The following is a 57126-nucleotide window of genomic DNA, read 5'->3' on the forward strand; positions in this document are numbered from 1 at the left end:
CGCGGCTCTACTGCCGGCTTCTGTGCCAGCGCCACGGTAACGCCTGAAAAAAGGCAGATAAGAAAATATAGTTTTTTCATAACGCAGGCTGGAAAAGCGAAGCGTGAGTTGCTTAAGTAAGATACGGCGAATGCGCCGTATCGCCTAACCTCTCCGTCCTGATTATGATGCCGTAATGCCTGAAAATGCACACTGCCCGCCCAAATAAATGGCGCGGGCAGTGCCTGCTATGCTTAAAGGCTTAGTGACTAGCTTCCTAGCTCCAATATAACATCAAACTCCTCCGGCTTCAGGGGCATAACCGAGAGGCGCGACTGGCGCAGCAATCCAATCTGGGTGAGGCGCTCATCTTGCTTAATCTGGGCTAGAGTAACGGGGCGGGACAGGGGCTCATGCGGTTGGAGGTGCACGGCTACCCAGCCGCTGCCGGCTTCGGCGGTGGTATCGGGTGCGGCGGCGGCGGCTACTTTGGCCACGCCCACCACCTGCTTGTCGGTTACGCTGTGATAGTACAGTACTAGGTCGCCGGGCTGCATTTGCTGCAGAAAGTTGCGGGCCTGAAAGTTGCGCACCCCCGTCCAGTCGGTGCTGCCGTCACGGTTAAAATCGGCCCAGGAATAGGCCGCAGGTTCAGATTTTACCAGCCAATGATTCATGGGGTGCAAGCTACGAAAGAAGCACTAGGCCTTGGTAGCACCGCAAGTAGGTTTCACGAAAGTGAGGGGCTAGTACCTGAGCCGGGCTAGCAGTTTGCTGACCCACGGAAGAGAATGTAATCGATTCTCGTCCTAGTTAGGGCAAAGAAAAAGGCTCTACCCAGTAGAGCCTTTTTGATGGGAACACAATGGCAGCTTATTTTTCCAGCCGCCGGATTTTCAACACGTCGTTTTCCAACGATACAATCTGCAGTTTGTAGTCCGCGTCTCTTTTGTCGTCGAGCATGATGCGGATGGTATTGTCGCCTTCGGCCTGCCAGCGGCCTTTGCGGCCTTCAATGCCATCGGTGGGGGCAATATCATACTGGGTAAAGAGGCCGTTGTGGTCGAAGGCAAACCCGGTGCGGCCGCGCGAGGGCGGGAAAGCATACGTGTTGGGCCGGTACACCCGGATGTCGCCCTGGTCCTCTTCATGGGCGTGCAGCCAGGTGCGCTCCAGTTGTTGTAGTTTCATGGCGGTTTTGGGATCGTTGTTGCAGGTAGCAGCGAGCAGCAGCACGCTCAGGCAGCACAGCAAAGTGAACAGACGCATAGTGGTGGCAGGTTGTGTATGGAAGGCAGTACGTAGAGAAGTGCGCGCCGGTGGCAGCCATTCGGGAAGGGCTTGCGTACCTGCACAAGGAAGGCTGACCCGGCTTATGGCACCCAATGTAAGCAAAATGGTTGCGGGCTAGGGTCAATTCCTCTTGAACTCCCAAAAGCACCACCTACACGCTACCTTTGCCCCCTATGGATAACCGCGCCCTCATCCGAGCTTTCCGCCTCGCCGCCCAGCTGTTAGAACTGCACGAGGAAAACCCCTTCAAGATTCGGGCCTATGAGGGTACCGTGAATGCCTTGGAGCAGCTGAGTGTGCCCGTGGCTACGCTGGAGCGCCACGGCCTGCCCGACCGCACCGGCCTCAGCAAAACCGCCGCCGCCAAAGTAGCCGAAATGCTCGATACGGGCTCGTTTGAGGAACTGACGCGTCTGCTCAGCATCACGCCGCCTGGTGTAGTGGAGCTGCTGAGCGTGAAAGGCATTGGTCCCAAGAAAATCCGGAGCTTGTGGAAAGAGCTAGGCATTGAAAGCCCCGAGCAACTGCGCGAAGCTGCCGAAAACGATGAAGTAAGCAAACTCAAAGGCTTCGGCAAGAAAACCCAGGATTCCATTCTGGCGGCCCTGGAATTCACCAGCCAAAGCCGCGGCAAGCTGCTGTACCCGCAAGCCGAGGAACTGGCCGAAGACCTAGCCCGGCGTATTGGCGAGCTGGCCGGCGTAGCGCAAACAGCCGTAGCCGGCGAAGTGCGCCGCCGCCTCGAAACCATTGAAGCCGTAACGGTAGTAGCCGCAACCACCCAGCCGGCGCGGGTGCACGAGCTTCTGAACTCCTTTGATGGTCTTTCACCCGACCCCAAACGCAGCGGCCCCTATGCGTGGCGCGGGGTAGCTACTCCTTCGGGAGTTAGGGTAGAGGTAGTGCTGGTGTCACCCGAAAACTTCACCAATCAACTGTTGCTGCACTCGGCCGCCGAAGCACACCTAGTAGGCCCTCTGACCGAAGAGCCCCGCCCCGGCCAACCTACTAGCCTCCGCCAGCTGCTAAAGCGGGAGCGGTTTGCTACCGAGCAGAAAGCCTACCAGCGTGCTGGGCTGCAGTACGTAGAGCCCGAGCTGCGCGAAGGGCTAGGCGAGCTAGAGCTGGCCCGCGAAAACAAGCTGCCTCAGCTGCTGGAAGATGCCGACCTGCGTGGCTCCCTGCACAACCACAGCACCTACTCCGACGGCAGCCACTCCTTGCGCGAGATGGCCACCTTCTTGCGCGACCAAGGCTACGAATACCTCGGCATCTGCGACCATTCGCAGGCGGCGCACTACGCCAACGGCCTCTCGCCGGAGCGCGTGCGCCAGCAGCAGCGCGAGATTGAGGAGCTCAACCAGGAGCTGGCGCCGTTCCGCATTTTCAAAGGCATTGAGTCAGATATTCTTTCCGATGGCTCCCTCGACTATCCCCCCGCGGTGCTCGAAACCTTCGATTTCATTGTGGCCTCGGTGCACTCCAACCTGAAAATGGATGAGCGCAAAGCCACCGCCCGGGTGCTGCGCGCCGTGGAAAACCCTTATACCACCATGCTGGGCCACCCCACCGGCCGCCTGCTGCTGCGCCGCGAAGGGTATCCGCTCGACCACAAAACCATTATTGATGCCTGCGCTCAGCACAACGTCATCATCGAAATCAACGCTAACCCCTGGCGCCTCGACCTCGACTGGCGCTGGGTACGCTACGCCCTCGACCAGGGCGTGCAGCTCAGCATCAATCCCGACGCACACCACACCAACGGCTACGCCGACATGCGCTACGGCGTGCTGATGGGCCGCAAAGGCGGCCTCACCAAGGCCATGACGTTTAATACTAAATCGGCTGCGGAGGCTGCCGAGTACTTTGCCAAGCGCAAAGCCGGTATTAAGCCCCCACTGGAGTTCAAGGATTCGTTGTTTGGATAACCAGTTTTTAGGTGCCAGTTGCCAATGGCACGCTACCGGGCTTCTTGTGAACCTGGTAACGTACCACTAGCAACTGGCCCCTGAAACCAGCTCACCCGTATGAAAATCCTTGTTCTGCGCTTTTCTTCCATCGGCGACATTGTCCTGACGACGCCTGTAGTGCGGTGCCTGAAACTACAGGTGCCGGGCGCGCAGGTGCATTTTGCTACCAAGCCCGGCTTCCGCAGCTTCCTCGAGCCTAATCCCTACATCGATAAGGTGCATTGCCTCACTGGCTCGTTGCAGGAGCTGGTAGCCGAGCTGAAGGCTGAGCAGTTTGACTTCGTGGTAGATTTGCACCATAACCTGCGCACCTCGCTTATTAAAGCGCAACTCGGCGTAAAATCGGCGTCGTTTGATAAGCTGAACTGGCGCAAGTGGCTGCTCGTGAATCTGAAGATTAACACCCTGCCGCGCGTGCACATCGTGGACCGGTACCTGGCGGCGGCGGCTTCGCTAGGGGTAAAGAACGACGGACAAGGGCTAGACTACTTTATTCCGGCCAAGGATGAAGTAGACCTGAGCACGACCCTACCTATCAGTTTTCAGCAGGGCTACGTGGCCTTCGCTATTGGAGCCCAGCATGCCACCAAGCGCCTGCCCGTTGAGCGGATTATTGAGCTCTGCGGCCTGTTGCGCCAGCCCGTAGTGCTGCTAGGTGGCCCCGAGGATGAAAGTACCGGCCACGTCATTGAGTTGGCCTTCGACAACGAGGTAGCAACCTCTCCGCCCGCGCCGGGCCGCATTCCGGAAAGCCCATATTATTTCCCTAGGCCTACCGAGGCGCCCGAAGCCCGCACAATCATTTTTAACGCCTGCGGTAAATTCAACCTTAACCAGTCGGCGTCCTTGGTGCGGCAGGCCAGGTTTGTAGTCAGCCACGACACCGGCCTGATGCACATTGCCTCTGCTTTCCGCAAGGAGATATTCAGCGTGTGGGGCAACACGGTGCCGGAGTTTGGCATGTACCCCTACCGCACAGAGTTTCGCATTCTGGAGGTGAAAGATTTACCGTGCCGGCCGTGCTCAAAAATTGGCTATGCCAAGTGCCCGCAAGGTCACTTCCGCTGCATGCGCGACATCCAATTCAACCTGGACCTGCCCCCATCTCGCGACGGACGTTAAGCTTGGCCTGGGGTTAGTGTGGAGGCAGATTTGTAGCTTATTAGCGCAATAGAGTTCGGCTGCCAGATGAGCTATGCGCTGCCCCGCCGATAGTAGAAGTTTTCCTAGCCCTTTGTACGCCATGAACCCAGAAGCTGCTACTCCCAATTCGGCCACCGTCGTGGTGAAAGTAGGTGCCGAAGCCCTGCTAGCCGAAATTCAGGCCGGCCGGCATACCTACTTTGTTGATGAGCCAGTAGCGGTAGGCGGGCACGACAGTGGGCCGACACCGTATGACTTGCTACTCTCGGCGCTAGGTGCCTGCACGGCCATAACCCTGCGCCTCTATGCCACCCAGAAAAAGTGGCCGCTCGAAGGTATTGAAGTCCGGCTGAGTCACCAGCGCGTGCACCGCCTAGATTGCGATAAGTGTGAACAGCCGGGCCAGATGCTGGAAGAAATACGCAAGGAACTGCTGCTGCTAGGTCCGCTTTCCGCTGAGCAGCGCCAGCGCCTGCACGCCATTTCCGAAAAGTGCCCTGTCCAGAAAACCCTGACCAGCGGCGCTCTCCGCGTTGTCACCGAAATAGTAGAAAGCTAACGAGTTTTTTCACCTGATTTCCTTAACTGGCTATGGCTCTCTGTTCTCATTTGCAAGCAGTTGAAACGGTGCTGCCAGCACCCACTGAGCACGTCTGTCCCGAATGCGTAGCCATGGGCTCCCAATGGGTGCACCTGCGCGTGTGCCAAACCTGCGGCCACGTCGGCTGCTGCGACTCGTCGCCGAACCAGCACGCCACCCGGCATTTTCAGGCCAGCCAGCACCCGGTAGTCACCTCCGCTGAACCCGGCGAGCAGTGGGCCTGGTGCTACCTGGATCAGCAACTGGCCGAATACTAGGCCTTGTAGTAAAACAAAGCCCCGTCACCTCTTGGCAGGTGACGGGGCTTTCTCGTTGTTGTGAGGCTAGTAAGCAAGACTAGGTCCTATTTGCTCTTGAAGTGCTGAATGGCTTTCCGGGTGAACTCCGACAGCACCAACCGGCCACTGATGGCCGCCCGCTCTACCAGCAACTGGTCCCAGTGTTCGGTGCCGGCCCAAATAACGCGCTTTAAATCTGTGAGGGCTTCCGGATTGTAGGCCGCCAGCTTAGTAGCAAAGGCTTGCACTGCCGCATCCAACTCTTCTTCGGTATCCAACAGTTCGGCGTACAGGCCTTTCTCTTGGGCCCAAGCCGCTGAGCGGAACTCGGCAGCATCCAGCGTCAGCTGCGCGTAGGCGGCTACGCCAATTTTGCGCTCCACGGCCGGCCCTACCACAAACGGACCAATGCCCACTACCAGCTCGCTTAGCTTCACTGAGGCCTGGGCGCTGGCAAAGCAGTAATCCGTAGAGGCGGCTACGCCCACGCCCCCGCCAATCGCCTTGCCCTGCACCCGGCCAATGATGACTTTAGGCGAGGTGCGGCAAGCGTTAATCACCTTCGCGAAGCCCGAGAAGAACGCCAGCCCTTGCGCTTCGTCTTCAATGGCAATCAGCTCATCGAAGCTGGCGCCAGCACAAAATGTGCGGCTGCCTTCGCTGCGCAGCACAATAACCTTAGCCGACGCGTTCTGACCTACGGTTGTTATTGTTTCGGCAAGCTCCGTGAGCAGCGCACTAGGCAGGGAGTTGTGGCTGGGATGAAAGAAGCTGATAGTGGCAATGCCTTGTGCATCGAGAGTGGTTTCAACGCGGCCAGCGGCTAGGGTATCGGTATTCATGGAGGTGAGTTGTTTAGATGCTATAGTTACAAACTAGCTCCCCTTCTCAGAAGAGGAGGGGTTGGGGGTGGTTGACTTGGCCTAGAACAACCTATACTTGATCGTCATTCCGAGGGGAGTTGAGGAATGACCGGCTGGGTAAACAACGATTGTCAACCACCCCCAACCCCTCCTCATCTGAGGAGGGGAGCTAGTAACTAGGGCTTACTTTATTCCTGGTTCTTTTTCTTGACCATTGTCAGGATGGTGGCTACGGCTACGGTTTCGCCGGTTTCATCCGATACATCTACCAGCCAGCGCACAATGCCTTTGGCTACGTCTTCAGCGTCACGCTTTTCCTGCCCTATTTTCTCTTTCACGGTCAGCTTCACGCCAATGGTCATGCCCGGGTACACGGGTTTGGTGAAGCGGCACTCGTCGAGGCCATAGTTCAGCAGAACGGGCCCTTTGCGCGGGTCCACGAACATGCCGGCGGCTTTGCTCAGAATGTAATAGCCGTGGGCCACACGGCCCGTGAAGAGTGTTCCTTCCAACGACGTAGCATCAACGTGAGCGTAGAAATTGTCGCCGGAAACCTGTGCAAAATTGGTAATGTCCGACTCCGTTACGGTGTGGCGGTGCGTGGTGTACGTCTGCCCAATTTCCAGTTCCTCGAAGTAGTGCTGGAAGGGGTGCTTGTCCTTCTCAATCTGCTTGGCTTTGGGCTGATATACTTCCGTAATGGCCGTAATCATGCTCGGCGAACCCTGAATAGCCACGCGCTGCATAAAGTGCTCTACACCGCGCATGCCGCCCATTTCCTGTCCGCCGCCCGCGCGGCCGGGGCCGCCATGAATCAGCAAGGGGAGGGGTGAGCCATGGCCGGTGCTTTCCTTCGCTACCTCTCCGTTGATAACCAAGATGCGGCCGTGGTGCGTGGCGGCGCCCAGCACAAAGTCCTGGGCTGTGCGTGGGTCGTTGGTAGCCACCGAGCACACCAACGAGCCTTTGCCCATGTTGGAGAGCGTAATGGCTTCGTCGAGGTTTTTGTACGGCATAAGGGTAGCAACGGGCCCGAAAGCCTCTACCTCATGCGAGTCAGTGTACTTAAACGGCTCGGAGTTCAGCAGCACAATCGGCGACATGAACGCGCCGGTTTTGCAGTCGCCGCCAATTACCTGCACGTTGTCTAGGTCGCCGTACACGATAGGCGTATTTTTGGCTAGCTCCCGCACTTGCTCTCGCACGCGGTTGGCTTGCGTCATGTTCACGAGGGCGCCCATGCGCACACCTTCGGCCTGCGGATGGCCAACGGTGGTTTGGGCCAGGGCCTTGCCTAGGGCAATCTGTACGTCTTCGAGCAGGTTTTCAGGCACAATAGCGCGGCGAATGGCCGTGCATTTCTGGCCCGCCTTTGCCGTCATTTCCTTCCGGATTTCCTTGATAAACAAGTCGAACTCTACGGTGCCCGGCACGGCATCCGGCCCTAGCACCGCCGCGTTCAGCGAGTCGGCTTCCATTGTAAACGGCACGGCTTCGGCCACAATACGAGGGTGCGCCTTCAGCTTGCGACCGGTTTCCGCCGAGCCCGTGAAGGTCACCACGTCCTGATACGTCACGTGGTCCAAGATGCCCTGGCCGGTGCCGCATACTAGCTGCAACGCGCCTTCCGGCAGAATTTTGGAGGCAATGATTTCGCGTACAACGGCCTCAGTTAAGTATGCTGTGGGAACAGCCGGCTTCACGATGGCCGGCATGCCGGCTAGTAGGTTCACGGCAATCTTCTCCAGCATGCCCCAAATGGGGAAGTTGTAGGCATTGATGTGCACGGCCACGCCTTCCTTCGGCACCAGTATGTGGTGGCCCATGAAATTGCCCGCCTTCGACAGCGCAATCGGGTCCGACTCCACGTAGAATGGCTTATCGGGGAATTTGCGGCGCAGGGAGGCGTTGGCAAACAGGTTACCGATGCCCCCCTCAATGTCAATCCAGGAGTCGGCGCGGGTGGCACCGCTGCGGTAGCTGAGCGTGTAGAAGTCTTCTTTCTTGCTGTCGAGGTACAGGGCAAGCGCTTTAATCATGCGGCCGCGCTCATGGAAAGTCATCTTGCGCAGGGCCTGGTTGCCGGTGCGGCGGGCGTAATCGAACATGGCCGCGTAGTCGAGACCTTCGCCATTGGCAATGGCAACGACCTCGCCGGTAGAGGCATCGTACAGCTCTTGCTGCTCGCCCGAGCCAGCCATCCAGCGGCCCAGAGCGTAGTTTTCGAGGGTGGGAGTCATATCGGTCGGGAGGGAATTAGGAGGTTTGAAGAGGAGAGGAGGGTAGGAACGCAAGCGCCGCCGTAACCAGCGTTTAGTGGGTGCTCAGCTACCCAAAGTTCTGCATTACACCTTTTCGATGATAGCCGCATAGCCCTGGCCCACGCCCACGCACATGGTGATGAGAGCGTAGCGTTTGTTTTGCTTGTGCAGCTCCAGCGCGGCCGTGTTTAGGATTCGGGCGCCGCTCATGCCTAGGGGGTGGCCTAGGGCAATAGCACCCCCGTTGGGGTTGATGCGTGGGTCGTTACCTTCCAACCCCAGGCCGCGGATGCAGGCTAGTGTTTGGGCGGCAAAGGCCTCGTTGAATTCTATTAGGTCGATTTGGTCGAGTATTAAGCCCGCCTTTTTCAGGGCCAGTTGCGAGGCTGGCACCGGCCCGATGCCCATGGTACACGGCTCTACGCCTGCTACCCCCATGCTTACGATGCGGGCCCGTGGGGTAAGGTTGTGTTGCTTGATACCTGCTTCCGAAGCCAGCAGCAAGGCCGCCGCGCCATCATTCAGGCCCGAGGAGTTGCCGGCCGTTACGGAGCCGTTCTTGCGGAACGCAGGGCGGAGCTTGGCCAGCCCATCGAGGGTAGTGTTTGACTTGATAAACTCATCCTCCGAAAACAGCAGCGGCTCGCCCTTCCGCTGAGGAATAGCAACGGGCACAATTTCCTCAGCAAAGCGGCCGGAGTCGCGGGCGCGGCCGGCGCGCTGGTGCGAGTCGTAGGCAAACTGGTCCTGGTCTTCGCGGCTGATATGGTATTGGTCCACGAGGTTTTCGGCCGTTTCGCCCATGGCATCGATGCCGTACAGCTCTTCCATGCGCTGATTGACGAAGCGCCAGCCGAAGCTGGAATCGTACATTTTAGAATCAGTGCCAAATGCTTTGGTAGGCTTCGACATGACGTAGGGCGCGCGGGTCATGCTCTCTACCCCGCCCGAGATAAACAGGTCTCCGTCGCCGCTCTGAATGCCACGGGCGGCAGCAATGCTAGCCGAAAGTCCGGAGGCACACAAGCGGTTCACGGTTTCGCCGGGCACGGAGGTCGGCAGGCCCGCCAGCAGCAGGGCCATGCGGGCCACGTTGCGGTTGTCCTCGCCAGCTTGGTTGGCGCAGCCCAGAATCACGTCAGCAATGGCAGCCGGATCAACGGAGGCGTTGCGCTTCAGCAGTTCCTGGAGTACAAGGGCCGCCATGTCATCGGGGCGAACAGCCGACAACGTACCACCGAAGTTGCCAATGGGAGTCCGGATGCCGTCAATTATATACGCTTGGTTCATGAGGTGTTTTCTCAATTTTAGAACGTCCTGCTGAGCTGGTCGAAGCATCTCTACCGCTTCGTTGCAGGCTTTATGAAGCTAGCCGGAGATAGAGATGCTTCGACCAGCTCCGCATGACGTTCTTTCATCTTTATAATATTTCCTGGCTCGTGCGGTAGGCTGTGCCTTTGAAGAGGGCTAGTACCACGCCGTGTTGGTTGGTGGCCCGGATCTGATACACGCCTACTTTGTGCTTGAGGCTTTCTTCGCGGGCCTCCACGGTAATGACGTCGCCGAGCTTACCGGCTTCTAGGTAGTCAATCGTGACGGTGAGGCCCACGCTTTGGCGGCCGTGGCTGTTGCAGGCAAAGGCAAACGCCGAGTCGGCGGCGGAAAACGTAACGCCGCCGTGCAACGCCGCAAAGCCATTAAGCATGTCGGGGCGCACGGTAAAGTGGAGGCGGCAGTAGCCCGGGCCGGTTTCATCTACTTCCAGGCCTAGCAGTTTGCTGAAGGCATCGTGCTGCAGCATGCGGTCCTTTACGGCCTCGGCTTGGCTGTTAGCGGCTGACAGCTGGCTCATGCTGAAAGAAAGTCTGGCCGGCCTTCACCATGCGGCGGAGGAGCGGGCTGGCGCGGTAGCGGTCCTCGTGATATTCCTCATAGAGGTCGTCGAGGGTCCGAAGTACGGTTTCGGGTCCTAGCTCATCGGCCCACGCGAGCAGGCCTTTGGGGTAATTTACCCCCTTGGTCATGGCTAGTTCCAGGTCTTCTTTCGAGGCGACGTTCAGGGCCAGGGCATCCACAGCTTCGTTGATGAGCATGGCTAGGATACGGTTTAGCACCACGCGACCTAGGGTCTCGTCGCGGGTTGGCGCGGTCTGCACGGCATCAGCGGCGTAGCTATAGAAGCCGCGGCCCGACTTACGGCCGTAGTAGCCGGCCTCAAACAACCGTTTCTGGGTAAAGGACGGCTTGTAGCGCGGATCAAAAAAGAACGACGTGAAAACAGACTCCGTAACGCGGTAGTTGACATCGTGCCCAATAAAGTCCATCAAGGCAAACGGCCCCATGCGGAAACCGCCCAGCTCGGTCATGGCCCAGTCTATGGTCGCCATATCGGCAATGCCTTCTTCCAGCACCCGAATCGCCTCGCCGTAAAACGGCCGCGCCACCCGGTTCACGATGAAGCCCGGTGTATCCTTGGTGAGTACCGGCAGCTTACCCCAGCTGTGTACTAGGTCGCGCACCTGTTCGGCCAGCCCAGCCCGGGTCTGTACCGCCGGAATCACCTCCACCAACTGCATGATGGGCGCTGGGTTGAAGAAGTGAATGCCGATAAACCGCTCCGGCTTCTGGCAGGCCGCGGCAATAGAAGCAATAGACAGCGAAGACGTATTGCTGGCTAAGATGCAAGCATCTGACACCAGCATTTCCACTTCCCGGAACAGCTGCTGCTTCACGCTCAAATCCTCCACAATAGCTTCCAACACCAGCTCACAATCTTGAAAAGTGCCGATATCTTCCGTCAGGTGCAGGCGAGTGAAGATGGCCGCCGCCATTTCAACCGTGAGTTTGCCTTTTTCCGCCAGCTTATCCAGGCCAATTTGGATAGACTTGCCGGCGCGTTGTAATGCTTGCGTATTCTGGTCGAGCAAACGGACGGTGTGGCCTGCGGTGGCTACCACTTGCGCGATGCCGGCTCCCATGGCTCCGCTCCCGATAATGCCGATAATCATTGGCCCGTGAAGCTAGGTTGACGTTTCTCGATAAAGGCCGCTACCCCCTCACGGTAGTCAGAGGTGCTGCCGGCGCGGAGCTGGAAGTCGGCTTCGTAGCGTAGCTGCTGGGTCAGGTCGTTGCTGAACGATACGTTCAGCAGCTGCTTGGTATACGCCAAGCCCTTCGTTGGCATGGCGGCTAGCTTCTTCACCAGGGCCTGGGCTTCCTGCTCGAATACGTCGTCGGGGAAGGTCTTGTAAATCATGCCCATTTGCACGGCTTCCGTGGCCGAAACCTTGTCGCCGGTCATCATCAGGGCCGAAGCGCGCTGCATTCCAATCAGGCGCGGCAGAAAGTAGGTGCCCGCACTGTCCGGAATCAACCCAATCTTGCTGAACGCCTGAATAAATGAAGCCGATTCCTTGGCTACCACAATGTCGCAGGCGAGGGCCAGATTGGCACCAGCACCGGCCGCCACGCCATTCACGGCCGCCACTACGGGTTTTTCCAAGGCCCGAATCAGCTCCACAATGGGGTTGTACAACTTCTCTACAATCTCGGCTACTTCTGGGCTATCGGGGCCGGTGATTTCTGCTAGGTCCTGGCCAGCACAAAAGGCTTTGCCGGTGCCAGTAAGCAGCACGGCGCGAACCTCTGGGTTTTGTTGGCACTCGCGCAGATGCTGTTGCAGCGCCAAGGCTACCTCTTTGTTTACGCTATTGAAAACCTGGGGCCGGTTGAAGCAAATGGTAGCTACGCCACCATCAATCGAGAAAAGTAGGGAAGGAGTATCGGACATGAGTAGTAGGGTGGGAGAGAACAAAATCGTCCGTCCTGCTGAGCTGGTCGAAGCATCTCTACCTCTGACTAACCAACTGGCCTAGCACCAGCAGCGCGCGAGATGCTTCGACCAGCTCAGCAGGACGTTCATGCGTATCGACTCAAGTTACGCATGGCATTTAAAGTAATCGAAGGGCTCAAGGCAGTCGTCGCACTGGTAGTGAGCTTTGCAGGCGGTAGAGCCGAACTGGCTAACCAAGTGCGTGTTCTCGGACTTGCAGAGCGGGCAACGTACGGCTGTGTCTTTGCCGAAAAGGTTGAGCATGTGGCCCGTAGCAGTGCCATCAACAGGTGGCGCAATACCATAGGCCTCGAGCTTCTCGCGGCCGGCCTGGCTCATCCAATCGGTTGTCCAGGCGGGGCTGAGTTGGTTATGGATGTGCACCTTGGTAATGCCTTCCGAGAGCAGGCGCAGCCGAATTTCGGTGGCAATTACGTTCATGGCCGGGCAGCCAGAGTAGGTGGGCGTGATGGTTACATGCACTTCCTCACCTTCTACCCGCACTGCGCGCACAATGCCCAGGTCCAGGATGCTGAGCACGGGCACTTCCGGGTCGGAAACCTCTTCCAGCAGCTGCCAGATGTGCTCCTCAGTCGGTGCCGCTAGGTGCTCTACCATTGCAAACCGGGATACGTACGCTGGAGGTACTGTAGCTCAGCCAGCAAGTAGCCCAAGTGCTCAGAGTGGCGACCCTCTTTGCCGCCTTTCTGCATAAACACGCCTTGGGGCACTGGCAAGGTGGCTTCGTCAAACACGCGGGCTACGTGGGCGTCAATCTGTTGCTGAAGCGCCGCGTAGTCAGGCACGAAACCGTCTGCCTGCAGGGCCTTCTCGGTGGCCGAAGGGGTAGTAAGCTCGCCCGAGTAGCGCCACAAATTATCAATGGCTTTTTCTACGCGGCGGCGGCTTTCCTCGGTTCCGTCACCTAGGCGAATGATCCACTCAGAGCTCCACTTGATGTGATACGCCGCTTCCTTCACCGATTTCTCGGCAATGGCCGCTAGGTGCGCATCTGGGCCCGATTTCAGCTGAAGCAGCAAATTGTAGTGGAAGCAGTCGTAGATAAACTGCCGTACGATGGTGCTGGCGAAGTCGCCGTTGGGCTGCTCCACAAGTAGCGGGTTGCGGTATTCCACGGCGCTGCGCAGGTAAGCCAAATCGTCTTCGGTGCGCCCTTTGCCTTCCAGCTCTGCCGCGTACTGATAGTAGCTACGAGCTTCTCCCAGCAAATCCAAGGCAATGTTGGCCATGGCTAAGTCCTGCTCCAGAATAGGGCCGTGGCCGCACCACTCCGAGAGGCGGTGGGCCAAAATCAGGCTGGTATCGGCTAGCTGCAGCACAAAGGAAAACAGGTTCGCCTGCATTTCGGGGGTAGTAGCAGCGGCGGCGACTTGCGCGGGCGTCGTGGAGTCCGTCATCATTACATGTGCTTGATGGAATCCGGCACCTGGTAAAAGGTCGGATGGCGGTAGATTTTGTCGTTGGCTGGCTCGTAGAACGCAGCCGCGTCATCGGGGTTAGAGGCGTGCACGTGCGTCGACTCCACTACCCAGATACTGACGCCCTCGAGGCGGCGCGTGTACACGTCGCGGGCGTTCTGGATGGCCATTTCAGCGTCGGCGGCATGGAGGCTGCCCACGTGCTTATGGTCGAGGCCTTGCTTGCTGCGGATGAAAACTTCCCACAGCGGCCATTCTTTTTGCGTCATTTCTCGGGAGTATTGGGAGCTTAGGGTTCCAGGAGTTCAGGCACCTAGTAAAATGGGCCGTTCTGCTGGGCTTATCCGAGCATTTCGCGAGCTGGAGTTGGGTGGGAACTCCGCAAACTCAAGCAAAATGCTCCGACAAGCTCAGCAGAACGGGTAATTCAGAACGGGCTACGCGGCTACGGCTTCGCGTTGCTTGCGTTTTTCGGCGTGGGCCAAGGCCGCTTCGCGTACCCAAGCACCTTCTTCGTGGGCTTGTACGCGGGCCTGCAAACGCTCTTTGTTGCACATGCCGTTGCCCTTCACCACGTTCCAGAACTCTTCCCAGTCCACGTCGCCGAAATCGTAGCCTTGCTTGGCTTCATTCCACTTCAGGTTGGGGTCGGGCACCGTAAGGCCCAGGAACTCGGCCTGGGGTACCATCATGTCCACAAACTTCTGGCGTAGCTCGTCGTTGGTAAAGCGCTTGATACGCCAATTCATCGACTGGGCCGTGTTAGGCGACTCGGAATCCTTCGGGCCGAACATCATCAGCGTGGGCCACCACCAGCGGTTAAGGCCTTCCTGCGCCATAGCCTTTTGTTCCGGTGAGCCCTCGCATAAGGTCTGCATGATTTCAAAGCCCTGGCGCTGGTGGAAGCTTTCCTCCTTGCACACGCGCACCATAGCGCGAGCATACGGGCCATACGAGGTACGACACAGCGGCACCTGGTTCAGAATGGCGGCACCATCTACCAGCCAGCCCACGCAGCCCATATCGGCCCAGCTCAGGGTCGGGTAGTTGAAAATGCTCGAATACTTGGCTTTGCCGGAGTGCAGGTCGGCCAGCATTTGGTCGCGGGAAGTGCCTAGGGTTTCAGCAGCCGAGTACAGGTAGAGGCCGTGGCCGGCTTCGTCCTGCACCTTGGCCAGCAAGATGGACTTGCGCTTGAGCGAAGGAGCCCGCGTAATCCAGTTGCCTTCTGGCAGCATACCCACCAGCTCAGAGTGCGCGTGCTGCGAAATCTGGCGAATGAGGGTCTTGCGGTAGGCATCGGGCATCCAATCTTTGGGCTCAATGCGCACATCCGCATCAATACGGGCCTGAAACTGTTCTTCCTGGGTGAGTTCTAGCGTTTCCATGCCTCTTTAACAAAGCTTAACTAACATTCGTTAGTTAAATGTAGAGAAAAGTTTGGGTTCTAACTCCTAAAGTTCTAAGTGGGCTAGTAAAATCTAATACTAGGCTGCTTACTGGTCAAAATCGACGGTTACTTTCTCCGAGGTAGGGCGGGCCTGGCAGGAGAGGACGTAACCTTTAGCTACTTCGGTGTCGGATAGAGAGTAGTTCACATCCATTTCTACGGTGCCTTCCGTCACGCGGCAGCGGCAGGTGCTACACATGCCGTTTTTGCAGGAGTAGGGCGCATCGGCGCCGGTCTCTAGCAGGGCATCCAAAATGGTGTCGCCGTAGTACGACATTTCCAGGATGCGCTTCGTGCCTTCGAGCTGCACGGTAACCTGGCTGTGCTTGTCATCTTCGCCGGCGGGGCGCTGGGCCTGGCGAGCAGCCGCACGCTGGGCACAGCCAGCCGAGGTGAACATCTCGAAGTGAATTTTCTCAGAAGCTACTCCCGCTTCGGTTAGTACGTCCCTCACATCGTTGATCATCTCCTCCGGGCCGCAGATAAAGCACTCGTCAATTTCGCGGGCAGGCACAATCTTCTGCAAAAACAGGCGGGCTTTCTCGGCGTTAATGCGGCCGAATAGCAGGTCGGTGTCGCCCTGCTCACGGCTCAAGATGTGGTAGACGCTGAGGCGGTTAACAAACTTGTTTTTCAGAGCCTCAATTTCCTCCTTGAAAATTATGGAGTTGCGGCCGCGGTTACCATAAATCAGGTACACCTGGCTGTTAGGCTCCGTCAGGAGCACCGTTTTGATGATGGACATCACCGGCGTAATGCCGCTACCCGCCGCAAACATCACATAAAGCTTCTGCTGATCAGGATGCAACTCCGTGTAGAAATGGCCCATGGGCGGCATCACCTCCAACTCTTCACCTACCCGTAGCTTTTCCACGGCCAGCGAGGAAAAACGGCCTTCCGGCACTTTCTTGATGGCCACGCGCCACTCGTTATCAAGCGGGCTGCTGCAAATGGAGTAGGAGCGGCGCAACTCTTCGCCCTCGTGTTCGCGGCGGAAGGTAAGGTACTGGCCCTGGGTGAATTTAAACGTCTCGCGTAGGTCGGCGGGCACGTCCAGGGATACGCTCACGCAGTCCGGGGTTTCGCGGACGATGCTCTTGATTTTTACTTTATGAAAACGGCTCATGGTTACTTTTTCTCCAGCCCGGTAAGGAGCATGGTAATAATGTTGGCTTCCAATTCTTCGGCCGATAGCTCGCGGCCGGGGCGGTACCACAGCTCTACCCAGCGCACGGCCGATAGAATAGTAAACAAGGCCACCGACACGTTCACGGGCTGAAACTCGCCGGCCGCAATGCCCTGCTCAATGAGGGCCGCAAAGCCTTTCTCATACTGCTTGCGTGTGTTTTTAAACTCCGTTAGGGCTGGTTCGGGCAGGTATTTCCAATCGTGGTTGGCTACCGATACGGCGGCGCCATCCTCAATCATTAGCCTGATATGGAGGCTGATCAGGGCCTTGATTTTCTCGACGTACGATGCGCTGGTAGCCTCAATTTCGGCCAGTTGAGAAATATACATGCCCGATACCCGAAAGCAGATCAGCTCCAGAATCTCGTCCTTGGACTTGATGTGGTTGTACATGCTAGCGGCCTCAATGCCTACTTCGCCGGCCAAATCGCGCATGGAGGCGCCACTGAAGCCTTTTTGCTTGAACAGCTTCGCGGCTTCTTCCAGAATAAGCTGGCGCTTGTTGGTTTTGCGAGTCGTAATCATAGGTGGGTGGTAGAGGGTCAGTAGCCGTACGCCAACGGCCTTCTAAAGATTGCGCAAATCTTTGACGCGGCTCAATTTCCCGCCTTCGCTACGCGGCAACTGCCCGTGCGCAAGCAGCGTTACCTTCATACTCAGGCCAATGTTGTCTTTGATTTTCTTGGCAAATGCTCCTTTCAGCAACTTCAGGCGGTCGTGTTGCTGCACAATGTCATCGGTTAAGGAGTCTAGGCCCAACTCCCGCATGAGGGTTTCCGCAATTTCTACGTTTACCTCCACCTCATCTAAGTTACCCCGACGCGAAGCCACCACCTGGTAGTAAGGGCTTACATGCTCTAGGCTGCTGATAATGTCTTCGACTTGCGTTGGAAAGAAGTTGACACCCCGAATGATAAGCATGTCATCGGCGCGGCCACGGATGGGACCCATTTTCACGTGGGTGCGTTTGTGGGAGTGCTCGTAAGAAAGGTTGGTGATGTCGCCGGTCCAGTAGCGCAGAATGGGCATGGCCTTTTTAGTGAGGGTAGTGAGCACCAGCACGCCATACTCACCCTCAGCTACGGGCTCGCCCGTTTCCTGATGTACTATTTCGGGGTAGAAATGGTCTTCCCAGATGTAGCTGCCCGTGCCCCGTTCGTCCACGTCTTCCTGCGAAACGCCCGGCCCCATAATCTCGCTGAGACCGTAAATATTAGTGGCTTGTACGTGCAGGCCCTCTTGCACTTGGTCGCGAATGGCCTCGTTCCAGGGCTCGGCGCCCAACACGGCGTAGCGCAGGTTGAGGGTTTCTAGCGGAACATGGCGCCGCTTTAATTCTTCGGCCAGCACCTGAGCGTAGGAGGGAGTAGCACAGATGATTTCAGGCTGAAAGTCTTGCAGCAGCTGTACTTGCCGGTCGGTACTACCCCCCGAAACGGGAATAACCGTCAGGCCCAGCTTTTCGGCGCCGTAGTGGATGCCAAGGCCGCCGGTAAACAGGCCATAGCCGTAGGCATTCTGGAGTTTCATGCCCGGTCGGCAGCCGGCAGCGGCCAGAGAGCGAGCCACTACCTCGGCAAAAATCTGCAAGTCCTCGGCGGTGTAGCCTACTACGGTGGCTTTGCCAGTGGTGCCGCTGGAGCAGTGTAGGCGCGCCACCTCTGGCTGAGGCACGGCAAATAAGCCAAATGGGTAATTGTCGCGGAGGTCTTTTTTCTGAGTGAAGCCGAGCTTTCCTAGGTCCTCTAAGCCCTTAAAGGTATTGGGGTTGATGCCCAATTCATCGAGTTTCTGCCGGTAAAATGGTACGCGCTGGTACACGTACTGCACCTGCTCCTTAAGGCGCACGTTTTGCAACGCCCGGAGCTGCGGGAGCGGCAAACACTCAACTTCAGGATTGAACAACATGGGTGGGAGAAGACAGGTGACGCAAGGACCAAAGTAAAGATAATAACGCGTACAAACTAATGTTTGTTAGTATTTCGAGGAACTCATTATCGGTTAAGCACCTGCCAGGGATTACTCATGAACGAGAGGGTAGTAAATCCTTCAGCCTATTGAAAAGTAAAAGCCCGCCGGACATCTGTCCGGCGGGCTTTTACTAGGGTTGGTTTGTTAGCTAATCTTGCTGAAACCGCAGTAGGAGTGGAGTACCTCCGGCAGATGTATACCGTCTTCCTGCTGGTTGTTTTCAAGCAACGCCGCCACAATACGAGGCAGAGCCAGCGCCGAGCCGTTGAGCGTATGCAGGAGCTGGGTTTTGCCGTTTTCGCCGCGGTAGCGCAGCTTCAGGCGGTTGGCCTGATAGGTTTCAAAGTTCGAGCACGACGATACTTCCAGCCAGCGGCCTTGGGCGGCGCTCCACACTTCCAGGTCGTACGTCAGGGCTGAGGTGAAGCCCATGTCGCCGCCGCAGAGGCGCAGCACGCGGTACGGAAGCTGCAGTTTCTGGAGCAGCCCTTCAATGTGGGCCAGCATTTCCTCCAGAATGGCGTAGCTCTGCTCGGGCAAGGCTACCTGCACAATCTCTACCTTATCAAACTGGTGCAAGCGGTTAAGGCCGCGTACATCGGCACCCCACGAGCCCGCCTCGCGGCGGAAGCACGGCGTGTAGCCCGCGTTCCGGATAGGGAGCTTATCGGTGGCTATAATCTCGTCGCGATAAAGATTGGTAATCGGCACTTCAGCCGTCGGGATGAGGTAGAGGTTATCCTGGGCGTCGTGGTACATCTGGCCCTCCTTGTCGGGGAGCTGGCCGGTACCGTATCCGGAGGCTTCGTTTACCAGAATCGGCGGCTGAATTTCAGTGTAGCCAGCGTCGCGGGCCTCATCCAGGAAGAAGTTGATGAGGGCGCGCTGCAGACGGGCGCCTTGCTTTTTATAGACAGGAAAACCAGCGCCAGTGATTTTTACGCCGAGGTCGAAGTCAATGATATCGTACTTCTTAATCAGCTCCCAATGGGGCTGAGCACCAGCCGGCAGCGTAGGCTGCTGGCCCACTTCGCGTACTACCTCGTTGTCTTCGGCGGAGCGGCCAGTGGGTACACTGGCGTGGGGTAAGTTAGGTAGTTTGTAAAGCTGTTCCTGTAGCGCAATTTCCACTTGGCTGAGCTCGTCGGCGTGGGCTTTGGTTTGCTGCTTGAGCTCGGCAGTGCGGGCTTTCAGGGTTTCGGCCCCGGCTTTATCGCCCGATTTCATCAGCCCGCCAATCTGCCGGGCCAGCTCGTTGGCTTCGGCCTGGGCCGAGTCATGAGCTGTTTGCAGTTCCTTGCGGCGCTGGTCAAGGGTTAGAATAGACTGCACATCGGCTTCGGCAGTTTTATAGTGTTTTTTGGCCAAACCGGCCAGCACGGCATCGGTGTGCTCTCTCAGGACAGAAACTTGCAGCATAACGGCAGAAAACGCGAAATGGAATCAGACAAAAGTAAACGGCTTATCTGTATTGATACGGACCGGCTCAAAAAAATCAAGCTGTCTTCGATTAAGGCTACTTTTCGGCCTAGGCCTTAATTGACAAATAAGTGGGGTTGGGAATGATAATGGGGCCGAGAAGGTTGCGGTATAAGCGGCTGGCTACCTGTATCCTTCTTGCCGTAACTTCCGTACTCAATCCAATCTGCAAAATCTGTAACAGGATTTGGCAGTTCCGGTGTATTGCGCTAACATTGCACGTATAAGCCGGAGTTGGCTGCCGGACCTGTTGGGGCTTTTTCCCGCGTCTGGCCTGAAGTTTTCTCTACTGCCGCCCGGCCCCCACCCAAGGATTTTTTATCACCGCTTTTCTTTGCGTCTGGCACCGCACTGCGGTTGCTCCCTGTGCCCAGAATGCCCTGTGCTGCCCATTTTGGCTATTTGCCTCCCCGCCTGATTTTTTCGCTCAGCTTCCTATATGTACACTATTGACGAGTTAAAGGACCGACTGTTGTCCGAACTAAAAGAAATTGCTGAAAACCTGAAAGTTGGCAATTTCAAGAAACTCAGCAAGCAGGATCTGATTTACAAGATTCTCGACCAGCAAGCTATAACGCCCCCAGATAAGCTTCCTCAAAAAGTTAAATCGGTCGCGGCCGCTGCGTCCGAGGTTGTAGCTGACCCGGTTGCGGAGCCTGCTGCCGCTCCGGCTGCCAAAACGGCTGCGCCGCGGGCACCCCGCGCGCCGCGCCCTGCCGCAACCCGCGCCAAAGCCCCGGCCCGCGCTACCGCCGAGGCGTCTGTAGCTGACGTAGCGGTGGCAGAGGCACCTGCTCCCGTGGCTGAGGTTCCGGCAGTTGAACCGGAGGCTGCGCCGCGTGTAGCTGCCCCGGCTGCCGAGGTACCGGAAACTCCGGCCCCCAACGCAACGCCTGAGGCAGATACCGAAGCCGGCCCGGAGCGCCCCGTGAAATTGTACCAGCGCCCTGAGCGCCGCGCCCGCACCGACCGTGCTGGCCGGCCCATTGTGGCTCCCTTGGCTTCTTCGGATGAAGCAGTTGCCGTAGCCGAAGTAGATGCGCCCGCAGAGGCTGCCCCAACTGCGGTACCGGAGCTAGCCCCCGTTTCCGCCGAAACCTATACTGCCGCTCCTGAAACCCGTCCGGCTCCGGCCCGCGAAGGCCGCCCTGAGCAGCCCCGGGTTTTCCGCGAAGGCCGCGAATACCGCAACGACGCGCCTCGGTCCGAGTTCCGGGGCGAAGGTGGCCGTGAAGGCCGGGCAGAAGGTAATGGCCGCGCCAATGACCAGCCCCGGGAGTCGCGCAATGATGCACCTCGCGCCGATTTCCGCACTGAAGGTGGCGGCCGTGAGGGCCGGATGGACCAGCAGCCCCGCGCCCTGCGGGAAGGCGGTCGGCCAGATGGCCGCGAGCAACGGGAGCAGCGCCGCGAAGAGCGATACGCCGCTCGCGAGTTGCAGCGTCAGCAACGGATGGAACAGCGTCAGCTGAACGGTGGCGTAGAACAGCCCCGCCCTGAGCGTGCCGAGCGCCCAGAGCGCCAGCCCGACCAGCGCCCCGCCCGTCAGGAGTTCGATATTACGATTCCCGGCGACGGTACCCTAGAAATGATGCCCGATGGTGGCTATGGTTTCCTACGCAGCCCCTTCTACAACTACTTAGCCTCGCCCGATGATATTTATGTGTCGCCGCAGCAGGTAAAGCAGTTCACTCTGAAGGCCGGCGACACGGTAAAATGCACCATTCGTCCGCCCCGCGACGGCGAGAAGTATTTTGCCTTGGTAAGCGTGGAAGGCATTAACGGCCGCAGCGTGGAAGAAGCCCGCGACCGGATTCCGTTCAACAACCTCACGCCGCTGTTTGCCGAGGAGCGTCTGAAGCTGACCACCAAATCGGGGCAGTACAGCACCCGCATTCTGGACTTGTTTGCTCCTATCGGTAAAGGCCAGCGCGGTCTGATTGTGGCCCAGCCCAAAACCGGTAAAACGGTGCTGCTGCAGGAAATTGCCAACGCTATCAGCGAAAACCACCCCGAGGTGTACCTGATGATTCTGCTGATTGACGAACGCCCGGAAGAAGTGACGGACATGGCCCGCTCGGTGAAAGCTGAAGTGCTTAGCTCTACCTTCGATGAAACGGCCGACCGTCATGTGAAGATTGCCACCATTGCCATGGAGAAAGCCAAGCGCTTGGTGGAATGTGGCCATGACGTGGTGATTCTGCTTGACTCCATCACCCGCCTAGCCCGCGCCTATAACACGGTGCAGCCAGCTTCCGGCAAAATTCTGTCGGGTGGTGTGGATGCTAATGCCCTGCACAAGCCCAAGCGCTTCTTTGGTGCCGCTCGAAACGTAGAGGATGGCGGCTCGCTGACCATCATTGCTACAGCCCTGATTGAAACTGGCTCCAAAATGGACGAGGTTATCTTCGAGGAATTCAAAGGTACCGGCAACATGGAATTGCAGCTGGACCGCAAACTGGCCAACAAGCGGATCTTCCCCGCCATCGACGTACCGGCTTCCGGCACCCGCCGCGAGGACTTGCTCATGAGCAAGGACGAGCTCAACCGCATCTGGGTGCTGCGCAAGTTCATGTCGGATATGACGGCCTCTGAGGCAATGGAGTTCCTGAAGGACCGCATGAAAGGCACCCGCGACAACGAAGAGTTCCTGATGGCCATGAATGGCTAACTAGTCAGAAACACACTAGGTCCAATACCAGCTTAAAGGCCCGTTCTGCAATTGCAGAACGGGCCTTTAAGCTGGTATTGGACCTAGTAAACTAACGGCCGCTTACTGCCGCATAAAGCGTTGCACCCGGTGCTTATCTCCGCTGGTGAGCTCCACGAAATACAGACCGGCCGGCACTTTCCGGATGTCAATTTCCGAGCCTCCAAGAGCTTCGCCGGTAACCATATTCTGGCCCGTGGAGGAGAAGATCCGATATTTCACTAGGCTACCAGTAGCAGGCAAGGTAACGGTGGTGTTGCTGGGGTTTGGGTAGAAAGAAGCTTCCAGCTCGTGGCTGCCGCTTACGGCCACTACTTGAGAATATACTTCGGTGCCATCCACGTCTACTTTGCGCAGGCGGTAGTAACTAGTACCAGAGAGGGGAGTGCGGTCAAGGAAGGAGTACGCCGCGCCCGTGGCGGTAGTGCCATTGCCGTTTACGCGACCCTGCGCAGTAAAGGCTTCTCTATCGGGGCTGCGCTGCACCTCGAAGAAAGCATTTCCTTTTTCAGCAGCGGTTATCCATTTCAGCAAGATGCCTTGTGGCTGGCGGGAAGCGGAAAAACTGGTCAGCTCAACGGGCAGAGGATTATTGCCAGGAGCCTGACTTATCTGCGTGCTTGATAGTACAAAATCGCCCAGGGTGCTGAACGGAATACCGGAAGTGATGGCGCCGGCGTAATAAGGAGGAGTAATAGCCGTAAAGCTGGTATTGCCGCCCACGCTCACCCAATTGGAGCCTACGCTCTGGGCAATACGCAGGAAACCAGCATTATCAACCTGATCATCTGTCCCGAAGGAAAGCGTAATTCTGCCATTGTTAAAAGTCGCTCCTGGCGCAGTCAGGGTAAAGTAGCGGATGCGGGATACGCGCTTAATGCTGGCCGGATCGGAGGGCGGGAAGCTGCGGGCGGGCGGCGAGCCCTCAAACTGCTGCGCCGTATAGGAGCTGGCCGATGGCTGGTTAGGGTTGAACGTTAAGGGCCGGTACACCGGCGTAGTACCCCGAATGGCCCCAATGGGGTACACTATAGTCGGTTGGCCGGTTTCGGTGCCCGTAATAACGCGGGTAAGCGGGCCATTCACGAAACTGGTTGGGCTGCCCCCGGTAACCAGGGCATCGGAGCTGGAGTTAACCGCGAAAGGCACGGTAATTACGTTGCTGACTCCGCCGGTTGGTAGGGTAGTAAGAAGGCCATTGGTTAAGGTAAGCCCGGCCACTGTCACGGGCTTAAGCATCGTTACGCCACCCGTGGAGGTGTTGTTCACCACTAGGCGGGCCAGGCTGCCAAAAGTTAAGGTGCCGGAGCCCGTGCCGCTGCCAATTCCACCCACTGACTGTGCAACTGCTCCGTTCAGTGTTACATTACTAGCAGAGCCGGGATTAAATATGAGGCTGCCGGCGGTAGCACCATTGGCATTGATGATAATATCCCCCCCGATTGTGGTACCGGCTATTTGGGGTGTAGCCGTGGTAACCGGCGGTGTGCCCCCAATCACGTTGAGGTTGACCGTAGCGCCCGATACGGTAAGGTTATTGAGAATAATCAGGTTACGGGTGCCAGCCACGGTAGCGGCCGTGCGCAGCTCTAGGTTGCCATACTGCTGGCCCACCGGGGAAAGGGTGCCACCGGAATAAATATAGGTACTGCCAGCATTGAATACTGCAACTGGGCTAGCGCCACTGCTGAATGGTGTGAATGGATCAGTTCCGGAAAGTTGTTGAAAGGTGGCACCGGAATTAAACACGACAGAACCTGAGCCCCCAACTATATCATCATTAGTATTAGCATTACCACTGGGTATAGCTCCGCTAGTTCCGAAAGGGTGACCGTAAATACTGCGCGCAATGATAGAACCGCCAGTTTGCACCTGAATAGCATTGGCACTCACTGCCGTCAGGCGTTGCGGCAACGGCTGACCATTGGTATTACCGTTTAGGTTCACCACTCCATTTATTACGCCCGTAGCGCCAGATGTAAGCGAGATAACGATGTAACGGTTGGTGGTAGAGGCAGTAGACCGTAAGGTTAAGCTTGATCCTGATGGTACTAGCAAATCGTTTCCAGTCAGGTTGTTTACTAGTATAGTACCTGCTCCATTACTAGTAGAGGGCCCAAGCAAATCAACACTCACATTGTTGATTAGAATGATTTGACCCACTGTTATGCTGCCAATTTCTTTCTGCACAACGGGATTAGCTCTAGTGCTTCCGTCGAAAACTAAAATGTCGGCGCTGGTGGGGGCAGTTCCTGCTCCAGTCCTTACATAGGTAGTAGGGTTCACTGTTTCCCAGCTGCTAGCGTTGTTAAAATCAGTAGCTATACCGGAAGTGCCAATCCAACGCAATGTCGCTCCTAGTGAAGCCGATATTCCTCCTAGCAGGAGCGCTGCAGTAAAAGCGGCTCCCTTGGTGAGTGTGCCTAATGAGTATTTCTGCTGGCTCATGGTCGTAGAGAATTAGTTTGGTTTTCAAACAGCTATTCAGACTACTATCATTAAATAAACAATAAAAAATTGTCTTTTCTAAATATGTATATGATAATTTATATATAAAAGAAAAGTTGATATTAGCGCTGTTATATGGCGCATTATTAAGTACAACCTCACAACAGATTATCGGATAAACTTGGAGTTAGGCTTCGGTCTATGTGTTCTTTGTTTTATGGAACAGCAACCCGACCTCCCCGAACTTCTTTACATTTCTGATCCGCTCTGTGGCTGGTGCTACGGTATGAGCAGCGTTATCCGGCGCGCGCAGCAGGAATTTACTGGGCTAGTAGACGTATCGGTACTGTGCGGCGGGATGATAACAGGCGAGCAGGTTGGCCCTATCGGCGAAGAGTGGCCGACTTTATCAGGAGCCCTGCAGCAGATGGAGCGCGTAACTGGGGTGCCGGTTGGAGCGGCGTTCCGAGCTAAGGGAGAAGAGGGCAGCTACATGCTGAACTCCGAGCCCCCGTGCCGGGCCATCCATGCGTTTCGGCAGTTGCGCCAACCGCAGGCCGCACAATTTGCCCATGAAGTGCAGCAGGCCTATTTCCGCGACGGCGCCGACCTGAACGACCTGGCCACCTATGAGCCTCTGGTGGCCAAGTACGGCATTGACCCCGCTGAATTCCGGCAGGCACTAACTAAGCCCGAGGTGATTCGGGGGACGCTGCTGGAATTTGCCGCCGTGGGCAAAATAGGCGTGCAAGGCTTCCCGACGACAATTTTGCGCGTAGGCAGCCAGGGCTATGTGCTGGCACGCGGCTATGTACCCTACGATACGTTTGCCGCCGATTTAGCGGAAGCTCTGCGCCAGGCCGGTATCGAGTTCGATACGGAGTAAGCAGAACGATGACCCGCATAAAAAAAGCCGAAGCAGTAGCGCTTCGGCTTTTTTGTGACCTAGGGAAGGCGCACAACCTGCTTGCGCAGCGGCGACCAGGCAATGGTGTGGCGGTCTTCCTTGCCCACTAGATACTGAAAGCTGATGGCATCTGGGCGGCGCCGCAAATCGTCCCAGGCGGCGCGGTCGGAGCTGGCTGGTGCTTCCGTATCGGCCGGATATGTGGCTGTGGCGGCCACCGCTGGGCGCTGGAAGTTTTTGTCGGCAAAAAACTCCCGCACCCGGCGCCTGACGTAGGCTTCACGCTCGGCCTGGGTGGCAGTGGGTCCTTTCATTTCATATACCATGGCCGCCTCCAAATCAGTAGCGGGCAGTACCTCGCGGAAAATTACCTGGCCAGAAGAAGTAGTGACGGTGAACGTAGCTTCGCTGGTAAGCACCGCCGGCCCGCGCAACACCAGCGAAAATGCATCGGGGGTAGCTGCCGATGAAAACTTGTGCTGGCTGCGGGCCGTGAGCAGCGTATCGGCTTGCACTGGTATGGCGGCGGGGCGCGCTGTGTCCATGGGCTCTACTGGCTCAAGAGCAGCATCTGCGCCGCTGGCTGCCTCCGAAGCCGCGGCAGAATCTTGCTCAGTAGCAGGCGAGGAGCAGGCAACGGCCAGCGAAAGTAAAAGCAACAGCGGATACGGGCGCATGGGAGTTTGGGAAAAGCGAGAGGCTAGTACGTTGTACGCAAGCCCGACCATACTAGGTTATGGCAGTTGGGGTGTGCTTATCGACACATGAAAAGGTGCCTGATAAAGACGGATTTACTACCCCCTGGCCGGCCTTAAACCTACCAGAACAGCATCAGGATAAAGGCCGCGCTCATACACAACGACGACACCTGGTTCATGCGCATGGTGTGGTCGAAATCAGCGGCGGCTTCCTGCTGCCAAACGGCATGAGCCCACCGCCCAAACAGCAGCACTACGGGGCCGGTAGCAACCAGAAAAATCAGGAGATGCTGCGGCTCGTGGCGGGCGAGGTAGGTTGCGGCTAGCAAGGCTGCACCCCCAGCCAGCGCTACGCCAGCAAACACAAACGTGCCCCGAATGCCCAGACGTAAGCTCAACGTACGGTCGCCGCGCTGGGCATCTTCCGCGTGCTGATATACCTGGGTAAGCGGGTAAGAGCCGCACAGAAACAACGTGCTAACCAAGGCCAGCAGCAGGTTGTCGGGTGCGGAGAGGGTAATAAGGCTGGCTCCAACGCCGATTTGCGTCATCAGGAACGTATACGCCCCCTGGAATACCACCACTACTGCGGTGCTGAGCAGCGGATACTTTTTCAGCCGGATTCCTTCATAGCTGTACGCCTTCGAAACCAGCAAGTAAACGGCCACCAATCCCGCAAACAGCGGGCTCAGCAGCAGGGCTCCTAGCACGGCCAGCACATCGAAAAGCCAGACGAGGTGCAGCAACTCGCGCGAGACTTTGGGTGGGCGTCGCAATCCGCCGATGCTGCCTTCGTCGCGGTCGTAGTAGCTGTTGTAGCCATTGGAGGCCGGATATGCCAGCAGGTGCAGCACCACAAATACACCCGCCGCCCGAATGGGGCTAAAGGGCTGCCGCAAGGCGCTTAACCCAAACCAGAAAACCGGCATCAGATACACCGAAAAAGGAATGCGCAGTAAGGGCAGCGCGCGGCGGTAGGCAGCAAAAGACATAGAAAGGAGCGGCAGCTTCGGCAGAGGCAGGCGCCACGCGGCCCTAAGCCGCCGGCGAGGTGTGCAAGCTACAGCTTAGCCAGTAGTTTTGGCGGGTATGCCTATCAGGTAGGTTACCTTGGGTCCCCACCAGTGGCGCACTACCCCTGCCTGCCACACAAAGCTACCGGTTGGGTCGGCACGTTGGGCTAGGGCAAGCAACTGCTCGGGCGGATACATGCGCAAGATGGAAACGCACCCGTCCCAGATAGTGAATAAGGGAATCAGTGGGACCAGATAGGTGAAAAAGAGCCGGCTAAGCCGGAAAGGCCGGATAAAGGGGGTGATGAGCAGCTGCGCGATGGGCAGTACGGTGCAGGCCAGCAGAATTTCGCCCCAATGTTTGCCTGCGCCCTCAAATACGCCAATGCCGGCCTGCTGCCGTACCGCATCGGCCAGAATAGCTTCTGCAGCGGGCGGCGAGAAATGGTGAAACGCCGAGAAAATAGTGCGAAACCCAGTGAGAGAAGGTGCTACGGCGGTGGCATCAACGGCACTCCGCTCAAACGAAAGGCCCGGAGTGTGCTCTTGCAACTGCTGCCAAGCGGCCGGTTGGGGGTACAAATCCGTGAGTGTCACGCGGGCCTCCGGAAGGCCAGTGGTCTGCAGCCGGCGCAAGACGCCAGCCGTGCCGCCCCCGGCCCCGGCCCCTAATTCCAGCATGTGGGTTTGGTTGGTACTGCGTAGCGCCTGCTGAAGCAGAGGTACAATGGGCTGGTAGGTACCCAAAGTGGAAATCATGAACCGCAGATAATCCATCATGCCGGCCCGGATAACCGCCGGAAACCAAGGCAAATCTTCAAACTCAAATAACTGGAGACGCAGCTTCATGGCCGTAAGCTACGCGAAAGGGCGTGTTTTGGCTGAACGAAGGAAAGAAGGCACTTGTAGCGCACGGTCATCTGATGCCACGGTGTGGGGCCTACAAACGAAAAACCGTCATGTAGAGGCGGAGCATCTCACGTGCTGAGCTTGCAAAAGCAAGCCAACGACTTCAGCGAGATGCTTCAGCTTTGTATAACAGCTGGATTTGACAGCAGCAAGTTTTGCTGGCCTGCGCTACTAGGTACCTGAGCAAAGCAAAGTGGTTTTCAGCAAGACTTTACCTAGGATAGTCGAGACAAGCCGGATCAGGCTATTGGTGCTTTCCAGTATGCACTGATTTACTAGGTAGGTACGCTACCTAAACCTTCATTGCCAATTGGCTTTGCAAGGAAGTCAGAAGAAATTACCAAGTTCAAGCTAGGAAATAGCTCAATTCTTTTCTTGCTTTGCAATACAAAGTGCTTTTCAATTATGACGCAGCCCGCTACCGATCCACTTGCTCAGCTTACCGAGATTCGCGCCATTATGGAGCGGTCGTCCCGTTTCATCTCGCTTAGTGGCCTCTCGGGCGTAGGAGCAGGGGTAGTAGCGCTGGTAGGGGCAGGGGTGGGCCATTGGTATCTGGAGCAGCGCTACCCTACGGCGGGCTACCTACAGCTGCTGCATAGCACTCCCGAAGAGCGGCAGCAGATACTGCCGGCGTTGCTGGTGCTGGCGCTGGGCATAATTGGGGCTGCTTTAGCCGTGGCTATCTTCTTCACGGTGCGCCGCGCCCGCCGGGCTGGCCAGCCGGTATGGAGCGCCCTGGGCCGCCGCTTGGCCATCAGCCTCCTGATTCCGCTGGTGGCTGGAGGCTTGTTTTGCGTGGCGCTGTTTCAGCAGGGTGCTGTGGGGCTGGTTGTGCCGGGTTTGCTCTTGTTTTATGGGCTAGCCCTGCTCAACGCCAGTAAGTACACCTTCGATGAAATTCGCTGGCTGGGTCTGACTGAAATTGCCCTGGGTTTGCTGGCTGTGTTGCTCCCTGGCTTTGGGTTGGCGTTCTTTGCGCTCGGTTTCGGGCTAGGGCATATTGGGTATGGCCTGCTCATGTACAGCCGCTACGAGCGCACCTAACGTCTCAACCTGGCAGCTGGCTCCACTGGGGCGCTGCTGAATTTCGTTGCTTTTCCTGCTTCTGTGAAACACGTTATCCATACACTTAACAAGGCTTTCGACAACCGAGTGCGGCTGGGTGTCATGGCGGTGCTGATGGCCAATGAAATGGTCAGCTTTAACGAGCTGAAAGAAGCGCTAGACCTCACTGATGGCAACCTGGCCAGCCACGTGGCGGCTCTGGAAAAAGCGGGCTACGTGCTGGTAAGCAAGCAGTTTGTGGGCAAGAAGCCAAACACCACGTATGCTGCCTCCAAAGAAGGAAAATCGGCTTTTCAAGACCATCTGACGGCTTTAGAAAAGCTGCTGCGCGGTAACGGTTAAATTTTTTTGGGTATTAACTTTGAAATACAAAGTACTTTAATAATTTAGATTATGGCCTCCTTTCAAACCGTCGTGCCAACTGCTTTAGCCGCACCTTCCCAGCCTCCGCTACGTGCTGTACCGCTTTCTGCGCTGCAAAAGCTCCTGATTCCGTTGGGCGCCATTGCTTTTGATGTGCTGTTCTGGAACCAGGAGGTTGGACTAAATCTGGCCTTGTACACCTTGCTGGTGGTAGGGGCCCATCTGGTGCAGTTGCCCCGGCACGCGGCGGTGTGGCGCTCCGGTTACTTTCGTTTCCTGCTGTTTGGCGTGCTGCTGAGTGCAGGCGGCGTGGTAGTACTAGGCTCGGGCGTGGCCAAACTGGCGTGCGTAGCCTCACTGGTACTGGTGCTGGGGTTTCTTAATCAACCGCACTTGCAGCAGCTAGCCTTTGCCTTCCTGACGGCCCTAGGCAGCGCTATGCGGGTATGGCCCGGGCTGTTGCCCTACCTGCGGCTCCCACGAGGCGGGAGTGGCGGCTGGAGCCATGTTCGTTTCTATGGGCGGCTGTTGCTGCTGCCGCTGGTTATTCTGGTGGTATTTCACTGCTTGTTTGCGGCTGCCAACCCACGTTATGCGGCGCTGGCTGCAGCGGTACTCGCCAGGGTAGGGGAGTGGCTGGCTCTGCTGTTGCCCTCCATATCGGTGTTGCACGTGCTCTTTTTTCTGCTGGGGTTGCTGCTCACGGCGGGAGCAGTGGTAGTGGTTCCCTTTCACTTCTTCCTCGATCAGGAGTCGCGCCTAGGTGAATTTGTACGGCGCCAGCGCGACCGGGTGGCCTCCTTTGGGGTGCGGAACCCTAGCTTCCAAACGAAGGCGTTTCGCACGCTTGATCTGCGGAAAGAATACCTAGTGGCAGTAGCCGTGTTCGGCCTGATAAATACCTTACTGGCAATCGTGAATGTGATTGATATCAACTGGATCTGGTTTGGCTTTACCCCAGCTCCCGGCTTCGATCTGACGCAGTTTGTGCACGAGGGTACGTACGTTCTGATTCTGAGCATTCTGGTAGCTATGGGCATTGTGCTGTGGTTTTTCCGCCGGAACCTCAACTTCTATGGCCCCGGCTTAGGCTGGCTGCGCTGGGGCGCCACGGTGTGGGTAGTGCAAAATGCCGTGCTGGTAGTATCGGTGGCGCTGCGCAATTACTACTACATCGTGAATACAGGGCTAGCCTATAAGCGCATTGGTGTGTATGGGTTTTTGTTGCTCACGCTGTTTGGGCTGGGCACTGTGTTGCTGAAAATATGGCAGCGCCGCTCCGCTTTCTCGTTGGTGCGCTTGAACAGCCTGGCCGCCTATGCCTTGCTGCTAGGATTGGCCCTCGGCAACTGGGAAATCTGGATAGTGCGCTACAACCTGAGTCCGCGCTTTCAGCACATTGACCTGGGGTTTCTGCTGGAAATGCCCGAGCGGGCACTGCCTGAACTGGCCGCTCGCCAAAGCATATTGGGAGGTATGGATAATATCACCATCAGTTCGCCCGGTAGCTATACCACTACCAAGGCCGCAGCCAACGAAGCGCAAGCGGCCATTCAGGCGCGCGTGGCGGCCTGGAAGCGTACCTACCCGCGCTACCACAGCTGGCAAAGCTGGACGTACGCTGAGTCAGAAGCCTATGCGCAGCTGACGGCCCGCTAGCACTAGGCCTGCCCGCAAGGCAAACCGCTTCCTTATCTCTTTCACCCTTTCCCTTCAGCTTACCTCACCATGACCTTGTCTCAATTGGGTTTGACTCTGGGCGGTCTGCTCCTGTGTGCGCTGTGCCTGGCCGCTCTGGCCGTACTCCTTACCTGGCGCGAACGGGCACCTTCTACCACGGAGCGGTGGCGCCGCTTGATAGCGGTAGTGCTGCCCGGCTCGGCAGTGCTGCTGGGCCTGCTGCTCTGGACGCTGCTGCACGTGATGCTACTGTGGGCGCCCACCACGGCCACGCCCATTGCCATCCGCTGAGCGTGCACCTTGGCTTTTCCTCTCAAGTGCGCTCCACGGCTGTGTTTTTACTAGCCCCTGTAGTTGCCTGAACCCCTCATGAACGCACCTCCTTCTTCTTCACCTCCACGCCCCTCACTGGGTACGCAACTTGTACAGTTTGTAGTATACACGCTGCCGGCGGTGGCGCCGATTGGGTTGTGGTGGACCGGAGGGCTAGTAATTTTTAGTGTGCTGAACCTAGGGCTGGCGCAGGAAATCTGGCCGAACACCCCGCAGGCTAAGCCGGTACTTATAGCCCTGTTGCTGGGGAGCCTGCTCATCGCTCCGTGGCTGCTGGTTACTACCACCCGACGACTGACCAACCTCCTGGACAGCGGGTGGTGCTGGGGCTTCTGGAAGCTGGTAACCATCGGCTGCTACCTGGCCATCGGACTAGAGTTATTCGCAGCCTGCTTGGTACTCGCTTTCATCTTGCCAGACCTGCTTTTTTAAACCAGTAAGCGGCGCGCCCGGGCCGGTTTGGCCTCTGTGCAGGCCTAGTGCATTGAGGTGCGCAGCCACTAACAGACATACGGAGAAGTCTTTTCATCTGTGGGCCGGCCCGAACTGGTATATTTGCGCCTCCGTTGCTGGCTCGTCCAGTGTCGTTTGCTTCACTGCGCTCTGCATGTCTGCTCCTAAGTCGTCGAATACAACTCTTCCGTCTGCCCCGCCCCGCCGATGGCCTAACATTCTCTCGCGCACGCTATGGGGGATTTTTGTTATCGGGGCCGGTACCTTTCTGCTCTATCCTATTTTGGTGAGCATGAACTTTATGTTCTTGTTCGGGAAGTCGCCGAGCCTAGAAGAGCTGGAAAACCCCCGTGTTGAGCAGCCCTCAGAGGTATACACTGCCGATGGCGTACAGATTGGCCGCTACTTTCGCGAAAACCGCTCGCCGGTGCCGCTCAGCAGCATGTCGCCGTGGCTGATCAAGGCCCTGATTGCTACCGAAGATGTGCGCTTTCAGGAGCATTCCGGTATTGACCCGAAGGCCATTGCCCGGGCCGTGATGGGCGTTGCCAGCGGCGGCAATGGCGGTGGGGGCTCTACCATCACGCAGCAGCTCGCCAAAAACCTGTATAAAACCCGGCGCAAGGAAAATACCGGGTTGCTCGGCCACATCCCTTTAGTAGGCACCATCATCAGCAAAACCAAGGAGTGGCTGACGGCCGTGGAGCTGGAGCGCCGCTACACCAAAGACGAGATTCTGGCCCTGTATTTCAATACCGTAGAGTATGGTTCGCAGGCCTACGGCATTAAGGTAGCCGCCAAAACCTTTTATAGCACTTCCCCCGATAGCCTCACCATTGAGCAGGCCGCTACCCTGGTCGGGATGCTCAACAACCCTACCGCCTACAACCCCAAATTTCACCCGGTAGCCTCGCAGCGCCGCCGCGACCTGGTGCTTACGCGCATGGGCCAGGCTGGCGTGCTCACTCCGGCCCAGGTGCAAGAGCAGCAGGCCCAGCCCATTGTGCTGCAATACCAGGTTGAAAAGCACGTCGATGGCCCAGAAACCTACTTCCGGGGCGCCGTGAGCCAGTTCGTGAATGAGTGGTGCAAAAAGAACGGCTACGACATGTACCGCGACGGCCTGCGCATCTACACCACCATCGACTCACGCATGCAAGGCTATGCCGAGGAAGCAGTGCATAGTAAGATGAAGACGCTGCAGCGCTCCTTCGATAATTTCTGGCGCAACCGGGATTCAAACCCGTGGGTGGATGAAGACGGCAAGGAAATTCCGGACTTCATTGAAACCCAGATGAAGCGCACGGAGCAGTACAAACAGCTGGCGGCCCGCTACAAAGGCCGCCCCGATCTGCTGGACTCTGCCCTGCACCGCAAGCGCCCCATGAAGGTGTTTACCTGGAAAGGCGACGGTGACACCACGCTGGTAATGTCGCCGCTCGACTCGTTGGCCTACTACAAGCATTTTCTGCGGGCCGGTATGATGACGATGGACCCCTTCACGGGCCAGATTAAGGCCTGGGTTGGGGGCCTTGACTATCGTTTCTTCCAGTACGACCACGTGCGCCAGGGCCGGCGCCAGGCGGGCTCTACCTTCAAGCCCTTCGTGTACCTCACGGCCCTCGACAACGGCTACTCGCCCTGCGACCGAATCCGGGACCAGCGCGTGACCATTAACTACGTGGAAAACGGGCAACCCATGGAGTGGAAGCCCGACAACGTAACGCGCGAATATACGGGCAACAACATGACGCTGCGCCACGCCATGGCGCGCTCCGTAAACTCCGTTACGGCGCAGCTCACCGAGAAAGTGGGTTGGGATAATGTGGCCAAGTATGCCAATAAAGTGGGCATCCGGAGCAAACTGCTGCCGGTGCCCAGCATCGGACTAGGCTCGGGCGGTGACGTAAGCGTGTACGAGATGGTAAACGCCTACAGCACCTTCGTGAACCAAGGCTTCCGGTCGGAGCCTATGCTAGTGACGCGCATCGAAGACCAGAACGGCAACGTAATCGTGCAGTTTGATCCGCAGCAGAAGCGCGTGATTCCGGCCGAAACGGCGTGGCTGATGACCTACATGCTGCGTGGCGGTATGGAAGAGCCCGGCGGAACGTCGCAGGCACTCTGGGACTATGAACTCTGGAAGAAAAACAACCAGATTGGCGGCAAAACCGGCACCACCAGCAACTACTCCGACGGCTGGTACATGGGCATCACGAAGGACCTAGTAACCGGTGTGTGGGTTGGCGGCGAAGACCGGAGTATCCACTTCCTGAACTCGCAGCAGGGCGAAGGTGGCCGAACGGCGCTGCCCATCTTCGGTAGTTACATGGAGAAGCTCTACAAAGACCCCGAGCTGGACATCCGGATGGGTCCTTTCCCGCAGCCTACCGTTAAAATCAACAAGAAGTATAACTGCGTGACGGCCGCCGAGCCCCGGCCCCGGCGTGAAGCCGAAACCGTGGACACTATTGTGGTTGATAACCTGCTGGAAAACCTGAATAACGGGACCTTGGAAATACCCGATAGCTTAAAGCTATAGCCGTTACTAGGCCTAGAAAACGAGGAAAGCCCCTCGGTACAACGCACGTTTAGTGGTTTGTACCGAGGGGCTTTCCTCGTTTTCTAGGCCTAGTAAAAATCAGTCGTCGCCGTAAAACGATACCAGGGCTTCCCGGAGCTTCGGGTATTCAAACGAAAAGCCTTGGTGCAGCACCTTCTCGGCACTCACGCGCTGGCTGGCCAGCACAATCTCGCTCATTTCGCCCATCATCAGCTTCAGCCCGAACTCCGGTACTTTGGGCAATACCAGCGGCCGGTGCAGCACATCCGCCAGCGTTTCCGTGAAGGTTTGATTGGTAACTGGGTTAGGCGCAACGGCATTATAGGTGCCCTGCCATTGGGGCTCTTCCATGGCCTGAATAAACAGGCGGCATAAGTCGTCGAGGTGAATCCAGGACATATACTGCTTGCCAGAGCCTAGCGGCGCTCCTGCCATCATCTTTACGGTGCGGGCCAGCGGAACCAGTGCGCCGCCTTCCGGGCTCAGCACAATACCAATCCGGAAAATAGCCGTCCGGATACCATCCTCGGCCACATTGTGCGCGGCGGCTTCCCATTGCTGGCACACCTGCGCCAGAAAATCGTCGGTGGCCGGAGGAGTTTCTTCGTTTACTACCTCGTTGTCACGGTCGCCGTAAATGCCAATAGCTGAGGCAGAAATAAAGGCCTGTACGTGGTGGTTTTTCTTGGCCAGCTCGCGCGCCATCAACTGAGTTCCAGCCAAACGGCTCGACAGGATTTCGCGCTTGCGCTCCTGCGTCCATTTGCCATCCGAAACGCTGCTGCCCGCCAGATTAATAATGTAGTCGGCGTACGTAACAGCGGCCTCATCAATGGTGCCAGCCAGCGGATTCCAGCGGAAGCCCCGGTAACGGCTGGCTCCCGGAGTGCGGCTAAGCAGCGCCACTTCGTAGCCGGCATCAATAAGCATCTCGGCCAGGCGAGTGCCAATCATGCCCGTACCTCCGGTAATCAGAACTTTGCGAGACATGTAGTGCTAAGCCGTTAGCAGATGCCGCAAGGGCATATGCAGTAAATAGGTGGGTTGGAACTGATACGCAAGCTAGTGGCGCGGCGCCAACTTGCAAGCCGAAAGTTATTTTCCGATAAGCCGCAGAAACTCCTGCCGCAACGCATCGTCGCGCCCGAAAGCGCCACCATACTCAGCAGTTAGCGTGCTACTGTTAGTATCGTTTACCCCGCGGCTCATCACGCACAGGTGGTCAGCCTCAATAAGAACTGCTACATCGTTGGTGCGCAGGGTAGTTTTTAGCTCTTCTGCAATCTGGCGGGTGAGGCGCTCCTGCACCTGCGGGCGGCGGGCAAAATACTGCACTACCCGGTTCAGCTTGCTCAACCCTACTACGTGCTCACCGGGCAGGTACGCCACATGCGCCTTCCCAATAATGGGCACAAAGTGGTGCTCACAGCAAGAAAATAGGGTGATGTCGCGCTCTACCAGCATATTCTGGTACTGGTAGCGGTTCTCAAACAGCTTTACATCGGGCCGGTGCTTGGGGTCAAGGCCCTTAAACCACTCCTGCACGTACATTTTGGCTACTCGCTTGGGAGTGCCGCTCAGGCTGTCATCCGTCAGGTCGAGGCCCAGCACTTCCATGATGCCACGGAAATGTTCGGAGATGGCCGCAATTTTCTCGTCATCACTGAGCAGAAAAGCATCGGAGCGAAGCGGGGTGCGCAGGTCGGCGGGCAACTGAGTATCAAGGGCCGACCGGTCGGGGGTGCTATCCGCTGCAGTAGCGGCAGGCACGGAATTATCCATGGTATTCTACAAAATTGCGTTCAGTCTCATAGAGCGTAACCGCAAGGGCTAGGCGCTCCTCAACATGAGGACGTAGTCGGTTCCAAATTACCACGGCAATATTTTCGGCAGTGGGGTTCAGATGCCGAAATTCTTCGGTGTCTAAATTCAGATTCCGGTGGTCAAAGGTATCCAGAATCTCGCGTTTGATGAGGTCACTCAACCGCTTCATATCATAGACGTATCCCGTGGCCGGATCAATGGCCCCAGTCAACCGAACAATGAGTTCGTAGTTATGTCCATGATAATGAGGGTTGTTGCACTTGCCAAACGTGGCTTGGTTCTGCTCATCGTCCCAAGCTGGGTTGTGTAAACGATGGGCGGCGTTGAAGTGCTCTTTACGGCAGACGGTAATTTGCATAGTCGGGATTGAACCGGGCAGAGTTGCTTTTGTTTACGGCTGAGCTACGGAAAATGAGCAGGTTATGGCCGAAAACCGGCTTTATACATCCCTGTATAGGTATATTAGTATGGTACCTAAACTATTCTGAATATTAATTTTTTAACAAAAGCCAATATTCTTAAAAAAAAACAATCGGAGGCTCGGAAAGATGCGGGGAGTCTGGTTAAATTTGGTCAGTCGGACATAAGAGCGCCGCACACCATACTTGCAAATCATTTCTTTTCAACCCATTTCATTCTCTTATGAAACGAGGCTTACTCTTCTCTATGCTGCTGATGTTGGCAACGACGGTGACTAGCATTGCGCAAAAGTCGCCCGTTGACGAAACGGAAATGGCCGTCAAAGGCATTCCGCGCAAAGGTCAGCGTGTATCCGTGCAGCTTGACAGCAAGCGCGTAGAAGATTCCTGGAAAAAGCAGCTGGACGAGCAGTTCGGCAGCAAAGTAAAGGCCGATAAAGGCGTTTACACCATGGATGGCGTAGTTATCGAATCCATTTCGAAAACTCCCGTACGTGTAATCAGCAAAGTGGATGCCGTTCCGACTGGTACCACCATTTGGTGGTCGATTGACTTGGGTAATGCATACCTAGGCAAAGATGCTACTCCCGTGCAGTGGAAGTCGGCAGAAGGCTACCTGAAGGACTTTGCCCGCAAGCTCTACCGTGAGGACTTGGCTGTGCAGGTTGCTGAAGCTGAGAAAGCCCTGGTGTCGTCGCAGAACAACCACATGGCGGTTATCACCAAAGCCGATGCCATCAAGAAGGACATCGACAAGAACAAGCAGCGCAAAATTGAAATCCAGCAGCAGCTGGCTCAGAACGCCGCTGAACTGCAGCAGTACAACAACCAGGTTGACCTGAACCTGAAGGAGCAGGAAGCTGCCCGCGCCGACATTGTGAACATGCGTGTTGCGCTGGAAGCAGTGAAGGAGCGCATGAACAAGATTGAGTAGTCGGCCTCTGCGCTAGCACTACAAGTAAAAACCCCGCTGATTCGTCAGCGGGGTTTTTTTGTGTCCTGCAAAAGCTATTCGCATGGGGAGCGCCTGCTTATTTCATGTGTTTACGGATGTACTGTTCGGCCACCTTCTCATCTTTCCATCCTACAATGCGGGTTTCATTGGGGCGGATGCGGTGCCGAAACCATAAGCTTAAGCCAGCCCGAACGGCCGGGTAGCGTTGGGTAAGGGTGGCCCAGTCGGTGGCATCAGGCAGAATGCGCTGGGCGGGGCGGGCCGGAACGGCTACTACCACTTGCTGCAGGGTTCCGCTAATGTCAAGCAATAATAAGCTAATAGGAACTACCTCCTGTACGGTGCCAGCAGGTTGGGTTTCGGAAAGCACCAGAGCCGGCAGTGGCCCGCCACCGGCAGTAGTGCCGGCAGCGGGTGCTTGCGTACCCGGAATAAAGCCCAAATTGCCCGGTGCTGGCAGAAACTCCACCAACTGGATAGCACCAGCTTCCTGAAGAGGCTGAAATTGCTTGTTTTCCGGGGCGTAGCGCTGCTCTACGTTGGTGCCGGCAGGCATTTCCACCACCACCTGCAAAAGCTTGCGCTCCGCCGAAAAAGTAGGCAAATCGGCATAATCAGTTTGGCAGGCGGTTAGTCCGCTTACCAAGCCTAGTAACAGAAGAGGCACTACACGCATACAATGCTTCAGACAAGATTATTGGGCGAGCTGCTCGTTCAGAATCCGGAACGGGTTCAGCTGCTCTAGGTGAAGCACAAACCTGATTCGGTCCGTGAAATCCTTGCGGCTGCTGGGCAAACCGTTGGCGTATTGCGAGCCTGCTATTGGCAAGTACAACCGGAACACTTTTTTGATGGGCACTACTAGGCCGGCATCGTAGTAAAGCCGCTGACTCCCCCGCTCTGCTGATATCGTCTTAAACTCTTTGGTGGCTCCTAGGTCAGTAAATACCGCCAACGATGTAACGGGCAGGTCAGCCTCTAGTCCCAGCGTACTGAGCCAGGAGTTGCTGGTAGCGGGCAAGAAGGCTTTGAAGGCACCGTCACGGTCATCCGTCTGATGACGCTGCGCGGTGTATACATCAGAAATTTGCTGCCGGTCGAGGAAAGCAGTTTGCCGGCGGTAGTCGGGGCTGCCACTCAGGCCCATGACAAATGGGTTGGCTGAAGTAGATTTCAGGAAGCGTCCACCAAACAAGCGGGCCCGTACCTGCTTTTTAGCGTTGTAGTAGCGGCTATAGGTGGCAGTAGCACGCAGCAGCGCAGCCTCCTGTGTGCTAAGCTCAAGCGAAGTATTAGGCGTCAGGTAATTCAGCTCAACATGCGCCGACCAACTCTGGAGGGCGTTTTTGTGCTGTACTAGGTATTCCAGCGTTTGGAAGCTGCTGGTAGTGCCTTCATCTTGGTCGCGCACGGTGGTGTTGGCGAAACGCACTAGGTGCTGCGGACCCGCGAAGGCCGAGTGGGGGAGAAGCAGCGTGATGCTGGGCTCTATCTTGCGGTAGCGCTCAAAACGCTGGATCTGCACGCTGGTTAGCAGTTGCCTCGATACAGTGCGGGGCAGTACGTTCAGGCTCAGGGCGCCAATACCGTTCAACTCATTGCGGCTGAAGCTGTACATAGGCATAGCCAGGAAGTTCAGCCGTTTCGGGGCCAGCGCATTGTTATAAAACGCGGCGCCCAGCATAAACTTATCGGAGGTGTTGGCACCTGCCACGGGTATCCAGTTGAGCGTGCTCCGGTCCCAGCGCTCTATGCCAGCCAACGGTTTGATCTGAAGCGGCTCCCAGGAGCGGAACGAGCCGTTGAGCTTCAGGCGGTCGTCGCGGCGGTTGAGCTGGGGTGTGAGGTAGCCGGGGTCAACCACCACAGCGGCTACATTTTCGCTGCTGAAGTTAAGCTGGGTTTCGTCTTTGCGGTCATCATCGGTGCCACCGAAAGCGGGCGTCCATTTGGTTTCCAGTACCTTGCCTTGGGCATCGAGGGTAGCAACGGGCACAGCAAATGGGGCTGGTGAGTCATTGCGCACGAGCACCTTTACTGTCTTATCCGCCACCAGAATGTCGGATACGGAGGCTTCATACCGGTTTTCGGTCGTGAGCATGTCGCGGAAAAACCACGCCAGCTTTTGGCCGCTCACTTCCTCAAACACAGCCTGCATATCCTCGGGGTAGGGGTGCCGGAACTGCCACCGCTGGTAGTACGCCTGCATAGCGGCATCAAACTTTTCCTGACCTAGGAAACCCGCCAAATACTTAAGCAGAGAAGACGTTTTGCCATACACGATGAACCCATAGTTCAGCCGGCCAAATTCCGCCGAAGTAGGTCCACTGACGGCTTGGTCCAGGCCCCGGGAAGCCGCAAGCTGGTACGGAATCTGGTTTAGTGCCGCTGCTGGCAACCCATCCCATCCCAATTTAACCGCCAGTTCGGGGCGCTTGGCAAAGAAATCAAGCTGACTAGCCGTGCTATTGCTCAACTCGGCCACGCGTTGCTCCACGTAGGAATTCACGCCTTCATCCAGCCACGGAAAATCCCGCTCATTCGAGCCCAGGATGCCATAAAACCAGTTGTGGCCCACCTCATGCACAATGGCGCTGGGCTGGGTCACCGTCACCATGGGGTACTCCATACCGGAACCCGCACTCAGGGCCCCATCTACAGCCGTGGCTGATGCATACGGATATTCACCTACCCACTGCGAGTAATAGGTGAGGGCGTCGTTCACGTCCTGCAAACCTTTGATCCACTTCTGGCCTTCTTTGTTGGTGAACATTACCCAGGAGGTTACTTGCTTCCCGGAGGGTAGTGTAACGCCGCTTTTTAGCACATTGAAGCGCTTGTCGGCGAACCAGGCAAAGTCGTGCACGCGGTCCTGCACGTAGCGCAGCGTTTTGGTTGTAGGGGCCGAGGCCGGAAAGGCCAGGCTTTCGCCAAAGTCTTCCTGCGTTTTTTTCTGCGCCGAAGCGGCGGCTAAGGAATCGAGGCGCTGCAGTTCCTCGGGGTTTTGCAGCACGCCGGTCGCACCTACCACGTAATTGGCCGGCAGCGTAATGCGCACATCAAATGAGCCAAATTCCGAATAGAATTCGCCTTGGTCGAGGTAAGGCATCTGGTGCCAGCCTTTCTTATCGTATACCGCCGGCTTTGGGTACCACTGCGTAATCTGGTAGGCCTGGCCTACATGCCCGAAGCGGGAAAAGGAGTCCGGAATTTTCACCCGGAACGGCGTGGTAATATTGATGCTGTCGCCGGGAGCCAAAGGTTTCGGTAGCACCAGCTTGGCCATGTCTGGGTTGCTAGGGTCGTACTGAAGCTGAGCCGGCTGGCCGTTTACTTGAAAATCAAGCCCATCAATGAAGCCGCGCTGCTCGGGTTTGGCAAACTGAAACTTGCGGCTGCCGTTGCGAAGCTGTTGCCGGGCAAAGGCTGTCGTGTTGTCGCGGTACGCGTTCGGCCACAAATGAAACCAGATGAACGGCAGCTTTGCCGCGGAGTTGTTGGTATAGGTTATTTGCTCGCGCCCGGTTAAAATATGCTTGCTGTCGTCCAGCGTAACGTCAATAGAATAGTTAACCCGCTGCTGCCAGGCGGCTTTGCTGGCTTGAGCAACACTTATAAAAGGCAATACAGCTAGGCTTATAAGGCTTAGAATTTTCTTCATACTAAATTGAAAGAAGCGAATGAGGGAACGGATAAGCGAAAGTACTTCTTCGGTTGGGAAGATGCGCCACAACCTTTACCGCAGCCCCGCGTTTGCACGGGTATTCCTAACTGTCCTGCTGCTAGCAGCAGATTAACTTAGCCTACTATGTCTTTCCACAAGCAGCCCAAAGACGATACCCAGCATCAAAACCATTTAGACGGCGCCGTGAAAATTCTATCCGGCGACCTGCAGGATGAAGCGGACCGCGCTGGCCTCGATAATCATTTCCAGCGCTGGATTGAAGATCTGAAGGATGTAAATAACCCTGAGCTACACCAGATTGTCGTGGACATGCAGGCCCTGAAGGCACATTTCGGTGGCGGCACCATTGATAAGGATTTGGTAAGCCAGCTGCTGGCTCGCCTAGGTGCCAATACCACAAAAGCCGCAGTATTTGCCGATAATCCGAATACAGCCGAGCGAGTAACTAACTTAGGCGAAGCCCTGAGTGCAGCTGCCAAGCAGGTGCACGGCGGCGGTACCTCTACCCCCGAGCAGGATCTGCAGCAGAACTCCGCGCAGAACTCGTAACCATACAGCACTCCACAAAAAAGCCCGTTCCTATAGGAGCGGGCTTTTTTGTGGAGTGCTGTGTAAAAGGTAGTTGCATATCCCACTTAGCGCAGCAAGAGGCCTCTACTACCTGTTCAGTAGCTTTGTGTGCTGGGAGTAGTGAAAAACAAAAAAGCCGGCTTCTTCTGGGAAGAAGCCGGCTTTTGTAAGTGCAAAGAAGTTTATGCTGCAACTACAGCGCGACGCTTCTCCTTGATACGAGCAGCTTTGCCCGACAGGCCACGCAGATAGAACAGACGAGCACGACGTACTTGGCCACGACGGATAACTTCGATCTTGTCGATGTTAGGCGACAGAAGAGGGAAGATACGCTCGGTACCGATTTGGTTAGAAATCTTACGTACGGTGAAAGTCTCGCCGTTCGAGTTGCTGTTCTTGCGCTGGATTACAACGCCCTGGAACTGCTGAATGCGCTCCTTGTTGCCTTCCCGGATCTTAACGTGTACGTTAATGGTGTCGCCGGCGGCAAAAATAGGGAAGCTGGCGCGGCGCTCCTGGGATTCCTGCTGGATAAAATCGAGTAGTACGCTCATGGCTGGAAAAACTTTGAAAGGACGGCCGCGCCGTCCGAAGGGGTTTCGGGTAAAGAGGCGCAAATATAGCGCTCTGATTTGATGATTACAAATACGGCAAAGGTGAAGAGGATGAGCTGCGTAGAAAATGTGAATCAGGAGGGCGCGGGGCCTCTTTAATTTTCATATTACGTGGCAGCTTCACCAGAGCTGTATGTTAAGAAAGCAAGTCGGGCCGGCGCTGTTCCGTGCGGGCCAGGGCCTGCTCGTGGCGCCAGACGTCTATTTTCGGGGTGTTGCCCGAAAGCAGAATTTCCGGAACCATAAGTCCGCGCCACTCGGCAGGCCTAGTGTACACGGGTGGAGCCAAGAGGTTGTCCTGAAATGAGTCGCTCAGGGCCGATTCCTCGTTACCCAGCACGCCAGGCAACAACCGCACTACCGCATCTACCAGTATGGCTGCGCCTAGCTCACCACCGCTCAGTACGTAGTCGCCTACGCTGATTTCGTGGGTGATATAGGCCGCCCGGATCCGCTCATCAACGCCCTTATAGTGGCCGCACAGAATGAGCAGGTTACCAGCAAGTGACAAGCGGTTGACAAGGGGCTGCCGCAAGGTTTCCCCATCGGGCGTCATGTAAATGACGGCTTCATAGGAACGTTGGGCTAGCAACTCATCAAAGCAGGCCGCAATAGGCTCCACACGCAGCACCATGCCGGCGCCACCGCCAAACACATAGTCATCAATCTGACCGTGTTTGTTGATGGCGTAGCGGCGCAGGTCGTGCAAGTGGATTTCGGCCAGGTCTTTTTCCTGTGCACGCTTCACAATGGAATGCGCAAAGGGGCTGACCAGCAAATCCGGCTGGCACGTGACAATGTCAATACGCATGGTGTGTGCTACCCCCTACGGCTCTACAAACTCGTCGGGCTCATCACGCTCGCGCGAAGCGGGCGTCAGATACACGTCGAGGAGGCCATCGGGCAGGTTTACGTATAGTTTCCGCTCCTTCACGTCGGCATGAGAAACCAGCTCGTCGGCAACCGGAATCAGTACTTCCTGCCCTTTGTAGCGCATAGAAAGTACATCTTGCTGCGGAAGCTCATAGAAGGTTTCTACCGTGCCCAGCTCGCCCTGCTGCTCATCCACTACGGTGTAGCCGATGACATCATGGAAATAGAACTGGTCGTCGGCGAGTTTCGGCAGCTCAGACAGCGGGCGCCACAGCTTTGCATTACGCAAGGGCTCGGCGTCTTCTATCCGGTCAATGCTTTTGAACTTCACCAGGGCCCTAGCGTCGCTTTGCGGCTGAAGCTTCTCCACGAAAAACTCCGTGAGCTTACCAGGGGCTGAGGGCAACTCCAGCAGCACCGATTTTAGCTTGCGGTATTCATCGAGGTTATCCACGTCCAAGGCAGCCACTACAAACCCTTTCAGGCCGTGCGGCTTCACTACTGAACCTAGCTCGTAGCAGTCGTCGAGAGTCATGGCAAAGAGAAATGAGGAGGGAAAACGTGCGAAGGTGATGAGATAGAACCAAGGGATAGGCGGGGTGAACCGTCTGTACTCCTCGTTTTTACCTCATCACCTTCTTACGTAAGCCTGAAATTAGGCGCCAGCTTCCTCAGTGGTTTCGGCTGGAGCAGCAGCTTCAGTCGTCTCGCCTTCCGCCTCAGCAGCAGGAGCCGGAGCGTTAGCAGCCTCGAGGGCAGCCTGCTTGGCGCGCTGTGCTTCAGCACGAGCTTCTTTAACTTTGGTTTCGGCAGCCAGACGCTCTTTACGAGCCTCTTCCTTGGCAGTGCCGAGGGTAGTACGCTTGCCTTCGATCTTAGCGTCTTTCTCTTCTTTCCAAGCGGTGTAGCGCTGATCAGCAACGTCCTGCGAAATGGCGCCTTTAATTACGCCAAGCTGCAGGTGCTTGCGGTAGAGCACACCACGGTAAGAGAGCATAGCACGTACCGTATCGGTAGGCTGGGCACCTTTCATGATCCAGTCGAACGCCTTGTCACCATCGAAGTTGATGGTAGCGGGGTTAGTCTGGGGGTTGTAGGTACCGATTTTTTCGATGAAGCGGCCGTCGCGGGGCGAGCGGGAGTCAGCAACAACGATGTCGAACTGTGCGGCCTTTTTGCGGCCACGACGGGCGAGGCGGATTTTAACTGCCATAAACCGGTTTGGTTAAGCGACGCATCCCGTGCGTCTGGTTGAAAATGAGGTGCAAAGGTAGAGAAAAGAGTTGGGCTTTGGAAGTCTCTTCGTCTATTGCTGAGGCCTAGCAACTCAATTGCGGTTTGGCTTACCTAGCAACCTAGTAAACCTACTACCTCCTCTGACGCCGTAAACCCAATTTTGAGCTAAAAGAAAAAGGCTGCTTTCGTAAGAAAACAGCCTTTTTTGAATATTTAGCCACGAGTTACGCCGCCATAGGCACGGGTTGCTGCCACTTGCGTTTGACTTTCACCACGCCAATCTTATCAAGGCCCCAGATAAACATGTAGGTGGGGTCCAGCTCCCATTTCTTCACGCCGAAGTTGACGCGCATGGGTAGCTTGTGGTGGTTATTCTGGAATAGCTCGCCAAACGCCAGGAAGTCGAAGGGCAAGGTGTTCTTGGAATGGTCGTGGTTGTCGAAGTTCTGGTAGCCGTACTTGTGGCCGCCCCAGTTCACGATGGCGCCATGAATGGGGCCCATCAGGAAGTGTACGGGCAGCAGCAGGAACTGCCACCAAGCGGTAGCAAACTGCACATAGAACAGCACATACAACGCGCCCCAGCCAATGCGGGAATACCACTTGTCGCCGAGGTTTTCAATTGCTTTCCACTCGGGGTAGTCGCCTTCAAAACGCTCCGCCAGCTCGTAGTTGTGGTTAAGCACATCATTGTAGATGTTTTTGGTCTTCCACATCATCGTGAATGCATTGGAAGAGTACAAAGGCGAGTGCGGGTCCAGCTCCGTATCGGAGTAGGCGTGGTGCATGCGGTGCAGCAAGGCATATGCCCTAGGCGACAGGAACGAAGAACCCTGGCAGATGTAGGTGAACAGGAAGAAGAACTTCTCCCAGAACTTGTTCATCGTGAACATCTTGTGGGCCGCGTAGCGGTGCAAATAGAAGGTCTGCGTAAACAGCGACAGGTAGTAGTGCGCTATGAAAAAGAAAAGTATCGCCATGGGGCAGAAAGTTAGAGGTCGAGACCAGGAGCAGCCTTGCTTCTGTGCGGAGAAGCTTAAAAGCTGAGGTTAAGTTCAGCAGCCGTGTTACAAAACTACGGCCACATCTGCCTGGAGTGCAATTCGCCTCTACAAAAGGCCAAAATGTTGTTCAGGTTCAGCAAAGGTGTAGGGGTAGCAAATGACACCCAATGATTTTTGTCATCCGCTACCCTCAAAATTTTGGCAAAGCACCTTAGTAATATGCCTCAGCAGCTTCCCAGTGGGCTATATCCGGCAACGGCGCGCGGAAACACATTTCTTCCTTGGTAACGGGGTGCTGAAACTCCAGCTGCCGGGCGTGCAGGGCAATGCTTACATCGGGCAAAGGGGCTAGGAAACCGTATTTCACGTCGCCGACGATAGGAGTGCCGAGGCCTGAGCTGAGCTGCACCCTGATCTGGTGAGGCCGGCCCGTAATAGGGTTTACTTGTATCAACCAACGGTTGCCGGCCTGGCCCAATACTTTGTAGTCAAGGTCTGACTTCAGACCCTGACCGTGGCGCTCGGTGTAGGCTTTGGTGGTGTTGCGGATGGGGTCTTTTACCAGCCAGTGCGTGAGGTGGCCCTCGGTGGGAGAGGGGCACTTGCCGGTGAGGGCCCAGTACGTTTTATGCACCTTATTGTCGCGGAACATTTCGTTCAGGCGGCTCAGGGCTTTGCTGGTTTTGGCCAAGGCTACCACGCCGCTTACCGGCCGGTCGAGGCGGTGCGCTACGCCCACAAAGGCAGCGCCGGGCTTCTTGTACTTAAAGCGCAAATACTCCTCGGCCTTAGCCGAAAGAGGCTCGTCGCCGGTAGCATCGCCTTGCACAAGCAGGCCGGCGGGTTTGTTGATAATGAGCAGGTGGTTGTCTTCGAACAGAATTTCTTTCCGCTCCGACCACAGATTCGGACGATTCACTAGGGGTAAAATTTAAGCAACTGAAGTTTCAGCGGGGGCATCATCGGTAGCATACCAATTGATGTGCCGCGAGAGATACATCACGATGGCCAGTACCAGCAGCAGGCCCAGGCTGCCAATCAGCAGAGCATAGTCTTGGAGCTGAAGCACTACAAACACGAAGCCATACACTAGGGTCAGTACTGCGGCCGTGATGAGAATAAGGCGGCGCTGCCGGAATATGCTGGCCGCATAAGCCGTTACGAGCCCAATAATAGCGAGACCAGCTAGGGTATACGCCGCGTTAAATGACATATGCTCGGAGAGGGCCAGCAACAGCACGTAGAAAATAACGAGGCCCAAACCTACCAGAATATACTGAAAAGGATGGATTCGCTTGCGGTTAATCACCTCTACAAAAAAGAAAATCAGAAACGTTAGCGAGATGGGCAGCAAGGCGTACTTGGCGGCCCGCATGTTTTTCTGATACTCATCCACGGGCACAATCAGCCGGGCGCCGAATGCTGAGTTGTCGACATCGGGGCGGAAGTCGGCGGTGCGCCAGCGCTGGGGGTAGCTACGGTTTAGATGGAGTACGCGCCAAGTAGCCTCAAACCCTTGGGACGTTACGCTGTGCTGGCGCGGCAAAAAGGCCCCTCCAAAACTCGGGTCGGGCCACGGCGCCCGCAGCTGTACCCGCGTTTCCCGACCTAGTGGAGCAAAGAAAAGCGCCGAGCTACCGTTGAGAGCAATGTTAAATTCGAAGGTATGTTTCTGGGCCAGGCTAGCGGCGTCAGGGAGCGGCACCGGAGAGCTCATGGCTTCCGTTGCCGGGCCGTTGTTGCCAGCTGTCAGGTCAATTTCCGCAGTGCCAGCATAGCGGGTGGCCTGCTGTACTTCGGAGGTCAGGGAGCTGGTTTGGGGAGCCGAGGAGACGGGCATTACGTCGGGCGAGGGTACGCCCGGCTCAAAGGCGATGGGCCGCCCGTCCCACCGTAGTGAAATGCCATTGCGAATGCCTTTCATATCCGATAGGCCCACCGCTACAAAGGCTTCGGGCCAGCGGATGTCGGTGGGGTTAATATTCCAATCGGCCAGGGAAGCAGTTTGGAAAGTGCCCTTCACACGCAGCTGTGAGCTGTACACCACCACATCGTATATGCCTCTTTGACGCTTTTCAGGGGCTAGTGAGCCGTCAATCAGCAGCGTGTCAGGCAGAAAGCAGGCGTAACTCGTGCTTTCCAGCAGCTGGTTTTTGGCGTCGCGCTCCAGGCGGCGGTAAGGTACTACCAGCACCGGACCTGTAAACTGCTGCGGACCGCCCCATTTGGCGCTTACCTCCGCCGTAGCCATGTCACGGGTGGTGGCCCGCTCCTGCACTAGGTTCTCTACCATCGAGGCAGGAATCAGCAGCAGCAAGATCAGGATGCCAATAGACAGCAGCTTGATGGTCACCGAATGCCGGACCCACGTATTGAGGCGTTCGAAAGTAGATGGCGAAGACATGGGAAACGTCGGGCTTCGGGGCCGTAGGGCGTACGTATAACTGAATTTGGTTTTCTGCGGGCAGAAAACGTACTAGGTGGCCTACCCGCCCGAAGCAGACTTGCTGTTCTGAAGTAGCCTAGTATGCTTCGTCCTGCGTAGGAAACTCGCGGGCCTTCACGTCCTGAATGTACCGCTGTACGGCGTCGTGCATCAGGTCACCGAGCTCGGCGTAGCGACGCAGAAAGCGAGGCTTGAATTCTTTGGTGATGCCCAGCATATCGTGCACTACCAGCACTTGGCCGTCCACATCAGGCCCGGCACCAATGCCAATAACCGGAATAGTAAGCTTTTCGGCTACTTGCTTGGCCAGGGAAGATGGAATCTTCTCCAGTACCAGGGCAAAACAGCCAATTTCCTCCAGCAGCAGCGCGTCTTCAATCAGCTTCTGGGCCTCGGCTTCTTCCTTGGCCCGCACCGTGTAGGTGCCAAATTTATAAATACTTTGCGGAGTAAGCCCTAGGTGGCCCATCACCGGAATGCCAGCCGTCAGAATGCGCGTGATGCTGTCTTTGATTTCGGCGCCGCCTTCCAGCTTGATACCGTGCCCACCCGATTCCTTCATGATGCGGATAGCCGAGCGCAGTGCTTCCGACGAATTGCCCTGATACGAACCAAACGGCATATCTACCACCACAAAGGCCCGCTTCACGGCCCGCACCACGCTCTGGGCATGATAGATCATCTGGTCCAGCGTGATAGGCAGCGTCGTCTCGTGGCCGGCCATTACGTTCGAGGCTGAGTCGCCTACCAACAGCACATCCACACCCGCGCCGTCCAGAATCTGCGCCATCGAGAAGTCGTAGGCCGTGAGCATGGATATTTTCTCGCCGCGCTGCTTCATGGCCAGCAGTTGGTGCGTGGTCACGAGCTTAACTTCTTTGTGCTGGGACATTGTTAGGAGCTTTGGAGCATATGAATGAGGAAACCGGCGGCCACTACAGCAGTAACTCAGCCTTACCGAAAGCCAAAGCTGCGGAATTTTCCGAAAATAGCGGCGGCTTCGTCCTTTACTAGCCCTCTTGCATGCCCAAACCTGCCCAGGCTGCGGTTAATAGTTCAGGAAGGTGCGGTTGCGACTCAGCTTCAAGTCCTGCAGCAGCGACGACTTAGCTGCAATGGTTACAAAGTAGCCGCGGGTTTGACCAAAGGGCCGCCAGTTGCCCGTTATCTGCCAGCAGTGCAGGTCTTTGGTTACATCCAGGGTTGTGAAGGCCATGGTCTGGTTGGCAAAGTCGTAGTTGGTGCTGAAGCCAAAGCGCATGGTTTCGGTGAGCTTTACGGAGCCGTTGAGGTTCAGCGAGGCCGCCGTATACGGGCTGTTGCGAATGCGGCCCGGCCGCGAGGGCAGGGGCCCCTGGTCGGCGTAGGAGGCCGTGAAGCTGGTGTTCAGCTCCCAAGGAATATTGAAATCCACGTAATCCTCGTAAGGGTTTAGGCGGTCGGGCGAACCTAGTGTGGGGTCATTCACCGGCGCGGCATCTCGCTTAATGGTGGATTTGCGCGTGCCTTGGCTAGGGTTAAACTGGTAGGTAAGCGAGGCATTGGCCGTAGCCAAGCGGGCCAGCCGAATATTCTTCTGCTGCCACAGAAACTTGTTGCGAATGGTGCCCGACGAGTCGCGCTGGTAAAAATCGAAGTTACCGTTGATGGTAATGTTCAGCTTGCGCGCTACCTGCGTCCGAAACGTAGTACTGAGCGGAGCCAGCCGCAGGCGGTTTGCGGCAAAATTGTAGCCGGTGCTAAAGTCAAGCCCATCAATGAGGCTTACCTTGTTAAAAGGGGTAGTGCCGGTGGTGTCGTTGGAGTTGCGCACCTTCATTTCCACCGAGTTTTGCAGCGAGAAGCTCAGCTGCCGCACCTCGCTGGCCGTGGGTACCCCATACAGAAACCCGTTGAAGCGCGGAAACAAAAAGCCATTGTTGGCCTGGTATGTTTCCGCCTCCGAGTACAGCCGCCCGGTAGAAGGATCACGCAGGCCAGCCAGCTCAATGGGGCCGGTAAACGCCGGGTTGTTGGCCCGCGGGCCGGGCGCGTAGCTGAAGCTGAAGTTGGGGGTAACCTTGTGGCGGAGCGCCTGAATCTTGCGGGTGCCTTTCCGGTTGATGGTGCCGTAGAAGTTAGTGCTCAGGTTCAGGCCGGCCGTGTAGGTAGTAAGGCGGTTGAAGCTCGGGATGGTATCAACCTTAACTGCCTGCGCGGTTTCGTTGTACTGGTAGTCCAGCTTCTTGAAATACCAGATTTCCCCGTAGGTCACGCTCGGGTTCAGGTTGAAGTGCCGCAGCAGCGTGTAGTTGCCCAGCGTTATGCCAAAGTTGTGGCGCATACCCGTCTGGGAGTTTCGCAGCAGCTTCGAGAAGTTTGAGAACTGCAACGGGACCAAGGTCACGGAGTTCGAGCCCCCAATCAGAGGAATAGCGCCGCCGTTGATCTGCCGGGAAGGCAAGGAGTTAGTAAGGCGGTTCTGATAAGTTAGGTCGTAAGAAAAGGCTAGCTGCTGATAGAAGGGCTTCGGGTCAAGCCCCAGCAGCTCGTATACATATTGCCGGGCCACGCCTACCGTCACGTCGGGCAACGTAAAGTCCATGGTTCCGGTCTGCGTGTTCTGGCTTTGGCTCAGCTGCAGGGCGTAGTTGATGGGCGCATTGCGGAGTTGCTTAGAGTAGCTGATAGTAGAAGAGAAGGCCGGGGTCAGGAACTGGCGCGGATCGTAGCTATTCTGCCGGAAATAGTTGTTGCTGCTCACGTTCACGTTGGCCGAAAACCGCCCGCCCCCTGGGCGTGCCACCGGCGTGTGGTTCCAGGCCAGCTGGAAGGTGCGTGATGAGCGCGGGACGTTAAACGTGGGGTTTGTGTTTACGTCGGTGCTGCCCAGCAGGCGCTCCGTAGGTTGCGAGCTGTAATTAAAAGTGAACAGGCCGCTGTAGCGGTAGCGCGTGACGTACTGCATCTCAGCCGTACCGCGCCAGCCCCCGAAACGCTCCGCATTACCTGAGTAGATGTCGCCGGTGAGGCGTACCCCAATGTGCTCGTTGGCCGCCCAGTAGTAGCCGCCATTGCGCAGGAAAAAGCCCCGGTCGGCAGCCTGCCCGAAGGTAGGAATGATAAAGCCCGAAGCCCTTTTATTGGATTTAGGGGTAGGGAAGTAGCCGAACAAAAAGCCCAGCGGCGTCGGAATGTCCCCAATTACCAGGTTGAACGGACCCGTCACGACGTTCTCGCCCGGGGTCACCTTCATCTTGGAGGCATTAATGTAAAAGTGAGGGTGCTCGAGGTTACAGGTGGTGTAGCGCCCGTGCAGGCCAAAGAGCTCGTTGCGGTTATTCTTCTTGATGGTTTCGGCATGAATGTAGCCTTCGCCCTGCTGCGTTACTACATCCGTAATCCGGCCTCGCTTTGATTTGATGTTGTAGTCGATGCGGCCGGCCTGGTAGGTTTCGGCGCCTTGCTTGAACACGGGCTTATCCCGCACTCTTCCCGTCGAGTCAGGCGCTCCCTCGGCCGTTACAATGTTGCGGCTGTAGTCAACGGTTATAATGGCGGCCTTCAGGTTCATGTCGCCATAATCCACGTTGGCCTTGTCGTAGAGTATAGCGCGCTTGTTCTGGACCTCAAACCGAATAGAGTCCTGAGCCTTGTATTTCACCGTTGATTCCACAGCGCCTTTTCGGCCGCCAGCGGCTACGTTCAACGAGTCGGGGGTGCCGCCGGAGAGGAGGGTAGTATCGCGTACCGGAGCATTTGTGCGGGGTGGGTTAACCACGCGGGGCGCCGGCCGTACATCAGCCGGAACATTAGTTGTACGGGGCCGTTGCTGGCTGTAGCCGGGCCGTACTAGGCCTATGCTCAGCCCTAGGATGAGCAGCAAAGGCTGCTGACGCAACTGGTATAATGCACGCAATAATGAATGGATCACAGGCGCGAATGAGGCCACGTAGTTTTTATCGTTTATTTTGTGGCGGTTTGCAAAGGTAGCGGGTCGCTACCCCAACTAACGAACTCCGTGCGGAATATTGTCGCTCTGGGCGCGGCGGCCCTGTTATTTCTCGCCGGCTCTATTAGTTTCTCCACTCCGCGGGCTTCGGCGCCCGGCGGCCGGGCGCCCTATAAATATAAGCTCCGGACCGTAGTGTTGGATGCCGGGCACGGTGGCAAAGACCGCGGCTGCGCGGGTGTAAAAGCCCGGGAGGCCGATGTGGCTCTGAAAATCATTCTGGCCCTAGGGCAGCAGATTGAAGAAAACATGCCCGACGTGAAGGTGGTGTACACGCGCAAAACCGACGTGTTTGTGGAGTTGGCCGACCGCGCCGGCCTAGCCAACAAGCACAACGCCGACCTGTTCATCTCCGTCCATTGCAACGCCAGCGCCCCCTCCGCCTATGGTACCGAGGTCTGGACGATGGGCCCACACAAGACGGATGCTAACCTGAGCGTGGCCAAGCGCGAAAACTCGGTAATTCTGCAGGAAGAAAACTACAAAGAGCGCTATAATGGCTTCGATCCGACGTCGCCGCAAAGCCACATTCTGTTTTCACTGTTCCAGAGCGCCCACATGGTAAACAGCATTCGGTTTGCTCAGCAAGTCGACCGTCAGTTCCGGACTACAGTGGGGCGGCCTTCCCGAGGAGTAAAGCAGGCTGGCTTTCTGGTACTCTGGAAATCAACGATGCCGGCTGTCCTGATTGAGTCCGGATTTTTAACTAACCGTCAGGAAGAATTGTATCTGAACGATAAAACCGGGCAATCGTATATGGCCTCGGGTATTTACCGGGCCTTCCGCGACTACAAGAACGAGTTGGAAGCAAATTCCGGCGAATAGCCCTTTCAGCTCGGGTAACCGGGCCACTAGCCCCGCCTCTCTCATCAACTGCTGACTCCGTGTCGAAAGAAATCAAAGTAGCCCTGCTGGGCATTGTCGCTGTTGCCCTGCTGGTTGTGGGCTTCAACTTCCTGAAGGGAAGCAATCTGCTCTCTTCAGACCGAACGTATTATGCCAAGTATGATAACGTGGATGGTCTGACCATAGGCAATCCGGTGATTCTCAACGGCATCAAGGTAGGTCAGGTAAAGGAAATGAGCCTGCTGCCCGAGGAAGGCAACCGCGTGAAGGTAGCCGTGGAGCTTCAGAAGGGCGTGACGGTTGGCGACTCAACGGTAGCTAGTCTGAGTGGCTCGCTGCTGGGCTCCAAAACCATTACGCTGTTTCTGGGCAAAAATACCAAGGTGTATGATGGCGGCCAAGAGCTGAAGTCGTACACAGTAGCCAGCATTACGGATGCGTTCCAGGCCAAAGCTTTGCCGGTGTTGGGTACTGTCGACTCAACACTGATTAAAGTGAACAGCTTCCTGAGCAAAGATGCCAAAGTGAGCCTGCAGGCTACCTTGGTAAATGCGCAGGGCAGCACGGAGGCGCTAAAGAACCTGCTGCTGATGAACCAGCGCAACATTAACCAGATTACCACCAACATGGCTCGCCTCACATCCGACCTGAATAAGACCAGTGCGAAGTTCGACCGGATTGCCAGCAACTTTGCCCTGCTCAGCGACTCACTTAAGAACGCACCAGTAGGCCCGGCCATGCGCAAGCTCAACGCCACCATGACGGAAGCCCAAAGCACCATGACCACGCTTAACCGCTCCCTCACCGACCAGAAAGGTTCTTTGGGTAAGCTCATCAGCGACACGTTACTCTATAATAACCTCAACGCCACGGCCGCCAGCTCCAATACCCTGATTAAAGACTTGCAGGCCAATCCCAAGCGCTACGTGCATTTCTCGGTGTTTGGCGGTGGCAAGGCCAAAAAGAGCAAGCAGGAAGTAGAAACCACTACTACACAGCCCAACGGCAGCACCGTAGAAACGGAAGCTAAAACCACGGTGAAATAGCCTGCGGCCCTACTACTGCAATCTATTACCTTTGAATCCGCCCCTTTCGGGGCGGATTTTTTGTTCCCTCTTGTGGTGAAACCAGGAGGTAGTGAACAGCTAATGTTGGCTCTGGCCTGCGCTACTAGGTGCTGGCAGCCGCCAAACGTGCCTGTTCATCTGCCTGTTGTTTCACCTTTCCCACCCACACTACCCATCCCACCCGCATGGACCTCGAGTTCAACAAAAACGAAGACAGCATTAAGCAACTAACTTTTCAGCTGCAGCAGCGCCTTAAGAAAGTGCACCTTGGTGGCGGCGAAAAGCGCATTGAAGCTCACAAAGCCAAAGGCAAGCTAACAGCCCGCGAGCGAATTGAGTACCTGCTCGATAAGGACTCGGAAACCGTTGAGATAGGAGCCTTTGCCGGCGAGGGCATGTACCAGGAGGAAGGCGGCTGCCCCAGCGGCGGCGTGGTGGTAGTCATTGGCTGGGTGCAGGGCCGCCAGTGCGTGATAGTCGCCAACGACGCCACCGTGAAAGCCGGCGCCTGGTTCCCGATTACGGCCAAGAAGAACCTGCGGGCCCAGGAAATCAGCATCGAAAACAAGCTGCCCATTATTTACCTCGTCGATTCCGCGGGCGTGTATCTGCCCATGCAGGACGAGATTTTCCCCGATAAGGAGCATTTCGGCCGCATCTTCCGCAACAACGCCGTGATGAGCAGCATGGGCATTGTGCAATTGGCTGCCATTATGGGCCCCTGCGTGGCTGGTGGCGCGTATCTGCCCATCATGAGCGACGAGGCCATGATTGTAGACGGTACGGGCTCGGTGTTTCTGGCAGGTTCCTACCTAGTAAAATCGGCCATCGGGGAGTCTATCGATAATGAGACCCTAGGCGGGGCTACCACGCACTCCGAAATTTCGGGCGTGACGGACTATAAGTTCCAGAACGACGAGGAGTGCCTCGACCACATCCGGAATATCTTCGATAAGCTGGGTGGCCACGCTACCGCTGGTTTCTCGCGCAAAGCACCCGCTCAACCCAAGGAAAACCCACAGGAACTACTAGGCTTGCTGCCCGCCGACCGGGTGAAGCCCTACAACATGATGGACATCATCAACCGCTTGGTAGATGACTCGGAGTTTGAGCCTTACAAGGACCTGTATGGCCAGACGCTGATTTGCGGACTAGCGCGCATTGATGGCTGGGCCGTGGGCATTGTGGCCAATCAGCGCAAAATCGTGAAGACCAAAAAGGGCGCCATGCAGATGGGCGGCGTCATCTACTCGGACTCCGCTGATAAAGCCGCGCGCTTCATCATGAACTGCAACCAAAAGCGCATTCCGCTGGTGTTTCTGCACGATGTGTCGGGCTTCATGGTGGGCTCGCAGAGTGAGCACGGCGGCATCATTAAGGACGGGGCCAAGATGGTGAATGCCATGGCCAACTCCGTAGTGCCCAAGTTCTCGGTTATCATCGGCAACAGCTACGGCGCCGGTAACTACGCCATGTGCGGCAAGGCCTACGACCCGCGCCTGATTGTGGCCTGGCCCACGGCCCAGCTGGCCGTAATGAGTGGTGCTGCCGCTGCTAACACCCTCCTCCAGATTCAGGTGGCCTCTCTGAAAGCGAAAGGCGAAGTCATCACGCCCGAAGCCGAGAAGGAGCTGCTGGACCGCATCAAAGCCCGCTACGACGAGCAACTCTCGCCCTACTATGCGGCAGCACGCCTCTGGGTAGACGCCATCATCGACCCGCTGGAAACCCGCAAAGTCATTTCTCAAGGCATTAGCATGGCCAACCACGCGCCCATTGAAAAAGCCTACAACGTGGGTGTAATTCAGGTGTGAGATAGAGCCTAGATAGTGAATTTTTAAGTTGGCATTGTCGGCCCGCATGTACCACTTGGTGCGGCGGGCCGCGTGCTTTTTAGAGTAGTCAGCATTAGTAAGTTTCTAGATATATTTTGCGTCACTACTACTATTCGCTGCTGGCTGCTAAGACCATTATACACATGAAGAAAAGCTTATGCCTGCTACTATTGGCTGGCGCTATGAAATCGGCCTTAGGGCAGTCTGCCAGCAAGCAAAAGGTTTTTACGGAGGATGTTGACCGTTTCTGGGTAGCCTATGACAGCGTCCAAACCACCACAGACCGGACCAAGCAACTGGTCTACATTAACAATCTGTACATCAAGCCGGGCACAGAAGGATTGGTGGCGTTCATGAAAGCGCGGGACTACTCACCAGAGCTGTGGGTTGATTTGATCAACCAGCTTCCAAAGTATTGGGCGTCTATCCGGCCGAATACATTGGCGGTGAAGTCTCAAACAAAGGACATCGAGAAAAGCATCCGCCGGTTCAAGCGGCTCTACCCAGAGCTGCGGGAAGCCAGCATGTACTTCACGGTGGGCGGGCTGCGCTCAGGTGGGACCGTAGAGGGAAACAAGGTGCTCATCGGGACGGAAATAGCGACGGGAACTGCGCTAACCGATGTGTCGGAGTTTAAAAATCCGTGGCTGGCAACTGTGCTTAAGGAGCAGACGCTGGATAACATCGTGCCTTTGAACGTGCATGAGTATGTGCATACCCAGCAGCATGGCGGAGATGCCAGCCTATTAGGCCAGTCGCTGAAGGAAGGTGCCTGTGATTTTGTGACGGAACTGGTGATGCGCCAGCCGTTGCGGGCCAGTTACCTCACCTACGGGGCCGCGCATGAAAAGGAGTTGCGGGAAGCCTTC

53 protein-coding genes (2 of these 53 cut by a window edge) are annotated in these 57126 nt (G+C 56.5%); 18 read left to right on the top strand and 35 right to left on the bottom strand.

Features of this window, described 5'->3' with window-relative positions:
* The 3 genes from ACYVGU_RS17985 to ACYVGU_RS17995 all read right to left on the bottom strand — a co-directional run.
* Positions 1–80, bottom strand: the start of a protein-coding gene (locus tag ACYVGU_RS17985; protein ID WP_460623176.1) for a hypothetical protein. 1486 nt of this gene lie to the left of the window's left edge; 80 of the gene's 1566 nt are visible here — the first part of the coding sequence; its start codon is at positions 78–80; the stop codon falls past the left edge of the window.
* Between the two features lie 168 nt (positions 81–248).
* Positions 249–656 carry an EVE domain-containing protein gene (locus tag ACYVGU_RS17990; RefSeq protein WP_460623178.1) on the bottom strand — a complete coding sequence of 136 codons (408 nt, stop codon included), beginning with the start codon at positions 654–656 and terminating at the stop codon, positions 249–251.
* Between the two features lie 196 nt (positions 657–852).
* Positions 853–1248 carry a hypothetical protein gene (locus tag ACYVGU_RS17995; protein ID WP_460623179.1) on the bottom strand — a complete coding sequence of 132 codons (396 nt, stop codon included), beginning with the start codon at positions 1246–1248 and terminating at the stop codon, positions 853–855.
* A gap of 197 nt (positions 1249–1445) precedes the next feature.
* Between ACYVGU_RS17995 and ACYVGU_RS18000 the strand changes: the two genes are divergently transcribed.
* From ACYVGU_RS18000 to ACYVGU_RS18015, 4 genes are all read left to right on the top strand, one after another.
* Positions 1446–3200, top strand: a complete 1755-nt coding sequence (locus tag ACYVGU_RS18000) for a helix-hairpin-helix domain-containing protein (protein WP_460623180.1) — start codon at positions 1446–1448, stop codon at positions 3198–3200.
* A 99-nt stretch (positions 3201–3299) separates the two neighbouring features.
* Positions 3300–4364: a glycosyltransferase family 9 protein gene (locus ACYVGU_RS18005; RefSeq protein WP_460623181.1), complete on the top strand. Its 1065-nt coding sequence runs from the start codon at positions 3300–3302 to the stop codon at positions 4362–4364.
* Between the two features lie 121 nt (positions 4365–4485).
* Entirely contained in the window at positions 4486–4944 is a 459-nt protein-coding gene (locus tag ACYVGU_RS18010; protein WP_460623182.1) for an OsmC family protein, read from the top strand.
* Positions 4945–4976: 32 nt separating this feature from the next.
* Positions 4977–5243, top strand: a complete 267-nt coding sequence (locus tag ACYVGU_RS18015) for a UBP-type zinc finger domain-containing protein (RefSeq protein ID WP_460623183.1) — start codon at positions 4977–4979, stop codon at positions 5241–5243.
* Between the two features lie 86 nt (positions 5244–5329).
* Here the strand turns inward: ACYVGU_RS18015 and ACYVGU_RS18020 are convergent, their stop codons facing one another.
* The 14 genes from ACYVGU_RS18020 to serS form a co-directional block, all read right to left on the bottom strand.
* Positions 5330–6106, bottom strand: coding sequence for an enoyl-CoA hydratase/isomerase family protein (locus ACYVGU_RS18020; RefSeq protein WP_460623184.1), 777 nt, complete (start codon positions 6104–6106; stop codon positions 5330–5332).
* 209 nt (positions 6107–6315) lie between these two features.
* Positions 6316–8367: a phenylacetic acid degradation bifunctional protein PaaZ gene (gene paaZ, locus ACYVGU_RS18025; RefSeq protein WP_460614020.1), complete on the bottom strand. Its 2052-nt coding sequence runs from the start codon at positions 8365–8367 to the stop codon at positions 6316–6318.
* A gap of 105 nt (positions 8368–8472) precedes the next feature.
* The gene (gene pcaF / locus ACYVGU_RS18030; RefSeq protein ID WP_460614021.1) at positions 8473–9678 is read right to left on the bottom strand and encodes a thiolase family protein; all 1206 of its coding nucleotides are present in this window, start codon (positions 9676–9678) and stop codon (positions 8473–8475) included.
* Between the two features lie 130 nt (positions 9679–9808).
* Positions 9809–10240, bottom strand: a complete 432-nt coding sequence (paaI, locus tag ACYVGU_RS18035; RefSeq protein WP_460614022.1) for a hotdog family protein — start codon at positions 10238–10240, stop codon at positions 9809–9811.
* Complete coding sequence (locus tag ACYVGU_RS18040; RefSeq protein WP_460623185.1) at positions 10218–11396, bottom strand: 3-hydroxyacyl-CoA dehydrogenase NAD-binding domain-containing protein; 1179 nt, start codon at positions 11394–11396, stop codon at positions 10218–10220. Before ACYVGU_RS18040 ends, paaI begins: the two co-directional genes overlap by 23 nt.
* On the bottom strand, positions 11393–12178 hold the full coding sequence (locus ACYVGU_RS18045) for an enoyl-CoA hydratase-related protein (protein WP_460623187.1): 786 nt from the start codon (positions 12176–12178) through the stop codon (positions 11393–11395). Before ACYVGU_RS18045 ends, ACYVGU_RS18040 begins: the two co-directional genes overlap by 4 nt.
* Before the next feature lie 147 nt (positions 12179–12325).
* Positions 12326–12838, bottom strand: a complete 513-nt coding sequence (paaD, locus tag ACYVGU_RS18050) for a PaaD family protein (protein ID WP_460623189.1) — start codon at positions 12836–12838, stop codon at positions 12326–12328.
* Complete coding sequence (gene paaC / locus ACYVGU_RS18055) at positions 12832–13641, bottom strand: 1,2-phenylacetyl-CoA epoxidase subunit PaaC (protein WP_460623190.1); 810 nt, start codon at positions 13639–13641, stop codon at positions 12832–12834. Before paaC ends, paaD begins: the two co-directional genes overlap by 7 nt.
* The gene (paaB, locus tag ACYVGU_RS18060) at positions 13641–13928 is read right to left on the bottom strand and encodes a 1,2-phenylacetyl-CoA epoxidase subunit PaaB (protein ID WP_460614027.1); all 288 of its coding nucleotides are present in this window, start codon (positions 13926–13928) and stop codon (positions 13641–13643) included. Before paaB ends, paaC begins: the two co-directional genes overlap by 1 nt.
* 168 nt (positions 13929–14096) lie before the next feature.
* The gene (paaA, locus tag ACYVGU_RS18065; RefSeq protein WP_460614028.1) at positions 14097–15047 is read right to left on the bottom strand and encodes a 1,2-phenylacetyl-CoA epoxidase subunit PaaA; all 951 of its coding nucleotides are present in this window, start codon (positions 15045–15047) and stop codon (positions 14097–14099) included.
* 108 nt (positions 15048–15155) lie between these two features.
* A complete protein-coding gene (gene paaE / locus ACYVGU_RS18070; protein ID WP_460623191.1) occupies positions 15156–16235 on the bottom strand; it encodes a 1,2-phenylacetyl-CoA epoxidase subunit PaaE in 1080 nt (359 codons plus the stop codon).
* Positions 16236–16237: 2 nt separating this feature from the next.
* Complete coding sequence (locus tag ACYVGU_RS18075) at positions 16238–16822, bottom strand: TetR/AcrR family transcriptional regulator (protein ID WP_460614030.1); 585 nt, start codon at positions 16820–16822, stop codon at positions 16238–16240.
* Between the two features lie 42 nt (positions 16823–16864).
* A complete protein-coding gene (locus ACYVGU_RS18080; RefSeq protein WP_460623193.1) occupies positions 16865–18205 on the bottom strand; it encodes a phenylacetate--CoA ligase family protein in 1341 nt (446 codons plus the stop codon).
* Positions 18206–18412: 207 nt separating this feature from the next.
* Complete coding sequence (gene serS / locus ACYVGU_RS18085) at positions 18413–19687, bottom strand: serine--tRNA ligase (protein WP_460623194.1); 1275 nt, start codon at positions 19685–19687, stop codon at positions 18413–18415.
* Positions 19688–20186: 499 nt separating this feature from the next.
* On the opposite strand from serS, the gene rho reads away from it, so the two are divergent.
* Positions 20187–22418, top strand: a complete 2232-nt coding sequence (gene rho / locus ACYVGU_RS18090; protein WP_460623195.1) for a transcription termination factor Rho — start codon at positions 20187–20189, stop codon at positions 22416–22418.
* A 102-nt stretch (positions 22419–22520) separates the two neighbouring features.
* Here the strand turns inward: rho and ACYVGU_RS18095 are convergent, their stop codons facing one another.
* Complete coding sequence (locus ACYVGU_RS18095; protein WP_460623196.1) at positions 22521–24071, bottom strand: T9SS type A sorting domain-containing protein; 1551 nt, start codon at positions 24069–24071, stop codon at positions 22521–22523.
* A gap of 1051 nt (positions 24072–25122) precedes the next feature.
* Here ACYVGU_RS18095 and ACYVGU_RS18100 point away from each other — a divergent pair.
* Positions 25123–25791, top strand: a complete 669-nt coding sequence (locus ACYVGU_RS18100) for a DsbA family protein (RefSeq protein ID WP_460623197.1) — start codon at positions 25123–25125, stop codon at positions 25789–25791.
* Between the two features lie 59 nt (positions 25792–25850).
* On the opposite strand, the gene ACYVGU_RS18105 is transcribed toward ACYVGU_RS18100, so the two are convergent.
* The 3 genes from ACYVGU_RS18105 to ACYVGU_RS18115 form a co-directional block, all read right to left on the bottom strand.
* Positions 25851–26540, bottom strand: coding sequence for a hypothetical protein (locus ACYVGU_RS18105; protein WP_460623198.1), 690 nt, complete (start codon positions 26538–26540; stop codon positions 25851–25853).
* An 89-nt stretch (positions 26541–26629) separates the two neighbouring features.
* Positions 26630–27502 (bottom strand): UbiA family prenyltransferase, encoded by an 873-nt coding sequence (locus ACYVGU_RS18110; protein ID WP_460623199.1) that lies wholly within the window; start codon positions 27500–27502, stop codon positions 26630–26632.
* A gap of 75 nt (positions 27503–27577) precedes the next feature.
* Positions 27578–28372: a class I SAM-dependent methyltransferase gene (locus tag ACYVGU_RS18115; RefSeq protein WP_460623201.1), complete on the bottom strand. Its 795-nt coding sequence runs from the start codon at positions 28370–28372 to the stop codon at positions 27578–27580.
* A 465-nt stretch (positions 28373–28837) separates the two neighbouring features.
* Between ACYVGU_RS18115 and ACYVGU_RS18120 the strand changes: the two genes are divergently transcribed.
* From ACYVGU_RS18120 to ACYVGU_RS18145, 6 genes are all read left to right on the top strand, one after another.
* Positions 28838–29479 (top strand): hypothetical protein, encoded by a 642-nt coding sequence (locus tag ACYVGU_RS18120; protein WP_460623202.1) that lies wholly within the window; start codon positions 28838–28840, stop codon positions 29477–29479.
* A 63-nt stretch (positions 29480–29542) separates the two neighbouring features.
* Positions 29543–29842, top strand: coding sequence for a winged helix-turn-helix domain-containing protein (locus tag ACYVGU_RS18125; RefSeq protein ID WP_460614040.1), 300 nt, complete (start codon positions 29543–29545; stop codon positions 29840–29842).
* A 51-nt stretch (positions 29843–29893) separates the two neighbouring features.
* A complete protein-coding gene (locus ACYVGU_RS18130) occupies positions 29894–31522 on the top strand; it encodes a DUF4153 domain-containing protein (protein ID WP_460623203.1) in 1629 nt (542 codons plus the stop codon).
* A 69-nt stretch (positions 31523–31591) separates the two neighbouring features.
* On the top strand, positions 31592–31834 hold the full coding sequence (locus ACYVGU_RS18135) for a hypothetical protein (protein WP_460623204.1): 243 nt from the start codon (positions 31592–31594) through the stop codon (positions 31832–31834).
* Between the two features lie 78 nt (positions 31835–31912).
* Positions 31913–32308 carry a hypothetical protein gene (locus ACYVGU_RS18140; protein WP_460614043.1) on the top strand — a complete coding sequence of 132 codons (396 nt, stop codon included), beginning with the start codon at positions 31913–31915 and terminating at the stop codon, positions 32306–32308.
* 175 nt (positions 32309–32483) lie between these two features.
* Positions 32484–34871, top strand: coding sequence for a transglycosylase domain-containing protein (locus ACYVGU_RS18145; RefSeq protein WP_460623205.1), 2388 nt, complete (start codon positions 32484–32486; stop codon positions 34869–34871).
* A gap of 99 nt (positions 34872–34970) precedes the next feature.
* Here the strand turns inward: ACYVGU_RS18145 and ACYVGU_RS18150 are convergent, their stop codons facing one another.
* The 3 genes from ACYVGU_RS18150 to ACYVGU_RS18160 all read right to left on the bottom strand — a co-directional run bounded on the left by ACYVGU_RS18150 (position 34971) and on the right by ACYVGU_RS18160 (position 37074).
* The gene (locus ACYVGU_RS18150) at positions 34971–35882 is read right to left on the bottom strand and encodes an epimerase (protein WP_460623206.1); all 912 of its coding nucleotides are present in this window, start codon (positions 35880–35882) and stop codon (positions 34971–34973) included.
* Positions 35883–35987: 105 nt separating this feature from the next.
* Entirely contained in the window at positions 35988–36674 is a 687-nt protein-coding gene (gene folE / locus ACYVGU_RS18155) for a GTP cyclohydrolase I (RefSeq protein ID WP_460614047.1), read from the bottom strand.
* On the bottom strand, positions 36667–37074 hold the full coding sequence (locus ACYVGU_RS18160) for a 6-pyruvoyl trahydropterin synthase family protein (RefSeq protein WP_460614048.1): 408 nt from the start codon (positions 37072–37074) through the stop codon (positions 36667–36669). Before ACYVGU_RS18160 ends, folE begins: the two co-directional genes overlap by 8 nt.
* A 284-nt stretch (positions 37075–37358) precedes the next feature.
* Between ACYVGU_RS18160 and ACYVGU_RS18165 the strand changes: the two genes are divergently transcribed.
* Positions 37359–38069, top strand: coding sequence for a DNA repair ATPase (locus ACYVGU_RS18165; protein WP_460614049.1), 711 nt, complete (start codon positions 37359–37361; stop codon positions 38067–38069).
* A 97-nt stretch (positions 38070–38166) separates the two neighbouring features.
* On the opposite strand, the gene ACYVGU_RS18170 is transcribed toward ACYVGU_RS18165, so the two are convergent.
* Together ACYVGU_RS18170 and ACYVGU_RS18175 are read right to left on the bottom strand one after the other, a co-directional pair.
* On the bottom strand, positions 38167–38766 hold the full coding sequence (locus ACYVGU_RS18170; RefSeq protein WP_460623207.1) for an inorganic diphosphatase: 600 nt from the start codon (positions 38764–38766) through the stop codon (positions 38167–38169).
* A gap of 18 nt (positions 38767–38784) precedes the next feature.
* Positions 38785–41751 (bottom strand): M1 family metallopeptidase, encoded by a 2967-nt coding sequence (locus ACYVGU_RS18175; RefSeq protein ID WP_460623208.1) that lies wholly within the window; start codon positions 41749–41751, stop codon positions 38785–38787.
* A 147-nt stretch (positions 41752–41898) separates the two neighbouring features.
* Between ACYVGU_RS18175 and ACYVGU_RS18180 the strand changes: the two genes are divergently transcribed.
* On the top strand, positions 41899–42324 hold the full coding sequence (locus tag ACYVGU_RS18180) for a hypothetical protein (protein ID WP_460614052.1): 426 nt from the start codon (positions 41899–41901) through the stop codon (positions 42322–42324).
* 203 nt (positions 42325–42527) lie between these two features.
* On the opposite strand, the gene rplS is transcribed toward ACYVGU_RS18180, so the two are convergent.
* From rplS to ACYVGU_RS18225, 9 genes are all read right to left on the bottom strand, one after another.
* A complete protein-coding gene (rplS, locus tag ACYVGU_RS18185; protein ID WP_460614053.1) occupies positions 42528–42899 on the bottom strand; it encodes a 50S ribosomal protein L19 in 372 nt (123 codons plus the stop codon).
* Between the two features lie 196 nt (positions 42900–43095).
* Entirely contained in the window at positions 43096–43770 is a 675-nt protein-coding gene (gene trmD, locus ACYVGU_RS18190) for a tRNA (guanine(37)-N(1))-methyltransferase (RefSeq protein ID WP_460623209.1), read from the bottom strand.
* Between the two features lie 15 nt (positions 43771–43785).
* A complete protein-coding gene (gene rimM, locus ACYVGU_RS18195; protein WP_460623210.1) occupies positions 43786–44367 on the bottom strand; it encodes a ribosome maturation factor RimM in 582 nt (193 codons plus the stop codon).
* Positions 44368–44487: 120 nt separating this feature from the next.
* On the bottom strand, positions 44488–45045 hold the full coding sequence (locus ACYVGU_RS18200; protein WP_460614057.1) for a 30S ribosomal protein S16: 558 nt from the start codon (positions 45043–45045) through the stop codon (positions 44488–44490).
* 247 nt (positions 45046–45292) lie between these two features.
* Positions 45293–46048: an acyl-CoA desaturase gene (locus ACYVGU_RS18205; RefSeq protein ID WP_460614058.1), complete on the bottom strand. Its 756-nt coding sequence runs from the start codon at positions 46046–46048 to the stop codon at positions 45293–45295.
* 235 nt (positions 46049–46283) lie between these two features.
* On the bottom strand, positions 46284–46991 hold the full coding sequence (locus ACYVGU_RS18210) for an RluA family pseudouridine synthase (protein WP_460614059.1): 708 nt from the start codon (positions 46989–46991) through the stop codon (positions 46284–46286).
* A 12-nt stretch (positions 46992–47003) separates the two neighbouring features.
* Entirely contained in the window at positions 47004–48476 is a 1473-nt protein-coding gene (gene creD, locus ACYVGU_RS18215) for a cell envelope integrity protein CreD (RefSeq protein ID WP_460623211.1), read from the bottom strand.
* Between the two features lie 118 nt (positions 48477–48594).
* Positions 48595–49410, bottom strand: a complete 816-nt coding sequence (gene panB, locus ACYVGU_RS18220) for a 3-methyl-2-oxobutanoate hydroxymethyltransferase (RefSeq protein ID WP_460614061.1) — start codon at positions 49408–49410, stop codon at positions 48595–48597.
* 156 nt (positions 49411–49566) lie between these two features.
* On the bottom strand, positions 49567–52383 hold the full coding sequence (locus ACYVGU_RS18225) for a putative LPS assembly protein LptD (protein ID WP_460623212.1): 2817 nt from the start codon (positions 52381–52383) through the stop codon (positions 49567–49569).
* 135 nt (positions 52384–52518) lie between these two features.
* Between ACYVGU_RS18225 and ACYVGU_RS18230 the strand changes: the two genes are divergently transcribed.
* The 4 genes from ACYVGU_RS18230 to ACYVGU_RS18245 all read left to right on the top strand — a co-directional run.
* Complete coding sequence (locus ACYVGU_RS18230; RefSeq protein ID WP_460623213.1) at positions 52519–53334, top strand: N-acetylmuramoyl-L-alanine amidase family protein; 816 nt, start codon at positions 52519–52521, stop codon at positions 53332–53334.
* A 59-nt stretch (positions 53335–53393) separates the two neighbouring features.
* Positions 53394–54401: an MlaD family protein gene (locus tag ACYVGU_RS18235; protein ID WP_460623214.1), complete on the top strand. Its 1008-nt coding sequence runs from the start codon at positions 53394–53396 to the stop codon at positions 54399–54401.
* 206 nt (positions 54402–54607) lie between these two features.
* A complete protein-coding gene (locus ACYVGU_RS18240) occupies positions 54608–56236 on the top strand; it encodes an acyl-CoA carboxylase subunit beta (RefSeq protein WP_460614065.1) in 1629 nt (542 codons plus the stop codon).
* A gap of 203 nt (positions 56237–56439) precedes the next feature.
* On the top strand, positions 56440–57126 hold the 5' portion of the coding sequence (locus tag ACYVGU_RS18245; RefSeq protein WP_460623215.1) for an Ig-like domain-containing protein. The gene runs 576 nt beyond the window's last position; 687 of the gene's 1263 nt are visible here — the first part of the coding sequence; its start codon is at positions 56440–56442; its stop codon lies off the right edge, out of view.

This window comes from Hymenobacter tenuis (assembly GCF_054780495.1).

Coding starts and splice junctions, on each gene's coding strand:
- paaC (WP_460623190.1), bottom strand. CDS start 13,641: ATGATGACGGACTCCACGACGCCCGCGCAAGTCGCCGCCGCTGCTACT.
- trmD (WP_460623209.1), bottom strand. CDS start 43,770: ATGCGTATTGACATTGTCACGTGCCAGCCGGATTTGCTGGTCAGCCCC.
- paaB (WP_460614027.1), bottom strand. CDS start 13,928: ATGACGCAAAAAGAATGGCCGCTGTGGGAAGTTTTCATCCGCAGCAAG.
- ACYVGU_RS18150 (WP_460623206.1), bottom strand. CDS start 35,882: ATGTCTCGCAAAGTTCTGATTACCGGAGGTACGGGCATGATTGGCACT.
- ACYVGU_RS18000 (WP_460623180.1), top strand. CDS start 1,446: ATGGATAACCGCGCCCTCATCCGAGCTTTCCGCCTCGCCGCCCAGCTG.
- ACYVGU_RS18105 (WP_460623198.1), bottom strand. CDS start 26,540: ATGGTCGGGCTTGCGTACAACGTACTAGCCTCTCGCTTTTCCCAAACT.
- paaZ (WP_460614020.1), bottom strand. CDS start 8,367: ATGACTCCCACCCTCGAAAACTACGCTCTGGGCCGCTGGATGGCTGGC.
- ACYVGU_RS18135 (WP_460623204.1), top strand. CDS start 31,592: ATGACCTTGTCTCAATTGGGTTTGACTCTGGGCGGTCTGCTCCTGTGT.
- ACYVGU_RS18075 (WP_460614030.1), bottom strand. CDS start 16,822: ATGATTACGACTCGCAAAACCAACAAGCGCCAGCTTATTCTGGAAGAA.
- ACYVGU_RS18010 (WP_460623182.1), top strand. CDS start 4,486: ATGAACCCAGAAGCTGCTACTCCCAATTCGGCCACCGTCGTGGTGAAA.
- ACYVGU_RS18180 (WP_460614052.1), top strand. CDS start 41,899: ATGTCTTTCCACAAGCAGCCCAAAGACGATACCCAGCATCAAAACCAT.
- rho (WP_460623195.1), top strand. CDS start 20,187: ATGTACACTATTGACGAGTTAAAGGACCGACTGTTGTCCGAACTAAAA.
- ACYVGU_RS18120 (WP_460623202.1), top strand. CDS start 28,838: ATGACGCAGCCCGCTACCGATCCACTTGCTCAGCTTACCGAGATTCGC.
- paaI (WP_460614022.1), bottom strand. CDS start 10,240: ATGAGCCAGCTGTCAGCCGCTAACAGCCAAGCCGAGGCCGTAAAGGAC.
- rimM (WP_460623210.1), bottom strand. CDS start 44,367: ATGACTCTCGACGACTGCTACGAGCTAGGTTCAGTAGTGAAGCCGCAC.
- ACYVGU_RS18040 (WP_460623185.1), bottom strand. CDS start 11,396: ATGATTATCGGCATTATCGGGAGCGGAGCCATGGGAGCCGGCATCGCG.
- ACYVGU_RS18130 (WP_460623203.1), top strand. CDS start 29,894: ATGGCCTCCTTTCAAACCGTCGTGCCAACTGCTTTAGCCGCACCTTCC.
- ACYVGU_RS18175 (WP_460623208.1), bottom strand. CDS start 41,751: ATGAAGAAAATTCTAAGCCTTATAAGCCTAGCTGTATTGCCTTTTATA.
- ACYVGU_RS18020 (WP_460623184.1), bottom strand. CDS start 6,106: ATGAATACCGATACCCTAGCCGCTGGCCGCGTTGAAACCACTCTCGAT.
- pcaF (WP_460614021.1), bottom strand. CDS start 9,678: ATGAACCAAGCGTATATAATTGACGGCATCCGGACTCCCATTGGCAAC.
- ACYVGU_RS18045 (WP_460623187.1), bottom strand. CDS start 12,178: ATGTCCGATACTCCTTCCCTACTTTTCTCGATTGATGGTGGCGTAGCT.
- ACYVGU_RS18170 (WP_460623207.1), bottom strand. CDS start 38,766: ATGCGTGTAGTGCCTCTTCTGTTACTAGGCTTGGTAAGCGGACTAACC.
- ACYVGU_RS18005 (WP_460623181.1), top strand. CDS start 3,300: ATGAAAATCCTTGTTCTGCGCTTTTCTTCCATCGGCGACATTGTCCTG.
- ACYVGU_RS17995 (WP_460623179.1), bottom strand. CDS start 1,248: ATGCGTCTGTTCACTTTGCTGTGCTGCCTGAGCGTGCTGCTGCTCGCT.
- paaE (WP_460623191.1), bottom strand. CDS start 16,235: ATGAGCCGTTTTCATAAAGTAAAAATCAAGAGCATCGTCCGCGAAACC.
- ACYVGU_RS18240 (WP_460614065.1), top strand. CDS start 54,608: ATGGACCTCGAGTTCAACAAAAACGAAGACAGCATTAAGCAACTAACT.
- creD (WP_460623211.1), bottom strand. CDS start 48,476: ATGTCTTCGCCATCTACTTTCGAACGCCTCAATACGTGGGTCCGGCAT.
- rplS (WP_460614053.1), bottom strand. CDS start 42,899: ATGAGCGTACTACTCGATTTTATCCAGCAGGAATCCCAGGAGCGCCGC.
- serS (WP_460623194.1), bottom strand. CDS start 19,687: ATGCTGCAAGTTTCTGTCCTGAGAGAGCACACCGATGCCGTGCTGGCC.
- ACYVGU_RS18080 (WP_460623193.1), bottom strand. CDS start 18,205: ATGTTGTTCAATCCTGAAGTTGAGTGTTTGCCGCTCCCGCAGCTCCGG.
- ACYVGU_RS18015 (WP_460623183.1), top strand. CDS start 4,977: ATGGCTCTCTGTTCTCATTTGCAAGCAGTTGAAACGGTGCTGCCAGCA.
- ACYVGU_RS18200 (WP_460614057.1), bottom strand. CDS start 45,045: ATGGCAGTTAAAATCCGCCTCGCCCGTCGTGGCCGCAAAAAGGCCGCA.
- paaA (WP_460614028.1), bottom strand. CDS start 15,047: ATGGAAACGCTAGAACTCACCCAGGAAGAACAGTTTCAGGCCCGTATT.
- ACYVGU_RS18205 (WP_460614058.1), bottom strand. CDS start 46,048: ATGGCGATACTTTTCTTTTTCATAGCGCACTACTACCTGTCGCTGTTT.
- folE (WP_460614047.1), bottom strand. CDS start 36,674: ATGGATAATTCCGTGCCTGCCGCTACTGCAGCGGATAGCACCCCCGAC.
- ACYVGU_RS17990 (WP_460623178.1), bottom strand. CDS start 656: ATGAATCATTGGCTGGTAAAATCTGAACCTGCGGCCTATTCCTGGGCC.
- ACYVGU_RS18115 (WP_460623201.1), bottom strand. CDS start 28,372: ATGAAGCTGCGTCTCCAGTTATTTGAGTTTGAAGATTTGCCTTGGTTT.
- ACYVGU_RS18110 (WP_460623199.1), bottom strand. CDS start 27,502: ATGTCTTTTGCTGCCTACCGCCGCGCGCTGCCCTTACTGCGCATTCCT.
- ACYVGU_RS18145 (WP_460623205.1), top strand. CDS start 32,484: ATGTCTGCTCCTAAGTCGTCGAATACAACTCTTCCGTCTGCCCCGCCC.
- panB (WP_460614061.1), bottom strand. CDS start 49,410: ATGTCCCAGCACAAAGAAGTTAAGCTCGTGACCACGCACCAACTGCTG.
- ACYVGU_RS18100 (WP_460623197.1), top strand. CDS start 25,123: ATGGAACAGCAACCCGACCTCCCCGAACTTCTTTACATTTCTGATCCG.
- ACYVGU_RS18160 (WP_460614048.1), bottom strand. CDS start 37,074: ATGCAAATTACCGTCTGCCGTAAAGAGCACTTCAACGCCGCCCATCGT.
- paaD (WP_460623189.1), bottom strand. CDS start 12,838: ATGGTAGAGCACCTAGCGGCACCGACTGAGGAGCACATCTGGCAGCTG.
- ACYVGU_RS18140 (WP_460614043.1), top strand. CDS start 31,913: ATGAACGCACCTCCTTCTTCTTCACCTCCACGCCCCTCACTGGGTACG.
- ACYVGU_RS18165 (WP_460614049.1), top strand. CDS start 37,359: ATGAAACGAGGCTTACTCTTCTCTATGCTGCTGATGTTGGCAACGACG.